Source organism: Umezawaea sp., from assembly GCF_057122925.1.
In genome coordinates, this window is the sequence record NZ_DBNGPQ010000061.1 from 1 (window position 1) to 46,830 (window position 46,830).

Genomic DNA, 46,830 nt, shown 5'->3' on the forward strand with positions numbered 1-46,830 from the left:
AGCGTTGATGATGGGCTCAGGTGCCCCGTCACTGCCGTCAACCACGCTCATCGTCCCCTCGATGGTCGTCCTGCCCGTAGATGAGGCTAGCTCTGTCCACCGACAGACCGGGGCATCGTGACCCTCCTGGTGCTGGCTGATCGCTTACACAGTGGCACGCACCGAGAGCTCTGACCAAGCAGGACGGGCAGAACGGTGCTCGAAGCACACGATCAGTCGACGAGAGAACCTCGATATTGCCGATTTTGGCTCTACAGGATCAAGAGCGCCGCCTCCGGCGGCGCGTGCGGGTCCTTGCGCTGGCAGCTTGGCCGCATCCATCCCGGCACGCCCGGCCTCCGCTTCGCTGCGCCGGGCGACCGGGCGGCGCAGAGCGCCGTACTGAGGGCCGGGTGCCGCCGAGGAGCTGGTGACCCATGAGGCCGTTCGTCCAGGCTCCCTACGAGCGCCGTGGGGTCACCGCGGAATGGGGCGGGGCGCTCGACTGCCGCGACGGCTTCGCCGCCTTGCCACCGGGATCGAGTGAACGGCATCGAGGGCCAGGGCGATGAGATGAAGGCCAGGCGGTCACCCCGGCTCGTGAGCATGACGACGACCAGCAGTGCCGCGTCAAGGCTGGAGGGCTTACCTTGACCCAACACCACCGGCCGTGTGAGCGGCTTCGGGTCGGGATGAGGTCAGGAGTGTGGGTGCGCGGACTGCGGACTCATGACGGACTGGCATCCCGAGTGGGAGGGTCGGAAGACCGCTCGACCGCAGGTCACGGGGTACGAGACACCGCTTGTCTGTCATGCCTTCCTAAACCGTGTGTCGCAGGTTCGAATCCTGCCGGGGGCACTCACCTTTCGCCGGGTGAATCAGGCCCTGAGCAGCGGCAACGCGCTCGGGGCTTGATCTTTTACCAGGCAAGTCCGGCGGGTTCAGGTTGGTTGTGAGCGCACGTGGTTGATGTGCGGTTCGTAGGCCGACAGGTCGCGGTGGGGTTCGTAGGTGCTCAGGTAGTAGTAGTCGGCGACGATGTTGGCCTGCTGTTCGGTGTTGAAGGCGGTGAACGGTTTCCCGCGCAAGCCCTCGGGGCCGCCGTAGTCGTAGAGGCCCTTGACGAAGAAGCCCGCGAACGCCGTCGGTAGGAGGCTGAGGACGCTGCGGCCGTGCTGGTACTGGTAGGCGTGGGTCAGTTCGTGCACTAGCCAGCGTTCGTACCTGGCCTGGTGCTGGGGTGTGGTGAGGACTCCCCTGGGGAACGTGACGAGGCTGGGGAGGGTGCGGGCCACACCGAAGCTGCCCAGCAGGCCGCCCTCGGCCAAGCTCAGGGCGCTGGTGTCCAGTGCGTCGCCGAAGACCTGGTGGGCTATCCGGGCCTCGTGGGACTCCAGGCCGCGGCGGAAGGCGCTTCTGAACACCATGGCGGCTCCTCCGGCTCGGGCACGGACCAATGCTAGGCACGAACGCCGAAAGCGCCACCTCAGGAACGCGAACGGGCGGCCCCAGGAGTGTGCCCGGGGCCGCCCGTCGTCGTCAGGGGCCTACTTGGTCTTGTTGTAGTCCCTGATGTCCTGCATGTAGTCCTCGTTCTCCTTCTGGCTCTGCACGTCGGCGGACATTTCCTTCCACAGCTCGTGCGCCAGGTGGAGCAGGGTGCCGGTGGCGACGACCCTGCCGCCCACGTTGACCGTGCCGCCGGGTGCGGCCAGTTCTTCGAAGTTCTTCACCCAGCGGGCGATGTCGGCGGCTTCCTGGGGCGTCTTGTTGTGCGGCGGTCCGGTGAGCTTGGCCTCCAGCTTGCCCTTGCCGAACTTGCCGAACTGCTCCATGCCGTCCTTGCGGCCGTTCTTGATCTTGTTGGCGATGTCCTTGATGTCCTGGAGCGACCACTTGGGCGGCTGGTTGACCGGGGGTGTCGGCGGCTTCGGGTCCGGGGGCTTCGGGGCGGGTGCCCCTGGGACCTCCGGCGGCTTGGAGACCGGCGGAGCGCCCGACGGGGTCGTGGTGCCGCCCGGTGGCTTCGGAGCGCCTCCTGGGACCTCCGGGGGCTTGGACACCGGCGGAGCACCAGCGGGAACCGTCGTGTCCGGCGGCTTCGGCGCAGGCGCACCACCGCCAGGGACCTCCGGCGGCTTCGACACGGGAGGTGCCGGTGGGGTGTCCGGGGGCTTGGGAGCCGGTGCGCCGCCGCCCGGAACCTCCGGGGGCTTCGAGACCGGGGGCGCCGGCGGGGTGTCCGGGGGCTTCGGAGCGGGTGCGCCGCCGCCGGGGACCTCCGGTGGCTTGCTCGCGGGCGGGGCGACCGGGGGTGCGCCGGACGGCGTGGTGGTGCCGCCGCTCCTGTTCAGCCTGCCCGCGTCGTCGGCGATCTTGGTGAGCGCCGTGCCGAGCTGGTCGCCCGCCGCCTTGTTGGCGGTGAGCAGGGACTTGAGGTTGGTGATGTGGCGGAGGATGCGGCCCAGCGCCTCCAGCGCGGTGGCGACCGCGACGCCGACGAACGCGACGATCGAGGCGCCGAAGGTGAACGGGGCCAGACCGGCCGCGACCAGGGCGCCGCCGATGAGGTTGCCGATCACCATGGCGATGATGTCGCGGACCAGTGAGCGGAACGCCGTGACGCAGGCGCCCATCGTGGCCATGGTCTCGGCCGAGCCGTTGATGGCCATGCCGATGGCCGCCAGTTCGTCGGCGACCTTCTTCATGCTGGCCTTGAACGCGTCCGCGGTCTGGCCGGTCCACGGGTCGAGCTTCTTCAGCGCTTCGACGTGGGTCGTGGCCAGGGCCTGGTACTTGTCCGCGTCGTTCTTGATCTTCTCGGTCTCCTGCCGGACGGCGATGTTGTCGCCCATCAGCAGGTCCAGCGGCTCGCGCAGGAAGTACAGGTGGTCGATCAACCAGCCGACGCCCGCGCCCAGCAGCGCGCCCAACGGGTTGAGCACGGCGCCGACGACGTCGAAGCCGAGGCCCACGCCGTAGGCGGCCATGGCCGCCGTGTTGCCGTCCTGGATCGCCTTGACGAGGCCGGCGACGGTGTCGACCATGCCCGCGCCGGAGAAGCCGTCCACCCACTCCGTGCCCTCGCCGAAGCCGGGGGTCAGGGTGAGGCCGGGGATTCCGCCGTCTTTCTTCTCTTCTGTGGCCGTTTCGGCCATCACTACCCCTTGAAGGTGTCGGCGTTGCCCTGGTCGGTGATGCGGTAGCTCTCGGCGGTCAGCTTCGTGTTGTCCTTGGCCGTGGAGAGCGCGGTCTCGTACTTGCCGATGACCTCCTTGGCCTCGGCGACCTTGTTGCGGGCCGCGATGCTGAAGAACTGGCCGATGATGCCGAACACCAGCGGATCGAAGTGGACGCCGTTGAGGACGTCCTTGGACTCGGACAGCGAGTCCACCAACGACTGAAGGTTCGTCGAGAACGTGTCGAGGTCGTCCGGCCTCACCTCGAATCCAGCAGCCATCAGGTGTTCCTTCCGCTCTGGTCGGGCGCCGTGCGGCAGGTCGGCCGCTCGGTCACCACGGGTGGTTCTCGTCTTCCTCGAAATCCGGCTGCGCGCGCGTGGGGCGCGCGGGCGGTGGCGGCGGTTGGGCCGCCGGTGGCGCGTACGGCTGGTGCGCGGGCGGTTGCGGCGGCATCGGGGGCCGCGGCGGGTAGGGCTGCTGCGGGTACGGCGGCTGCGGGTACTGCTGCTGGTACGGCGGCGCGGCAGGCGGAGGGGGTGGGGGCGTGTCGTCCAAGGCGTCCACGGCCTTGAGGTCGCGCTCCTCCACGTCGTCCTCGTCGTCGTCCTCCGCGGGCGGCAGGTAGCTGCGCACGAGGTCCATCGACTCGGTGCCCGCACCGAGGGGTGCGAACGCCTCCATCATCTTCGCCGACGCCGCCTGCTGTCCCTTCCGGACAGCCTCCATGATCGACGCGGTGAGCTTGCCGGGGCTCATGCCCGCGGCCCGCTGGGTCAGCTCCAGGTTCTGCAGCGCGCCGGTGGGCGCGATGGTCACCTTGACCGCTCCGTCGTTGGACGTCACGGTCGCGGTGGCCGTCGCGAGGTTCTCCGCCAGGTCCTCGGACTTCTGCTTGAGGTCGGTGAGCTTCGCCTGCATGTCGTTCATCCACTGATCCGGATCCACGTTCTTCATCCGGTTCGCGTCAATCGGGCCCAGCGGGTCCACGTCTTACCTCTCGGGTCGGTCAGGGACGGGTGAAGATGACCGTCTCTTCCTTGGTCTGCACGTCGATCGCGATCACGCGGTTCACGTTCGGGTTCTGTTCGAGGATCGGGAACTCCGTCATGTGGAAGACGTTGTCCGGCCGCCTGCTGGGTCCGAGCAGGACGTAGACGTCACCGCTGGAGCCGTGCGCCAGGCTCGCGGAGACACTGTCCCACACGGCTTTGCCCTCGGGACTGGTGTTGCCCCACGACGGCAGTTTGATGCCCTTGTCGTCCAGCGTGCCCTCCAGCGTGCTGCGCCCGTCGGCCTTCGCCATGTACTCGGCCTCGTTCATCACCGAGACCCGGTTGCCGTCGGAGTCGTACACGCTGCCCGACCAGAAGAACGCGCCGTCCTCCTTGGTGGCCAGGATGTTGCGCAGGTTGTCGATCCACTTCTGGCTCTGCTCCGGCGTGAGGGTCTGGAGGTCGGACCACGGCTTGCCGTCGATCGTGGTCGCGGGCCACGCGCCGTCCGCCTTGGGGCCGGTCGCGTCCGCGTTCTCGCTGCCGGGGTACCCGCGGGGGTCGAGCAGGTCGAGGATGTTCGGCGGCGCCATGACCTGCTCGACCTTCGGCGGCGTCGGCGGCAGGTTGACCAGGGCCGGGTCGGGCGTGGTCGTGGTGACGGGCGGCGCGGGCTCGCCCTTGGGACCGGGCTGGTCGGGCAGGTTCTCGCCGCCGGGGTAGCCCTTCGGGTCGAGCAGACCGGGCGCTCCCGGGGGCGGGGGCGTCGGCGTCGTGCCGGGGGGTGCCGCCGGGTCGGGCCTCGGGCCGTGGCCGGGCGGGTTGGCGTCCCCGATGGGGCCCAACGGGTTCGCGCCGGGCGGTGGCGTGAAGGTGCCCTTCGGCGGGCCGTCCGGGGAGGGACCCGTGACCACGGGGGGCGCGGGTTCCGCCTTGGGACCGCCGAAGCCGGGCACGCCACCAGCGGGCGGAGCCGGGGGCGACCACGCGGGCGGCGGGGTCACGGGCGGCTTCGCCGACGGCGGGTTGGCGTCCGCGACGGGACGCAGCGAGTCGACGGCGGGCGACTTGGGCGGCGGGGGCGGCGAAGGCACGTAGGGGTTGGGGGTCACCGGTGGACGCGGGTTCGTCGGCGGGTTGTTCGCCGCGATGGGGCCCAGCGAGTCGACGGCGGGCGGCGTGGGCGTGAACGAACCCATCACCGGGCCTGCCGCGCCGGGGACGTAGGGCACACCGCCGGGCCGGGGGCCCGCGGGCGGCCACATGGCGCTCACCTGGGTGGTGTCGGTGGTCGGCGGCACGGCGGGAGCCTTCGGGGAGCCGCCGGGGATGATCGGCATCGGGGCGATCGGAGGCCCGCCGGGGACGGTCGCGCCGGGGTTGGGCGGGGGCGTGCCGACCGGGCCGGGGACGGTCGGGGGCGGCGCGATCGGGGGCGCGCCGGGCGGCGGCGTCGCGGCGGTCGTCGTGGTGGTGTCCGCGTTGCCGGGCGGCGGCTGGAACTGGGACACCTGCGGGCCCGCCGGGCCCTGCGCGGCGGGCGGGGTGACCGCGGGAGCGCCGGGCGGCGGCTCGAACTGCGACACCTGCGGGCCCGCCGGGCCCTGCTCGGCGGGCGGAGTGGTCACGGGGCCGCCGGGCGGCGGCTCGAACTGCGACACCTGCGGACCGGCCGGACCCTGCTGGGCGGGCGGCGCGTCCAGCGGACCACCCGGTGGCGGGTCGAACTCGGACACCTCGGGCCCGGCGGGCGCGGGCGTCCTGGGCGTGGCGGCGGGACCGCCCGTCGGGTTCTTCGCGCCGCTGTCCGGGACGATCTTGCCGAACTGGTCGGCGGCGAACTGGTCCGTCTTGGTGTGGGTCTCCGCGGTGGCCTTCAGCCCGTCGTTGACCTTCCCCATCGTCGCCGCGGCCTGCTTGGCCTTGTCGATCGAGTGGGAGTTGGAGCCGTTCACGGCGACCGCCATGGGGATGCCGAACACGCCCAGCGCGTTCACGGCCAGCGTCTGCGACGACAGCTGAGCCGAAATCCCCTCGTAGCGGGATTCCAGGTCGGTGGCGTGCTTCTGGAGGGTCGAGATCGACGACTCCCCGAGCGAGAACCCCGCCGTGCCGGTGGGCCCGGTCGGCGCCGACGGCGGCGGAGGCGGGGGTGCCGCGGGCGGGGTGCTGCCGGGGTTGCTGGTCGTGGTGGTGTCCGGACTGCCGTTGCGCGCCATGATCGGGCCTTCGGGATCGCGGGGACGGGTGGGGGTGAGGGCTAGGCGGTCGCCTTGTCGACGGCCTTGTCGACCTTGTCCTGGGCCTTCCAGGACTCGTAGCTGACCTCGGCCACGTCAGCGGCGCCCTCGAACCGGTTCCAGCCCTTGCCGACGTTCTCGGTGATCTCGTCCAGGTTCTTGATCCGGCCCATCTGCCGGGACATGGCCGCGACCAGCCGCGCGATGCGCGAGGCGATGTTCACGCCGAGGGCGACGGCCTTGCCGACCGCGACGCCGACGAACGCGACGATCGAGGCGCCGAAGGTGAAGAACGCGGCGGCCGCGGCGGCGATGGCCCCCGCCAGCAGGGAGCCGAGCAGCTGGGCGATCAGGTCGCGGATGATGTCGCGCAGCACCGACACGAGCACGCCGCAGATCGCGACGATCTTCGCCTTCTTCTCCACCGCGCTGGCGAGCGCGTCCAGTTCCTGGCCCAGCGTGTCCATGTTGGCCTTGAACGCCTCGGACGACTGGCCGGTCCAGCCCTGCGGCTGCGCCAGGGTGTTGCGGTGGGTCTCGGCCAGCACGGCCATCTCCGCCGCGGTCTTCTTCGTCGCCTCGACGTTGGCCTTGATCTCGTCCGGGTCGCCCATGAGCTGGTCGAGCGGCTCCTTGAGGAAGCTCACGTGCTCGATCAGCCAGCCGATGCCCGCGCCGAGGAGGGTGCCGAACGGGTCGATCGCGAGCATCGCCGTCGACGACGCCGCACCGATCGCCGCGAAGGTGATGTCCAGCACCTGCTCGGTCTCGGACTCGGCGTCCTTGCCGACCGATTCGATCAGGTCGGCGTAGGCGGAGATGAACAAGGAGCCCTTGAACTTGTTCTCCTCGGTGATCTCCATGCCGGGGGGCGAATCGACCATGATCAGGACCTTCCTGGGGAACGGCGTCGACGGCAGCGGGACCGGGAGCGCGGCACTCGGGGCCGCGCGGTCACCAGGGGTGGTTCTCGTCTTCCTCGAAATCCGCCTGACCGCGCGCGGGACGCGCGGGCGGTGGCGACTGCGCGGGTGGCGGAGGGACGAACTGCTGGTACGCAGGCGGGTGCGGCGGCGCTGGGGGCCGCGGCGGGTAGGACGGCCGCGGCGGCGCGGGTTCTTCGTCGAGGGCGTCGACCGCCTTGAGGTCGCGCTCCTCGTTCTCCTCTTCACCTTCGTCCTCCGCGGGCGGTAGGAAGCTCCGGACGAGGTCCATCGACTCGGTGCCGCCGCCGAGGGGGGCGAACGCCTCCGCCATCTTCGCCGACGCCGCCCGCTGTCCTCTTCGGACGGCCTCCATGATCGACGCCGTGAGCTTGCCGGGGCTCATGCCCGCGGCGCGCTGCGTCAGCTCCAGGTTCTGCAGCGCGCCGCTCGGCGCGATGGTGACGGTCACGGCCCCGTCCCCGGACGTCGCGGTCGCAGTGGCCGTCGCGAGGTTCTCCACCAGCACCTCGGACTTCTGCCTCAGGTCGGAGAGCCGCGTCTCCACGTCTTTCAGCCACTGGTCCGGGTCCACGTCTTCCCCCTCGTGTCGAACAGACCTCAGACCGAGGTCAGCACCGAGTCGATGCGGTTCGCGATCCGCTCGTTGTCGGTCGGCGACAGGCTCAGCCAACCGTTCTCGCGGACCATCAGGTAGCGCCCCTGCGGGGTGTCGAACCAGTTGATCAACACCCCGGCCCGCTCGGTGCGGTAGCGGTTGCCACCGCGGCGGGTGACCCCGAACTGGCCGCCCGCCACGCGGTTCTCCGCCAGCTCGCTGATGACGGAGGCGTCCTGCTTGGACAGTCCCGCGCGCTGGAGGGCCTGCTTCTCGTCCAGGTCGTCGTCGCCCCACGGGTCGTCGGACTCGTCCGGCTCGTCGTGCATCGCCACGGCGGAGGCCAACGTCTCCAGCCGCAGCGACAGCGCGCTGCCCGGCCCAGCCGAGGCGTCGGTCAGCACGCCGACGATGGACTTCGCCAACGCCGTGGGCCGGACCTCGACCAGTCCGATCTGCTCCTCGTCGATGATCGCGAGCACGGCCTGGCTGCCGTCCGAGGCGGCGACGGCCCGCACGGGCCGCCGCTCCATGTTGGCCACGGCGTCGACCGCGACCTCGTGGTCGCTCAGCAGCCGCAGGAGGTCCTGCAACCGCGCGTTGGTCGCCAGGTCGCGCCGCCGCAGGCCGTCGAGCACGTCCAGCCGCAGCCGGGCCCGCTCCTCCATCGTGCTGCCGAAGCTGGGGACGTCCAGCGGGTACGGCAGCCTGCCGAGTCCGAGGTCGTGCCAGAGCACGTCCAGTTCAGCCGGGCTCAGCAGGAACTCGGGGGTGATCAAGACTGCTCACCGCTCTTCTTCTTCGGCTTCACGCCGCCGATCACCGACGGCGGCAGGTTCTCGCCGGGGACGTCGAAGAGGTCACCGCCCATGATGTACGAGGCGGCCTTGTGCTCCTTGTCCTCCTGGCGACCGCCCGCGCCGGCACCCATCGGCGCGCCGCCCATGGGCGTGCCGGTCATGCCCGCGCCGCCGACACCGCCGACGGGGTACGCGCCGGTCGGCACCGGACCGCGACCCGGCTGCACGACGCCGGTCGAGCCGCCCGCGGCCATCTGGCCACCGCCGCCCGCCGCGCCGGAACCGCCGACGCCGCCGAAGCCGCCACCCGCGCCACCGCCACCGCCGAAGCCGCCGCCCGCGCCGCCACCGACACCCGCGCCGCCACCGAAGCCACCGGCGCCCGCGCCGCCACCGAAGCCACCGGCTCCGGCTCCGCCGCCGAACCCACCGGCGCCCGCGCCACCGCCGAAGCCGCCGGCGCCGCCGAAGCCGGGACGGCCGGGCGAGCCCGCGCCGCCGATGCCCTCGATCGGCACGCCGGGAGGCCTGGCGCCGGGGGCGCCGAGGTAACCGGCAGGGTTGCCCGCAGTTCCGGGGGCAGGATTGCGCGAAGGGGCAGAGCCCTTTCCGCCGTTGCCCGAAAAGCCACCGCCGTACCCGGCGCCGCCGCCCGCGTAGTTCGGGTCGGAGGACCCGCCCGCGCCGCCGAAGCCGCCGCCCACCGACGGGGAGTACGGGTTCGCGACGGGGATCGACGCCGCCGCGTCGGCGGCCGTGGTCGTCCCGGCAGGCCGGTACGACTCGAAGTCGTCGGAGCCGCTGCCACCGGTGGTACCCCGGTAGCCACCGCCACCAGCGGCGACAGCGCCGCCGCCCGCGAAGCCGCCACTGGCGAAGCCGCCCGCGCCACCGGCGCCGCCCGCGTAACCACCGGCACCCGCGCCGCCCGCGTAACCGCCCGAACCGGCACCGCCCGCGCCGTACGCGCCGCCGTCGAACGAGGCGGCGGGCATGACCGGCGCCATCGCGGCGGCCGCCGCCGTGCTCCCGTCCGACGTGTAGGCCCCCTGCTGCCCGGCACCCGGCTCCAGGCCCGCCTGCCGCGCCTGCGCCACCCCGGCTTCCACGCCGTCCGGCAGCATCCGGCCCTGCTGCGTCGGGGTCAGCATCGCCAGCCCGTCGACCGCGCCGCCCGCCGTGGGCGCCTGCACGCCGCGCATGGTCACGACCTGCGGTTCCTCGGTCTGACCGGTGACCGGGTTGAACGGGGCGGTGAACACCGGCGTCGTCTGGTCGATCGCGCGGGAGTTCGCCTCCATGTTCGTCATCACCGTGACGGCCAGCTCCTTGGCGGCCTGCGCCGCGGCGCTGGCGGCCTGCACGTCGGCCGTGGACGTGAGCAGGGTGGAGATCCCGCCGCCGACCATCGCGGCGGTGGCGCCGTTCCAGGTGAACTCGAGCGGTTCCGGCATGCTCGCGCGGGCGTCCTGCATGACGCGGCCCTGGTCGATGACCCGGTCGCCGACCTGGCCCGCCGTCTGCGCGGTGCCGGAGATCCAGTCGGAGAGCTTCTTGATGGCGGTCCGCGCCCCGTCGGCCGAGTCACCGGTCCAGCCGCTCTCGGTCGCCACGATGCGTTCCGTGATGACCTGCGCCGACTCGGCCAGCTCGGTGGCGAACTGCGCCCACTCGGAGCCGATCTCACCGGACTGGCCGGGGTCGTTGTTGATGTGCACGGACTCGTAGAGGGTGCGGTGGGAGTGCGATTCCCAGTTCTGCGTGTCCTTGAGGACCGGGTCGACCTCGGGAGTCATGATGCGGTGCGCCTCTCGCCTCAGATGCCTTCGAGCTTGGTCAGTGCGGCACGGTGGTCCTCGTCGACCTGCTGGTACTTGGTGATCGCCGCGCTGACCTGGTCGTGCGTGTCCTGCAACACCTTGCGGTACGCGGTCATGACGTTCACGAACGACAGCGGGTCGCCCTCGGCGCGGGACTCGAACTTGTTCGACATCGCGTCGCTGACCGGGTTGGCGCCCAGCGGGGCGGGGCGGGCCAGCCTGCCCGCGCGGGCGAGCCAGGAGTCGACCTGCTCGACCTGCTCGCGCAGCAGCTTCCGCAGCTCCTCGCCCGTGACGGGGTCCAGCATGACCTTGCCGGACTTGATGTTCTCTCGCAGCTCGATCGCTTGACCGTTGATGGTCGGGGGCGGCGTCGTCTCATTCGTGTTCTGCATTGCGGGTGTCCCCCTGCGGGCACGGTTCTCCGGTGGTGGGTCCAGCCTCCGGTGAACCGCCAACGCCACACCAACGTGTCTCCAACGCGGTCAGCGGCAGGCGCTGTGCCAATATTTCCACGGAGAACTTCATCTATGGCCGATAGGAATTCCGGATGCGGGTGAACCTGCTCGGCACTGTTGAGCTCGTTTCCGCTGGCAGCGCCCCGGTGCAACTGGGGGCGGCGAAGCGCCGCACGGTGCTCGCGGCACTGGCGCTCGAGCTGAACAGGGTCGTCTCAGGTGATCGGCTGCTCTCGATCGTGTGGAACGGCGCTCCCCCGCCGCAGGCGAAGGCCGCTCTCCAGGGCCACGTCGCCCAGCTGCGCAAGGTGCTCGGACCCGGCCTCGACCTGGTGACCCGCGCCCCCGGCTACCTGCTGGAGGGCGAGCGGAGCGCGGTCGACGTCTTCGTCTTCGAGGACCTGGTGCGCGGTGCCAGGGAGGCCGTCGACGACCAGACCGCCGTCGAGCAGCTCACCGCCGCGCTGAAGCTGTGGCGCGGTCCGTTCCTCACCGACGTGCCGTCACCGGGGCTCGGCGAGGCGACCGCGGCGAAGCTGGAGGAGCTGCGGCTGGTGGCCGTGCAGGACATGGCCGAGCGGCTGCTGCGCCTCGACCGGGCGGGCGACGCGGTGACGGCGCTGGCGCCGCTCGCGGAGAGCTACCCGCTGCGCGAGCCGCTGGTCGCCAAGCTGGTCCTCGCCCTGCACCGAGCGGGACGGCAGGCCGAGTCGCTGGCCCTGTTCCACCGGACCAGGAAGCGGCTGGTGGACGAGCTGGGCGTCGACCCCGGCCCCGAGCTGCGGGCCGCCTACCAGGCGGTGCTGGCGGTCGAGGAGCCGCCGGAGGTCGCGGGCGGGCCCGCGCAGCTGCCGCGCGAGCACCGGGGGTTCGTGGGGCGCGAGACGGAGCTGGCGGACCTGGACGACTGCCTGACCGGGCAGGACTCCGCGATCGGCCTGCTGGTCGGGCCGCCCGGCGTGGGCAAGACGGCGCTGGCGCTGCGCTGGGCGCACCGGGTGGCGCCCGGGTTCCCCGACGGCCAGCTCTTCCTCGACCTGCGCGGGTTCGACGAGACCGAGCCGGTGGACCCGCGCACGGCGCTGATGGGGTTCCTGCGCACCCTGGGCCTGGCCGATTCGCAGATCTCCAGCACCCTGGACGAGCAGGCGGCCCAGTACCGGTCGCTGCTGGCGGACAAGCGGGTGCTGGTCGTGCTGGACAACGCCCGCTCGGTCGGTCAGGTCAGGCCGCTGCTGCCGGGGTCGGCCCACTGCCTCGTGCTCGTGACCAGCAGACACGGGCTGAACGACCTCGTGGTCACCGAGGGCGCGTCGGTGGTGCCTGTTACAACGTTGGAAAGGACTGCGGCGGCCGACCTGCTCGTCGGGATGCTGGGACGGCGGCGCACGGACCTGGAACCGGAGGCGACCGCGGAGCTGGTGGAGCTGTGCGACCGGCTGCCGCTCGCGCTGCGCATCGCGGGCGCCCGGCTGACCTCACGGCCGCGCTGGACGATCCGGTCGCTGGTGGACGAGCTGCACGACGAGCAGAGCAGGCTGGCCGCGCTGTCCCTCCCCGAGGCCCGGCGGGGCGTGCGGGCCGCGCTGGCCGTGAGCTACCGGGAGCTCCCCGAGGGCGCGGCCCGGATGTTCCGCAGGCTCGGCCTGCACCCCGGAACCGACCTCGACTGCTACGCCGCCGCCGCGCTGCTGGACATCAACGTGGCCACCGCCCGCACCCACCTGCGCACGGCGGCGTACGCGAACCTGCTGCACGAGTCGACGCCCGACCGGTACTCCCGGCACGACCTGGTCCGGCTGTTCGCGCGGCACCTCGTGGCCACCGAGCCGGGTGAGGACAACGCCGTCAGCACCGAACGGCTGCTCGACTACTACCTGCACGTCGCCGACACCGCCCGCGCCCACCTCGCCGACCACGTGCGGCCGTTCGGCGACCCCGTCCACCCGCCCGCGAGCTTCCCGGTGCTGTCCTCGCACAACGACGCCGTGCACTGGTTCACCCTGGAGGAGGCGAACCTGCGGCTGGTCCTGGAGATCGCCGCGAACAACCGCCACCACGAGCGGACGTGGAAGCTCGCGCTGTGCCTGGACGCGTTCTACTTCCGGCGCGGCAACCGGGTCGACCGGCTCAACGCGTTCCGCGTCGGCCTGCACGCCGCGCGGGCGCTCGACGACTCGCACGCCGAGGCGATGCTGCTGCTGCGCATGAGCGCCACCCTCGCCGACCTCGGCAGGCTGGAGGACGCCGTGTGGGAGAGCTCGCGGGCCGTCCAGCTCGCGGCGGGCGACCCCCACCTGGAGTGCGCCGCGCTCGACAGCCTCGGCTACAGCCTGCTGGCGGCGGGCGAGTTCGAGAAGGCGCGGGACCGCACCACGGAGGCGCTGACCGTCGCCCGCGACATCGGCGACGTCCGCGCGCAGGCCACCGTGCTGAACAACCTGGCGAACGTGCTGCTCGGGATGAACGAGGCCGACGAGGCGCTCCAGTGCATGAAGGAAGCGCTGTGGCTGCTCGCGTCGGTGGCGCTGTCCACGTCGCACGTGACCGCGCTGCACACGGCGGGGTCGGCGCTGTGGCAGCTCGGGCGGACCGCCGAGGCCCTCCAGTTCCAGGTGGACGGTCTGGAACTCGCGGAGCAGCTGGGCGACCAGTACCAGGCGGCGGCGTGCCACCGGGCCATCGGGGACGCGCTGGAGCAGATCGGCGGGGCGCACGTCGCCACGCCGCACTGGCAGGCGGCGGTCCGGCTGTACCGGGAACTCCGGCTGGCGGACGCGGAGGAGCTGACGGCGAAGCTGGCGCGGCGGGAGCCCGCGGCGGGCTAGGCGGGGTCAGAGGGTGCCGGTGAGGGCTTGCAGGCCGAGGCTGCTGCCCGCGACCGCGAGCCACAGCAGGACGCCGAGCAGCAGCGGAGCGCCGCCCGCCCGGCGGAGGTCGTTCGGGCGCAGGGACAGACCGATGCCCGCGAGGGCGGTGGTGATCAGGAACGGGCCCAGCGCCGAGACGCCCGCCGGGACGACGCCGAGGCTGCCGAGGACGACCGCGGCGACGAAGCCGAGCAGGAACGGCGGGACCACGCGGTGCCACGGCAGCGCGCCGCGGCGGTTCGCCCTGATCGCCAGGAACGCGATCACCGGGACCAGCATCAGGGTGCGGGTCAGCTTCACGACCAGCGCGTACTCGCCCGCGTCGCCGCCGTAGGCGTACGCGGCGGCGACGACGGACGAGGTGTCGTTGATCGCGGTGCCCGCCCACAGGCCGAACGCGTGCGGGCTCAGGTCGAGCAGGTGGCCGATCGGCGGGAAGAGCAGGACGGCGGCGACGTTGCAGGTGAGGATCGTGCCGAGCGCGTAGGCGACGTGGGTCTGCTTCGGGTTGAGCACGGCGGTCGTGGCGGCGATGGCCGACGCGCCGCAGATGCCCGTGCCGACGCCGATCAGCGTCCGGGTGTCGCCGCGGACGTCCAGCAGCCTGCCGAGCAGCCACGCCCCGCCGAGCGCGACGGCGAGGGTGCCGAGCATGACGGGCAGCGACTCGGTGCCGACCCGGACCACCTGGCGCACCTGGAGGCCCGTGCCGAGGACCACGATGGACAGCTGGAGGACCGTGGTGGACGCCGTCGCGCGGCCGGGGGCCCAGCGGGGGTCCTGGAGGGGTTTCACCAGGGCAGCGGCGAGCGCGCCGAGCACGATCGCGAAGACCGGGCCGCCGACGACCGGCACCACCGCGCCGAGCCCGGTGGCGACCGCCGCGACCGCCAGCGAGAGCAGGAGCCCCGGCGCCGTGCGGGCGAGGCGGGACCGCTTGGTTTCCAGCACCGCCACTCCCTTGATGTCCGTACAGCGAAAGTACGATATGTACGGACATTTCACAAACGGTAGCGTTCGCCGTGACCGGAGGAGGGGACATGGCGCTGGACCGCGGCGGATCGACCCCCCTGTGGCGGCAACTTCAGCGCGAACTCCTGACCCGCGTGGACGCGGGAGAGTTCGCCGACCGGTTCCCCGGCGAACTCGCGCTCGTCGAGCACTACGGCGTGAGCAGGCACACCGTCCGGCAGGCGCTGAGCGGCCTGCGCGCGGACGGGGTCGTCGTCGCCGAGCGCGGCAGACGTCCGCGCGTCGCCCCTCCGCCGGAGATCCAGCAGCCGATGGGGGCCCTGTACAGCCTCTTCGCCTCCGTCGAGGCCTCGGGGCTGCCGCAGCACAGCATCGTGCGCAGGCTCGACGTGCGCGCCGACGCCCTCGTCGCGGAACGCCTGGACCTGGAGGGCTCGACCCCGCTCGTCTACCTGGAGCGCATCCGCCTGGCGGGCGACGAGCCGTTGGCGCTCGACCGCGTCTGGCTGCCCGCCGACCTGGCCGCGCCACTGCTGGACGCCGACTTCACCCACACCAGCCTGTACACCGAACTGCACGCCCGAGCCGGGATCCGCCTCGACCACGGGCACGAGGACGTGCACGCGGTCGTGCCCACGGCGGCCGAACGGGCTCGGCTGCGCTGCCCCGCCTCGGCCGCGGCGTTCTCGATCAACCGCCTGAGCCACGCCCACGGCAGGCCCGTGGAGTGGCGGCACACGCTCGTGCGGGGGGACCGGTTCGCGCTCACGGCGGCCTTCTCGGCGCACGCGGGGTACCAGTTGACCGGGTCGTCCGGATAGGACGAGAAAGCGATCTGCATTCTAACCAAATGCATTGATGCGCTTTCCCATCGAATTGCGGAAGCATTCCGTTACAGCTCCACCCGAAGCGCCCGAGAGTGACCTTTTCGGGTAACGAGCACACCTTCGGCGGCGACTCCACGGGACAGGCATCGACCGCAGGAGACGAAATGACCTACCCGCAGCAGCAGGCGCCCCACCCGCAGCCGTCCGCACCGCTCGCACCGCCCGCGAAGACGAAGTTCGGCACACTCGCCTGGACGGCACTCATCCTCGGGATCGTGGGCGTCGTCGGTTCCCCGGTCATCTTCCTGAACAACCTCACCGCGGTGATCGCGTTCGTCGGCATCGTGCTGGGCGCCATCGCGCTCTTCGGCAGCAAGAAGATCCTGGCGGCGATCGGCGTCGTGCTGTGCGTCGCCGGCGTGGCGATCACCGTCTCGGTCCAGTCGAGCACGGCGGAGAAGCTCGATGAGATCTTCGCGGGCACGACGAACGACGGACGGGTCAGCCCCGGCGGGACCGGTGAACCCGCCGCCGTCGCGCAGGCGCCCGCGGCCGGCAGCCCGACGTGGGGCACGCGCTACACCTGGAAGGACGGCCTGGCGGTGGACGTCGCGGCCCCCGCGGCGTGCACGCCGGGCGAGTTCGCGGCTCCCCAGGGCGTCGTGCGCGCGGTGAAGTTCACGATCGTCATCACCAACGGAACCGACAAGCCGTTCGAGACCGCGGGCCTCTCGTTCGGCAGCGACGCGCAGTTCGCGGGAAAGAAAGCCGAAAGCGTTTTCGACTCCAACGGCGGGTGCGGCGGCGGATTCGAATCCAGCACCGTGATGCCCGGAAAGACCTTCACCTTCGAGCAGTCGTATTCGGTCGGAGCGGAGCCCGGCGAAATGCAGCTGGTGCTCCAGCCCGGTTTCGGTTCCGACAAAGCGGTGTTCACCGGTCAGGTTTGATCCGCGCAGGCACGGGCGGCCTGCCGAGTGCACGTCCCGCGGCGGGAAGTCCGCGAGCACGGCGCCCGTCGCCCCGGCGCGGGCGCCTGCGCCGGTCGGTTCGCTCCCGGTCGCGCAGAGGGGCTCAGTAGCCCTGGTAGCCGCCGCCCACGCTGATCGACACGAGGCCGGGGTGGCCCGCGAAGCCGCCGTAGCGGTCGTAGGTGTATCGGACACCCGCGATGATGTTGTCGACCGGGTTGAAGATGTCGTTGTGGCCGGGCAGCTTGTGCGCGTTGAACGTCGAGTCGATGCACTGCATCAGACCCTTCGACGGCGTGCCCTTGGCGGCGTTGGAGTCCCAGTTGTTCACGGCGTTCGGGTTGCCGCCGGACTCCTTCTGGATGATCAGGTAGATCTCGTCGACGCTGCTCTCGTCGATCGCGGTGCCGTTGGCGGCGAGGATGGTGATCGCCTCGCGGATCCAGCCCTCGACCTGGCGCTGGTGCGGGGACTTGCCCGCGTCGGCCTTCTCGCGGGCGATCCGGGCCTCTTCGGCCTTGCGGTTCGACTCGACCGTGTCGGCGGCGGACTTGGCCACCGTCTGGAACTGCTGGATCGACTGGCGCTTGTCGAGCTGGAGGAGCTTGCCCACCTCGATCGCGGGGTTCGCGATCTGGATCGTCTTCAGCGAAGCGGACTTCGCGTGGACGTCGGAGGAGAGGGTCTGGATCTCCGGACCGGAGGACAGGTCCATGGCGGCGCCGGAGGCCGGGCCACCCACCTTGGCCATCGCGTTGGCGGCGGCACCTGCGCCCGCCAGCACACCGGCTGCCACGACGAAGGCGGAGACCTTGGTGCCGAGGGGCGCCCAGTCCGTCTCCACGCGGTGCGAGGCAGGGCGGGACGCGACTGCTGCCGCAGGCTGGGGAGCGACCGTGTACACGGTGCGACCAGCGGCTTTTCCATGCCGGGACAAACGATCCTCCTGCGTCGGGGAGTTCGGCCGAGTGGACCGCTGGCGGGGGATCCAGGTGGAGCCGCTTCGGGGGCGACTGCCGTGTCCATTCAGTGACCGAACCGTGACCTGCGGCCGGGAACGTAACCTGATGTCACTGCCTAAGGCAACCGATCGACACCCTATAGGTGACTCTCATCACGTTTGCCCCAGGTACTGCTACTGAGGGTGTGGACGAGCTCCACGAACGGGAGATCGCCGTTACCTGCGGGTTCGGGTGTGCCACGACGGGTACTACGGAGCGGCGGGCACCCCGGTTCACAATTCGCGCAGACCGACCCGCCGCCACCGGCGCGGGGCGGTCCCGCGCGGGCCCTCCGTACCGTTGACCACGTGTGGACGCTCCACACGGCAGACGGAGGAACACATGCGCCGCGGACTGGTGCTCGTCCTGGTGTTGGCGCTGCTGTTCGGGACGCCGTGGGCCGCGCTGGTCGCGGTCGGCCCCGACTGGCCCGCCCCGGTCACCGCCCTCGGCACGGCGCTCTTCGCCGTGGCGCTGGTGGCGTTCCCGTTCCTCATGGCGAGGGGCCACGGGCGGCGGCACGCGGACTGGGCTGCCAAGATCGCCGACACGACGCTCGGCGCCGTCTGGGTGCTGTTCACCTGGACACTGCTCGGCCTCCTGCTGCGGCCCGTGCTGGCGCTGGCGGGCGTGGAGAACCCCGACCGGGCGCGGATCACCGCCGTGGTGACGCTGGCGGTCGTGGCGGTCCTCCTCCTGCACGGCTACGTCGAGGCGATGCGGGTGCCGCGGGTGCGGACCACCGAGGTGGTGCTCCCCCGGCTCGGGCGCGGGCTGGACGGGCTGCGCGTCGTGGTCATCACCGACACCCACTACGGCCCGCTGGAGCGGACGAGGTGGTCCGAGGGGCTCGCCGCCAAGATCAACGAGCTGGACGCCGACGTCGTCTGCCACACCGGCGACCTCGCGGACGGCACGGTGGAGCAGCGGCGCGGCCAGGTCGCCCCGCTGGGCACCGTGCGGGCGGCGGAGGCGAAGCTCTACATCACCGGCAACCACGAGTACTACAACGAGGCCCAGGGCTGGCTCGACCACATGGAGCACCTCGGCTGGGACCCGCTGCACAACCGGCACCACGTGGTGGAGCGCGGCGGCGACCGGCTGGTGTTCGCGGGCATCGACGACCCGACCGGCACGGGGTCGACGCTGACCGGTCACGGGCCGGACATCGCGGCGGCGCTGGAGGGCGTGGGCCCCGACGACCCGGTCGTGCTGCTGGCCCACCAGCCCAAGCAGGTGCCGGTCGCCGTCGGGGCCGGGGTGGACCTCCAGCTGTCCGGCCACACGCACGGCGGGCAGATCTGGCCGTTCCACCTCCTGGTGCGGGTCGACCAGCCCGTGCTCCAGGGCCTGAGCGGGCACGGCGACCGCACGCAGCTCTACACGAGCCGCGGGTCCGGGTTCTGGGGGCCGCCGTTCCGGGTCTTCGCACCCAGCGAGATCAGCGTCCTGGTGCTGCGGTCAGGCCGATGAGCTGGTAGACCAGCCCGTCCGAGAGGCCGGTGGTGAACAGGTCGCCACCGTGGGGCATGCCCATCTCCGCCGTCACGGCCGCCACCTCGTCCGTCGGGTTCGCGTACGGCCAGAGGCCCGCGACGAGCACGAGGACGGCCCCGGCGAAGTGGGTCGCCCGCTCCGGGCTCAGGCCGGGCAGCTCGCGGGTCACCAGCTCCGCCAGGCGGGCGGTGTTGCCGACGGCGCGGCGCTTGAAGACCCTGGCGAACTCCTGGGAGATGTTGCGCTCCAGCACCCCGCCCATCGTGCTCATCAGCTCGCACAGGAGCCGGTGGCGGGTCACGGACGCCGCGACGGCACGCCCCACCGCCGTCTCCCTCGCGTACTCGCCCCCGCCGACGGCCAGGGCGCGCAGGTCGGCCTCGACGTCGTCCAGCCAGGCCCGCCAGGCGCCGTCCAGCACCTCCAGGAAGATCGCCTCGCGGCTGTCGAAGTAGCGCAGGACGTTCGACTTCGCCAGACCCACCCGGTCGGCCAGCTCGCGGAGGCTGATGTCCGCCACCGGGCGTTCCGCGAGCATCGCGGCGGCGGTCTCCAGGATGGCCGCTCGCCGGGCTTGGACCTGTTCCGGTCGGCGGGCCCGTTGGAAGGTCACGGTCGGAATTTATCAGCCCGTCGGTCTTTTCCCGCCCCGGAACCGCGGGTGCGATGCTGTCGCGGTGACGTTCGAGGACCTGGCCCACCTGCGCCGAGCCCGTGATCTCATGGACCGGGAGTACTCGCGGCCGCTGGACGTGCCCTCGCTGGCGCGCGCGGCGCTGATGTCACCCGCCCACTTCTCCCGGCGGTTCCGGGCCGAGTACGGGGAGACGCCGTACAACTACCTCATGACCCGGCGGATCGAGCGGGCCATGGCGCTGCTGCGGCGCGGGGACCTGAGCGTGACCGAGGTGTGCGTGGAGGTGGGCTGCACGTCCCTCGGGTCGTTCAGCTCCCGGTTCACCGAACTCGTCGGCGAGACCCCCAGCGCCTACCGGGCCCGCGACCACACCGCCGCGGAGCCGGTGCCCGCCTGCTACTCGAAGACGATGACGAGACCGAGCAGGATCTGAGAAGCGCCGGACCGGGGTCCCGTCCTACGTTCTCGGGCATGGACCTCAAGCTCTCGCACACCTTCATCCCCGTTCACGACCAGGACGAGGCGCTCGCGTTCTACCGCGACGTGCTCGGGCTGGAGCTGCGCGTGGACCAGCCCTTCGACCAGTACCGCTGGCTGTCCGTCGGACCGGCCGAGCAGCCCGACGTGGAGATCGTCCTGGAAGCCGTGGGGATGGGGCGGCCGGAGAAGGACGCCGAGTCGATGCGCGGCCTGCTCGCCAAGGGGTCGCTGAGCACCGTCATCTTCACCACGACCGACCTCGACGGCACGTTCGAGAAGATCAGGGCGTCCGGCGCCGAGGTGATGCAGGAGCCCGTCGACCAGCCGTACGGGGTGCGGGACTGCGCGTTCCGCGACCCGTCCGGCAACTCGATCCGCTTCTCCAGCCGCCGCTGAGCGCTACTCGCCGATGGTGAGCATCCCCTCCGGCAGCCCGGTCATGTCGACGGACAGCCAGAGGGGGCGCCAGTTCTCCAGCTCGTGGTAGCGGCGCAGCTCGGCCAGCCCGCCGAGCCAGCCCGCCCAGGCGCCGTGGTCCGGCTCGTCGAAGCCGCTCTGCACGAACGTCAGCCTCGTGCCGCCGTTCGACCCGGCCAGCTCCCACGTGTCGACGAAGCCGTCGCCGCCCTCCCAGGCGAGCTGGATCCGGCGGCCGGGGACGAGGTCGAGGATCTTGGCCGGGTTGCTCTCGAACTCGAAGCCGCCCATGGCGAACCGGCCGCCGACGTGCGGCTCGATGTCGACCTTGGCGCCGAACCACCTGCTGAACGCGACCGGGTCGAGCAGGGACTCGTACACCTCCTCCGGGACGGCGTCGATGAACAGCTCGGCCCGCAGGTCGGTGGACGTGAAGTCGCACTTCGGGGTGAGGTCGCGGCCCTCGACGTGGTCGACCAGGTTCGTGATCGACAGCGCCCAGAACGTGTGCAGCACGGCGAGGGGGCTGGTGCCCGCCGCGACCTCCTCCCAGTCGGGGACGTGCGACTGGCTCAGCGTCACGGTGGTCGTGTCCGCCGTCTCCTCGTCGAGCACGATCTCCACGGTGGTGTCCTCGCCGCCGACCAGCCACGAGAACCGCAGCGTGCGGTCGTCCACGTGCAGCAGGCGCTGGTGCGGCGCGTCGCCCTCCGGGGTGTAGCGGCCCCAGAACTCGAACGTGCCCGGCAGCTCCACCTCGACGTGCTCGGCCAACCAGGTGCGCAGCGCCGTCGGGTCGGTCAGCGCCGCGCGCACGTCGGACAGGGGCGCCTCGACGCGGGCCGTCATCCTCATCGGGTCAGTCATCACGATCTCCCTTCGGGTAGCAGGCGACGGCGAGCTTGAACGCGTCGCCCTCCGCGCCGCCGTAGCGGGTGAACAGGTCCCGCAGCACGGTCTTCAGGTCGTCCAGGAACTCCTGGCGCTGCTCAGGCCGGACCCTGATCTCCCCCGACACGCCGATGGACGGCAACTCGGGAGCGGTCCGGTCCAGGTCTGCGATGTCCGCCTGCACCTCCTCCACGAGGGTCAGCAGGTGCCCGAGGCTCAGCTCGTCCTGCGCCCGGCGCGGGCCGAGGACGCCGACCAGGCGGGGCGACAGCCAGTACGAGCGGGCCGCCGCCTGGTAGACGCCCTCCTGGATGCCGCGCACCCGGCGTTCGGACACCAGGGTCACCAGACCGGCGTCCACCAGGCGCTTCACGTGGTAGTAGACCCGCTGCGGGGTCTGGGCGAGCTGCTCGGCCACCTCGCCGCACGAGTGCGGCTCGGCGAGCTGCCGCAGCACCTCCACGCGCTGCGGCTTGAGCAGGGTCTCGGCCTGCTCGATCCGATCCAGGTACAGGACGTCTCTCATCGCAAAAATAAGTTTGTACATAAAAATCTGTCTTGTCAATGCGGTCGGCCGGGTGGTCGTCCAGGCTCTGCCCCATGACCGGTGAACGACTGCTCCCCGTCAACGGGGTCGAGCTGTGCGTGCAGGCCCTCGGCGCCCCGGCCGACCCCGCGGTGCTGCTGGTCGCGGGGTCGAACAGCTCCATGACGTCCTGGCCCGACGAGTTCTGCGCGCGGCTGACCGGCCGGTACGTGATCCGCTACGACCACCGCGACACCGGGCGGTCGGTCACCTACCCGCCCGGCGAACCCGGCTACGGGTTCCCCGAGCTGGTCGCGGACGCCGTCGGAGTGCTGGACGCGCTGGACGTGGCCTCCGCGCACGTCGTCGGCCTGTCGATGGGCGGCGGCATCGCCCAGGTGCTGGCCGTGGACCACCCGGAGCGGGTCGCCTCGCTGACGCTGGTCGCGACCAGCCCCGCCGCGCCCGGCACGGAGGGCCTCCCACCGCTGTCCCCGGAGGCGCTGGAGTACTTCTCCACCCTGGCCGAGCCCGACTGGTCGGACCGCTCGGCGGTGGTCGAGCACGTCGTGGGCGTGCAGCGCTGGTTCACCACCGGCGAGTTCGACGAGGAGGCCGTGCGAGCCGGGGTCGAGCACGACCTCGACCGGACGTCGAGCTTCCGGTCGGCCTCCAACCACGACCTGCTCCACGGCGGCCCGTCCTGGGAGGGCGGGTTGGAGGCCGTCACCGCTCCGACGCTGGTCCTGCACGGCGACCGCGACCCGCTCTTCGCGCTGCCCCACGGGGAGGCGCTGGCGGAGCTGATCCCGAACGCCTCCCTGGTCGTGCTGCACGGCGTGGGCCACGAGCTGCCGAAGTCCTCGTGGGACGTCGTGGTGCCCGCGATCCTGGCTCACTCCGAGGTGTGAGCCGCCTTGCGCGGTGGTCGGGCGGCGTCCGGCCACCGCGCGAGCACGCGCTCCCGCAGCGCCCGCGCGAGCCGGGCCGTGCCCGCGACCGCCGGGTCGGTCAGCGCCCCGACCACGCCCAGCCGGTGCGCGAAGCGCTGGCGGGCACCGACGAAGCCCCACCGCCAGTCCTCGCGCAGCAGCCTGCCGAGGTGGTCGCGGCCGTCCCGGTGGGCGCGTTGGACCAGCGCGTCCCCGCGCACCAGCCAGCCGACGCAGTGCTCGGCGACGGTGCCCGGCGCGTCCGGGCGCAGCGCGCGGTACGCGGCCTCCGCCGCGGCGAGCCGGTCCGCGGGCACGACGTTGAGGTTCCAGCACGTCGGGAACCCCATCCGCAGGTAGGCCAGCTCCGTGAGCCCGTTGCCCAGCGCGGCGTGCTCGAAGTCGAGGAACCACGTCCGCCCGTCGACCGGCAGCGCGTTGCCGACGCACGGGTCGCCGTGGACCAGGTCGTGCCCACCGGACAGCCGCCGCGGCAACGGGTCGAGCTCGTCGTCCGGGGTGGTCAGGCCGAAGTCGGCGCACAGCCCCCGGAACGCGGCCAGGTCGGCGTCGGTGGGCACGTCCGCCGGGAGCAGCGAACCGGCGTCGGCGGCCGTGGTGACCTCGTGCAGCCGGGCCAGGCCCTCGGCGTAGACGACCCAGTCCGGCATCGTGCGCCTGCGGACGGGCAGGCGCTCCAGCACCACGATCCGCCGCTCGGGGTCGGTGCCGAGCACCCGCGGCGCGAGCCGGGGTTCGGCGCGCCCGGCGAGCCGCAGCGCCGTCAGCTCCCGCCGGTACCGCTGTTCCGCGTCCGAGCCGCCGACCGACTGCTTGACCACCGCGGGCACGCCGTCGAACTCCGCGGACCACACGCGCGACCGCGGGCTGCTGGTGATCCCCCTGACGTGCTTCGGTCTGCCGAGCACCCGGTCGTCGATCGGTATCCGCCGCCACACCGGGATCACCCTAGGGTGGTCGGGTGGACGTCGATCGCGGGACACGGGTGGTCAAGGGGTTCGAGGCGTTCTTCGCGGACGTCCGCGCCCAGGAGTCGGTGCTGGAGCTCTTCCAGCGGGTGGCGGCGACCGTGCCCGCGTACCGGGAGTTCCTGCGCGAGCACGGGATCGACCCCGCGACCGTCGTCACGATGGACGACTTCCGGTCCCTGCCGATGATCGACAAGGAGACCTACCACCGCCGCTACCCGCTGCCGGAGCTCTGCCGCGACGGCCGCCTCGACGGGTGCGACGTGATCGCCGTGTCGTCCGGCTCCAGCGGTCGGCCGACGGTGTGGCCGCGCTCGCTCGTCGACGAGCTGGCCGTCGCGCGCCGCTTCGACCAGGTGTTCCGCGACGGCTTCCGCGCCCACGAGCGCAGCACCCTCGCGGTGGTGTGCTTCCCGCTCGGCACGTGGGTCGGGGGCCTGTTCACGCTGGCGTGCACGCGGCACCTGGCCGCCAAGGGCTACCCGATCACCGTCGTCGCGCCGGGCAACGACAAGGCGGAGGTCCTGCGCGTGCTGCCGGAGCTGGCCGACCACTTCGACCAGGTCGTGCTGCTGGGCTACCCGCCGTTCGTGAAGGACGTCGTCGACACCGGGCTGGCGGCCGGGTTCGACTGGTCGCGGCACGCGGTGAAGCTGGTGCTGGCGGGCGAGGTGTTCAGCGAGCAGTGGCGCGACCTGGTCGGGCGCCGGGTCGGGATGGCCGACCCCGCACGGGATTCCGCGTCCCTCTACGGCACGGCGGACGCGGGCGTGCTGGGCAACGAGACGCCGCTGTCGGTCTCGATCCGCCGCTTCCTGGCGGGCCGCCCGGACCTGGCCCGCGAGCTGTTCGGCGACTCCCGCCTGCCGACCCTCGTGCAGTACGACCCGAACAGCCGGTTCTTCGAGGTGCACGAGGGGACGCTGCTGTTCTCCGGCGACAACGGCGTTCCCCTGATCCGCTACCACATCGCCGACGAGGGCGGCGTGCTCAGCTCGGCGGAGATGCTCGACTTCTGCTCCCGCAACGGCTTCGCGCCCGAGGTCGACAACGACCTGCCGTTCGTCTTCGTGTTCGGGCGGTCGCTGTTCACCGTGTCGTTCTTCGGCGCCAACGTCTACCCGGAGAACGTGACCGTCGGGTTGGAGCAGCCGGGGATCAGCGACTGGGTCACCGGCAAGTTCGTGCTGGAGACCGTGTCCGACACCGACGAGAACACCCGGCTGCGGGTGACCGTCGAACTGGCCCCCGGCCGCACCGGTGACCCGGCGCTGCTGGCGAACTCGGTGCGCGAGCAGCTCCTGCGGCTCAACAGCGAGTTCGCCCACTACGTCCCCGCCGAGCGGCGGACGCCCGAGGTGGTGCTCAAGCCCGCGGGCGACCCCGAGCACTTCCCGGTGGGCGTGAAGCACCGCTACACGCGCTCGTCGTCGTAGCCGCAGGCGGGTGGGAACCGCGGGCGGTCGGGGAGCGAGCACCCGACCGCCCGCGGCCGGTCCCTACGGAGCCCCGAGCCGCCCCAGCAGCTCAGTGCGCGTCCGCTCGATGTCGGAGCCCAGCTCCAGCACGGACTTCGCCGTCCCCGACGACAGCTCGGCTTGGGCGACCGTCAGCGATTCCCGGAGGTGCGCGCGGAACGCCTCGCGCATCCGCTCGTCGAAGGCCGCGCCCTGCGCCTGGTCGAGCGCCGCCAGCTCCAGCGCCGTGATCATGCCGGGCATGTCGTGGCCGTCGTGCTGGTCGCTCCTCGTCAGCCCGGCGGCGGTGAGCACGCCGTTGAGCCGGTCCAGCTCGACCCGGTAGCCGCTGTCGACGCGCTCGGCGAGCGCGACCAGCTCCGGGTTCGACCCGGACCGCTTCAGCGTGAGTTCCGCCGCGGCCAGCGCCGACTCGTTCTGCGGGATGGCCAGTTCCACGAACGCCACGTCGGTGGGCGTCAGCCCCCCGGACGGCGGGGTGCTGACGGCGCTCGACGCGCCCACCGGGCCGGTGTCCGGCGCACCACCGCACCCAGCGGTGACCAGGCAGAGCACCACCACCGCGCTCAGCGCCCGCATCACGGGTTCCCGTTGTGGCCGCACTTGACGATGCGGTTGATGCAGTCGCGCACCCGCCGCTCCATCTCCGCCGCGGGCCAGCCGTTCATGAAGTCCATGTGGTAGGTGTAGCCGGGCCCGGAGGAGAGCGTGATCCGCGACGCGTCGACCCCGGAGATCGGGAAGTTCACGACCTGGCGGATCTTGGGCAGCGGCACCGGGTGCGAGGGCGGGCAGACGCCGGGGTGCACCGGGTAGGCCATGTGCGACTTGTGGTCGGCCGAGTCGAGGTTCTTGCCGTCCCAGCACTGCGGGAAGTCCAGGTAGGACTGGAGCTTCGCGCCAGCCGGGCAGCTCACGAAGTCGTTGGACGGGGTCACGCTCGCGCCGTTGCAGTCCCAGCGGGTCCTGGTGCCCTCGGCGCTGGTGGCCTTCGCGTTGCCCGCGATGATCCGCAGGCCGACCGGGATCGGCTGGATCTGCTTGGTCACCTCGTCGTTCACGCCCTCACCGAGGTAGTAGAACGTCGACGTGGGCGGGTCGACCGGCTGGCCGTCGACCAGCACGGTCGGCGTCCAGTAGGCGGTCTTGTCCTCGACCGGGTCGCACTTGGTGTCGGCCGCCATCAGCGAGTCCGTGTCGGAGTGCGCGTCGGTGGAGGTGTTGCCGAAGAACGTGTGCAGGTGCGAGGCACCCGCGAGCTTCGGGAAGACGATCGGGTCGTCGGGCAGCCGGTGGCTGAACCCGCACTCGGCGACGAACTCCGCCACGCGCACGGCGTTCGGCGGGATCGGCTTCTGCGTGTGGGTCGTCGGGCTGCCGGTCGTGGTGCCGGGGGCCGCGGTGGCCGTCGTCGTGGTCGTGGTCGTGGGCGCGGCCGTCGTCGGCGTGGCGGAGGTCGACGACGATCCGGGCGGCGCGGTCGGCGCGGTCGGGCCGCTCACCGCACCCGCCTTGCCGTACACCTCGAACTCCCACAGCGACACGCCGTACTGGGTGGAGCGCTTGGTGGCGTGCAGCTTCACGTAGCGGCCGGTCGCGGACAGGTCGAGGGTCTCGACACCGCCCCGGCTGTCCTCGACGTTCGCGACGGTGGCCCACCGGACGCCGTCGCTGGAGGTCTGGAGCGTGAAGTCCTCGGCGTGGGCGTGTTCCCAGTTCAGCACGACCTTCGAGATCGCCGCGTCCGAGCCGAGGTCGACCTGGATCCACTGCGGGTCCTGGAAGGCGCTGGACCAGCGGGTGCCGGTGTCGCCGTCGACGGCGCGGTTCGCCGCGAAGGCGCCGCCCTCGACGGAGGACGCGGTCACGGCGCCGCCCTTGGACAGCAGGTCCGGTGGCGGTGGCGCGGTCGCGGCGAAGATCGCGTTCACGGTCACGGCGGAACCCGCGACGACGACGGCGGAGAGCACGGCGATGCGGCCTCGCCAGCGCTTGAACGTGGACGGGGGCAGGACGTGGGACATGGCTGTCCTTTCGACAGGCACGGGGGAATGCCGGAGGAATGACGTTCTTCGGGGATGGGAAGGGGGGAAGCGGCAGGGCTCAGCCCGCGTCGCGGTACGCCTCGCCCGCCTGGTTGGGGGTGCCACCGGGTGCGTAGAGGCCGGTGCCGGGCTTGTCCGCGGGGAGCGCGAACCAGGCGTACCTCTCCACGTACGGGAGGCCCTCCAGCATCGCGCTGGAACCGCGGGCGAAGGCCGCCAGCTCCTGCTGGCTCGGGTAGCGCGGGGTGCCGCCCGAGAAGTCGATGAGCGCGTACTCGGTCAGCCACACCGGTTTGCCGTAGCGGGCGTGGACGGCCTCGACGTAGTTCTTGAGGTGGTCGACGGCGGCGGCGCTGAAGTCCGAGCCGTACCAGTGGATCGGGATGAAGTCGACGCGCAGTCCGCGCTGGGCGGCACCGGTCATGAACCGGTCGAGCCACGCGCCTTCCTTGTCACCGCTGTGCCCGACGCTCGGCGCGCCGAGCCGCAGGCCGGTCTCCTGGAGCCGGGGCCACAGGTCGAGCGCGCGCTCCGGCGTCATGTTGGCCTGCTCGGGGAAGTCCGGCTCGTTGAACCCGAGCAGCACCTTCCCGTTCGCCTTGGCCCGGTCCAGGTTGGCCTGGTCCATGGACTTCTCGCCCCAGACCATCGGGACGAACTCCACGTTCGGCGGGGCGACGACACCCTCGGGCGTCGACCCCCAGGTGTAGTACCAGCCCGCGCGCACGTCGCCGAGGGCCTTGGTCACGCCGTCGAAGTTCCACGTGCTGACGCCCTTCTTCGCCGACGCCACCACCGGTTCGGCCGCGGGCGGCGGGGCGGGGGCGGTCGTCGTGGTCGTCGTGGGCGGCACCGAAGAGCTGGACCCAGGCGAGGGCGCGGTCTCCGGCGGCAGGATGCTCGTGGGCGTCGCGCTGGTGGTCACGGACACGGCCTGCGCCACGGGCTCCTCACCCGACGGCAGCACGACGGTCACGGCGACACCCGCGGCGAGCACGGCGGCGGCAGCGGCGGCGATCGGCTTGGCCAGCGCGCCCTGGAGCAGGAGCGCGACCTTGCCCGTGGCGACGGGTGCGGTGCCGACCTGGGTGAGGACGGCGGACGTGCCGGTCGCGGTGAGCAGCGGCTGGGAGAACGCGAGGGCGGCGGGCAGCGGCACCAGCGGAAGCCGGGCGATCAGGCCCTCCACGGCGGCGAGGTCGCTCATCACGCGCTCGCACCGGCGGCAGCCCCTGGTGTGGCGGGCGATCCGCTTGCGCCACAGCGCGCTCGGGTCGCCGTCCCAGTCGGCCACGACCTCCGCCAGCTCGGGGCAGCGCGGCTGCTTCTCCAGCGCGCGCACCACGATCCGGGCCGCGTCGAGCTGGCCCTTGACCCGCTGCACCCGCACGGCGGTGTGCTGCGGGGTGAGGTTGAGCGCCTCGGCCACCTCGGTGCGGGTCAGCCTGCCCGCCGCCTCCAGCCACCACAGCGACAGCAGTTCGCGCTCGTCCTCGCTGAGCCACCGGGTCGCGGCGACGACCTCGCGCCGCTGCCCGGAGAGCTGGAGCCGCATGATCGTCAGGTCGACGAAGTCGGCGCCGGGGTCGGCCAGGTCCTCGGGCACCTCGCCGGTGACGGGGACGCGCTGGTGGGCGCGGTGGCGTTCGCGGACCTGGTTCATCGCGATCACCACGAGCCACGAGCGGAAGCCCGCCGGGTCGCGCAGCGACGACAGCCCGTTGACCGCGCGGAGCATCGTCTCCTGGACGACGTCGTCGGTGTCGGCGTGACCGCCCAGCGCGTGGCCGACGATGTTGTAGACCAGGGGCAGGTACCCGGCGACCAGCTCGTCCAGGGCGCGCTGGTCACCGTCGCGCGCGGCCACCACCGTCGCGACTCCGGGTTCCACGGGTACCGCCATGCCCACCTCACTCGCCGGGTTCCAGGTCCTCTGACCAGGAGATGTCCCCGACGATCGGGGATAACGAGAAAATCTCGGGGACTTTTCCCCGGAGTCCCCCGGCCCGGTCGATCAGCGGGGCGCCAGGCCGCTGACCGTGCGCTCGAACGCGAGGAGGTGCTGCTTGCGCTCGACGCCGCCACCGTAACCCGTGAGAGCGCCCGTGGACCCGACCACCCGGTGGCACGGCACGATCACGCCGACCGGGTTGCGGCCGTTGGCCAGGCCGACGGCCCGTGACGCCGCCGGGTTGCCCAGGCGCGCGGCCAGCTCGCCGTAGGAGATCGTCTCGCCGTAGGGGATCCTGGTCAGTTCGTCCCAGACGGACCGCTGGAAGGGCGTGCCGCGCAGGGTGAGCGGCAGGTCGAACTCGGTGCGCTCGCCCGCGAAGTACTCCCGGAGCTGCCGCACGGCGGCGGTGAACGGCGTGGCGTCGGGCTCGCCGAACGCCTCGGCGGGCGGCCGGTGGCGCTGCTCGTGCATGTACAGGCCGCTGAGGTTCCCGTCGGTGGAGACGAGGGTCAGCGGACCCACCGGGCTGTCGATGGTGGTGTGCAAGGGTCTTCTCCCGATCAGGCGGGCAGCCGGTTGACCGCGTGGTCACCGGTCGCCCACAGGTGCTGGACCGCGTAGGCCCGCCACGGCGACCACGAGGCCGAGCGGCGGACCAGTTCGGCGGGCTTGGTCGGCAGACCGAGCGATTCGGCCGCCGCCTTGATCCCGAGGTCGGTGGCGAGGAAGGCGTCCGGGTCGCCGAGGGCGCGCATCGCGATGGTCTCGACGGTCCACGGGCCGATGCCGGGCAGCGCGCCGAGGTGGGCCCTGGCCCGGTCCCAGTCGCCGCCGGGACCCAGGTCGAGGTCCGGCAGCGCGGCGACCAGGCCGATCAGCGTGGCCCGGCGGCTGCGGGGCATCGCCAGCGCCTCGGGGTCGAGGTCCGCGAGCGCCTCGGTCGTCGGGAACAGGTGGGTCAGGCCGCCGTCGCGGTCGGTGATCGGCTCGCCGTGGGCCCGCACCAGCCGGGCCGCGTGCGTGCGGGCGGCGGCGGTCGACACCTGCTGGCCGAGGACGGCGCGGATCGCGAACTCCTCCGGGTCGGTCGTCCTCGGCACCCGCCTGCCGGGCTCCTTGAGCACGAGCGGCGCGAGCACCGGGTCGGTGCTCAGCTGGTCGTCCACGGCCACCGGGTCGGCGTCCAGGTCGAGCAGCAGGCGGCACCGGTTGATCGCCGTGGTCAGGTCGCGCAGGTCGGTGAGCGCGAGCGTGCAGTCGACGTGCTCCGGCGCGGGCCGCAGCGACGCGATCCCGTGGCCGTGGGGCAGCCGCAGGGTCCGGCGGTACGCGCCGTCGCGCCACTCCTCCACGCCCGGCACGGCCGTCGCGGCGAGGTGCCCGAACAGGTTGTCCGGGCATAGGGGGCGGCGGAACGGCAGCCGCAGCGAGAGCACGCCGGGCGTCCGGGGGCCGGGGGTGCCCGCCCGTGCGCGGAGTTCGGTCGGCGTCAGCGCGTAGACCTCGCGGACGGTGTCGTTGAACGTCCTCACGCTGGCGAACCCCGCCGCGTGCGCCAGGTCCGCCATCGGCAGCGCGGTGGTCTCGATCAGCAGCCGCGCGGTCTGCGCCCGCTGGGCCCGCGCGAGGGCCAGCGGACCGGCGCCGAGTTCGGCGAGGAGCTGGCGCTCCACCTGCCGGACGCTGTAGCCGAGGTGCGCCGCGAGCCCCGGCACGCCCTCGCGGTCCACCAGCCCGTCGGCGATCAGCCGCATCGCCCTGGCGACCAGGTCGGCCCGCTCGTTCCACCGCGGCGACCCCGGCGACGTGTCGGGGCGGCACCGCTTGCAGGCCCGGAACCCGGCCTGCTGCGCGGACGCCGCGCTCGGGTGGAACACCATGTTCTCGACCCTGGGCGGCACCGCCGGGCAGCTCGGACGGCAGTAGATGCCGGTCGTCAGCACGGCCGTGAAGAACCAGCCGTCGAACCGCTCGTCCCTGGACTGGACGGCGCGGACGCAACGTTCGCGGTCGGTGTGCATGCGACCAGTCTGCGCGCGGCCGAGCCCGGTGGCTCGCGAGAAAACGACGTGGAGGTGGCGGCCCGCACCGGTGGTCCGGTCCCCCTTTTTCGGTGCGCGGATCGACGGGAGGGGATTCCTCGGGCGTCCGTTCGTCAACGCCGGCACCGAGTCCCGGAGCGCCGCACCTAGTTCATAAACACTGTTCCCGAACTGGTCGCGACGATTGATCGACCCAATCCCGAACGGGCCGTGCCGCGGTGACCGTGCCGTGCCGCGGCACGGTGGTGGCGGTTATCCCGACAGCCCGAAAGGCGACCGGGGACGACCGATCGCCGCGGTCGTCCGCGGTGGCGCAGGACACGCCGGAGCCGCCGCGGGAACCACCGGGTTCCCGCGGCGACCGCTCCGGCGTTCAGCGCGCGGTGACCAGAGCGGCCAACCGCGCCAACGGGATGTCGACCCGTCCACGTGTCCGCGTGTCGAGGACGAGCCGGAGCACCGGGCACACCCGAGCTCCCTCAGCGGTGGGTAGGACCGCCGCGGGACCGAGCGGCCTCCGGTCAGGTGGCCGCACCGTGCCAGCGACCTGGTCGCTCGACGCACGGCCGCTGAGAAGACCCCCAGGACCTCTCAGCGGAGAACGATCCGCGGCATTCGCCTGCCGACTTCGAAACCACGGGTATCAGGTCTCCTTCACGCTGGCGGCGGATGAGCGGAACGTCGTGGAGCAGCTTGGCAGGGGAAGTCGATAGGCTGGAGTGCCCAGAGTTTCCACGGCCGACAAAAGACCTGATCACATGTACCAATCGGGTTTTCCGGTCCGGATCCACGACGGATGGCAGGCCAGCGGATGAGCAGTTCCGGTCCGGGGATGGGACCGCGCGGGGTGTTCGCCGAGAGGTTCGCCCTGCTCTACGCCGAGGCGGGCGACCCGCCCCTGAAGAAGGTCACCGAGTCGGTCACGCGGGCCCGCCGCACCGATGAGAAGGACCGCCCCGTGCGCGCGACGGCGCAGCGGGTCAGCGACTGGCGCCGGGGTCGCAACGTCCCGGCCAGGTTCGCGGCGTTGTCCGTCGTCCTGGAGATCTTGATCGGTGAAGCCCGAAAACTGCGGTCGGCCCCGGCCGTGCCGGGTCTCTACGACGTGGCCGCGTGGCGGACGCTGTGGGAGGAGGCGCTGGCGAGCCCGGCGGGCGCCGTCGAGTCCTCCGACGAGGAGTCGCACACCGAGGAGGGCGGCCTCTGCCCCTACCGGGGGCTGGCCGCTTTCCGCCCCGAGGATTCCGGTTGGTTCTTCGGCAGGGAACGCAGCACGGCCTCATTGGTCAATCGACTGGGAAATGCGGCGGACACCAGCGGTATCGTGATGCTGGTCGGCGCTTCCGGAGCCGGTAAATCCTCTCTCATGCGCGCCGGAATGATTCCGGCAATCGCTCGCGGCGATCTCGGCGTCGAGGGTTCCGCGAATTGGCCGGTGGTGCTGATGACACCGGGAGCCGATCCGCTCAAAGAATTGGCGCACCAGGTTCCGGAGCTCAGCGACGCGCTCGACCTCGCCCTGGACCACGACGGGCTGGGCCACGAGGCGGACACCGGGCTGGACTCGTTCATCAACCAGACCCTGATGGGCGTCATGCGCTTCGCCACCCAGATCCGGGCGGCGTTCGCGGCGTTCGCCCGCGCGCACGGCGCCGACCGGCTCGTCCTGGTCGTGGACCAGTTCGAGGAGGCGTTCACGCTCGGCGGCGACGAGACCCGGCTCCAGGTGTTCGTGCAGGCGCTGCACGCCGCGTGCACCCCGGCGATCCCCGGCGGCACGCCCCCGGTGCTGGTCGTGCTCGGCGTGCGCGCCGACTTCTACGGCCGCTGCCTCGCCTACCCCGAGCTGGCCGACGCGTTGCAGGACCGGCAGATGGTGCTGGGACCGATGACGTCGGCCGAACTGCGCGAAGCGGTGTCGCGGCCCGCCAAGGCGGCCGGGCTCCAGCTGGAGCCGGGCCTGATCGAGCTGATGCTGCGCGACCTCGGCGTGCGCGGCGGCAGACCGCAGGGCAGGCAGGGCGCGTACGACGCGGGCGCGCTGCCGCTGCTGTCGCACGCGCTGCTCGCCACGTGGCAGCGCAGGCAGGGCGGGAAGCTCACGATCAGCGGCTACCGCGCCGCGGGCGGCATCCAGGGCGCGGTCGCGGCCACCGCCGAACGCGCGTGGGCCGACCTCGACCCGGCCGCCCAGCGGGCCGCGCGGCCGTTGCTGCTGCGGCTGGTCCGGGTGGGCGACGACACGCAGGACACCCGCAGGCGCTCGACCAGGCACGAACTGGTGGAGCAGGCGCCCAACCGGTCCGCGGCCGAGGAGGCCCTGGAGGTGCTGGCCAGGGCGCGGCTCGTGACGCTGGACGCGGAGTCGGTCGAGATCACCCACGAGGCGCTGCTCCAGGCGTGGCCGCGACTGCGGACGTGGGTCGACCAGGACCGCGAGGGCGCGCTGCTGCGGCAGCGCCTGGAGGAGGACGCGGGCACGTGGTCCGCGCAGAACCGGGACTCCTCGCTGCTCTACCGCGGCGCCCGGCTGGAGACCGCCCGGCAGTGGGCCGACGGCGCGGGGCCGGGCTCGCTGACCGCGACCGCGACCGCGTTCCTCGCCGTGTCCGGCCAGCAGCGCAGGCGGTCGACGTGGGTGCGCCGCGCGGCCGTGTCCGTGGTGGTGGTGCTCGCCCTGATCGCGGGCACGGCCGCCGTGCTCGCCGTGCGGGAGCGGGACGAGGCCGTGTTCCGCGGCGTCGTGGCGGAGGCGAACCGGTTGCAGGACACCGACCCGTCGCTGTCCGCGCAGCTCGACCTGGTCGCCCACCGGATGCGGCCGGACGACCAGGACGTCTACACGCGACTCGTGTCGACCGGGACGTCACCGCTGGCCACCCCGCTCACCGGGCACACCGGCGCGGTGTACCTGACGACGTTCAGCCCGGACGGCCGGACGCTCGCGACCGCGAGCTACGACAAGACCGTGCGGCTGTGGGACGTCAGCGACCGGCGCCACCCCAAACCCCTCGGCGAGCCGCTCGTCGGCCACCGGAGCTGGGTCAGCTCCGCGGTGTTCTCCCCCGACGGCAAGACGCTCGCCTCGGCGGGCGACGACAAGACGGTGCGGCTGTGGGACGTCACGGACATCGCCGACCCGAAACCGCTGGGCGTCCCGCTGGAGGGCGGCGACGGCACGGTCTACCTGCTCGCGTTCTCCCCGGACGGCAAGACGCTCGCCACGGCCAACGAGGCCAAGACCTCCCGGCTGTGGGACGTGAGCGACCGGGAGAACCCGAAGCCGCTCGGCCGGCCGATCGGGCAGCACGACGCCGCGGTCCGCTCGATCGCGTGGGACCCGGCGGGACGGGTGCTCGCGGTCGGCGGTGACGACACGACGGTCGAGCTGTGGAACGTCGCCGACCGGCTCGCCCCCGTGCTGCTGGGCACCCTGACCGGCTACGACTCCACCATCCACTCGGTCGCGTTCTCCCCGGACGGCAAGACCCTCGCCAGCGGCAGCGACGACCGGACCGTGCGGCTGTGGAACGTCGCCGACCCGGCCGACCCGCGGCCGCTCGGCCGTCCGCTCACCGACCACAAGGGCAGCGTCTGGTCCGTGGCGTTCAGCCCGGACGGGCGGTTGCTGGCCACCAGCGGCGCGGACAGCACCGCCAGGGTGTGGAACGTGACGGACCCGGCCCAGCCGCAGGCGCTCGGCGAACCGCTGACCGGCCGCAACGGCACGGTGTTCGCCGTCGGGTTCAGCCCGGACGGCCGCAGCCTCGCCACCGGCAGCGCCGACCAGACCGTGCGGCTGTGGTCGCTGCCGTCGTCGGTGCTGGTCGGGCACAGCGGCCAGACCAGCGCCCCGATCTACAGCGCCGACGGGCGGCTGCTGATCACCGGCAGCGACGACCGCACCATCCGGCTGTGGGACCTCACCGACCGGTCCGACCCGCGTCCGCTGGGGCCGCCGATCGCCGCGCACGAGGCGGGCGTGTGGCAGCTCGCCCTCAGCCACGACGGGCGGCTGCTCGCGTCCGGCGGCGAGGACCGGAGGGTGCGGCTGTGGGACATCAGCGACCGGACCCGGCCGAGGGCGGTCGGGGAGCCGCTGGTGCTGCGGACCCGGTTCACCGCGCGGGTCGCGTTCAGCCCGGACGGGCGCACGCTGCTCACCGGCGACGACGACAAGTCGATGCAGCTCTGGGACATCAGCGACCCCGAGCGGCCGAAGAAGCTGGGCGGGCCGATCACCGGCCCCGAGGGGTACGTCGAGTACGCCGAGTTCACCCCCGACGGCGAGACGCTCGTGACCGCCAGCGCCGACCGGGGCATCCGCCTCTACGACGTGCGCGACCCGCTGTCGGTGCGCAGGCTCGGCCAGGTCGTGCTCGGCCACACCGCCCCGATCCGCGGCGGCGACATGACCCCCGACGGGCGCACGTTCGCCACGACCAGCGACGACAAGACCGTGCGGCTGTGGGACATCAGCGACCGGGGCGACGTCAGGCAGATCGGTCTGCCGCTCACCGGGCACGCCGAGTCGGCGGCCGGGGCCACGTTCAGCCCGGACGGGACCAGGCTCGCGACCTCCAGCGACGACAAGACGATCCGGCTGTGGGACGTGAGCGACCCGGCGCGCGCGACGCCGGTCGGCCAGTCGCTCACCGGGCACGACGGGGGCGTCGGCGGCGTCGTGTTCAGCCCGGACGGGCGCAGCCTGGCGTCCACCAGCTTCGACGCCACGGTCCGGCTGTGGGACCTCGACGCGGGCCACGCGATCGACCGGATCTGCGCCCTCAGCAGGGGCGTGCTCACCGAGGACCTGTGGGACCGGTACCTGCCGCAGTTGAACTACGACCCGCCGTGCCCGTAGTGCGGTGGTCGGGACCGGCCGGTGCACGGCGCCCCGCCCACCGCGCGAAGTCCGTCGTCCCCGACGCCGTGCGAACGGTTGATCACCCGTGGTGGGACGGTGTTGGGCCGAACGGGTGCCGAAGCCACTTCAGGCCGAACAGAGGTCCGCCTGGAGCCCTCTGCGTAGGGTCCGGACCATGCGTCTTCTTGCCAGGGTCGGCAGCCCGCACACCGTGGCGGCGGTAGTCACCGCCGTCACCGCGCTCTACCTGCTCCTCGTCGTGTTCGGCAACATCACCGACTACGGGACGAACCGCGCGTTCGTGGAGCACGTCTTCGCCATGGACACCACGTTCGGCTCGCCGGAGACGACGTGGCGGGCGATCACCTCGCCCGCGCTCGTGACCATCGCGTACGTCCTGATCATCGCGTGGGAGGCGCTGACGGCGCTGGTGCTCCTCGCCGGGGTCGTGGCGTGGATCAGGGTGATCTTCCAGGGGCGGGACGCGACCACGGCCAGGCAGCTGTCGTCGACCGGTCTGGTGATGCAGCTGCTGCTGTTCGGCGGCGGGTTCATCGCCATCGGCGGCGAGTGGTTCGCGATGTGGCAGTCGAAGTCGTGGAACGGCCTCCAGGCCGCGCTCCAGAACTTCATCATCGCCGGGATCAGCCTGGTCCTGGTGTACGTCACGAGTCGCGAGAAGGCCTGATCCGCAGCCCTCGCCCACCGGGCGGGGGCCTACAGGTCGACCAGCGCCGCCGGGGCCCCGAAGTGGGCGCCGGTCGCGGCGTCCGCGCCCGAGGTGCGCCACCAGTCGGCCAGCTCCGGCGTGTCCACCCCGTCGACGAACACCGCCGCGCCCGCCAGGTGCGCCACCGCGACCAGGTCGGCCAGCACGCGGGTCGTGATCGGGTTCCGCTCCGGGCACACGCCCCACCGCGGGATCCGGATCTCGCGCACCGGCAGCGCCTCCAGGCACGCGAACTCGCCCGCCGCGCCGGTGAAGCGGTCCATCGCCGTCCGCACCCCCGCGTCGGCCAGCACCGCCACGTTGTCCACCGCGTCGTCGTGGTCCGCGACCAGCAGCGCCGAGGGGATCCCGAGCCGCAGCGAACCGGCGGGCAGGCCGGTGTCCGCGAGCACCCGCAGCACGTTGCCCACCAGGTCGGGGTCGGTCGCCTGGCTCGCCGGGAGCCCGACCGACAGCGGCAGGTCCGCGCCCGTGCGCTGGAGCCACCACCGGAACCGCTCGGCGGCACCGCGCAGCAGCCACGTGCCGAGCGGAAGCATCAGCCCGGTCTCCTCGGCCAGCTCCACGCACCGGTCGTGCTCGATCACGCCCCGCTCGGGGTGCGTCCAGCGCAGCAGCGCCGTGAAGCCGGTGGCCGTGCCGTCGGACAACCGGCGTTCGGGCCGGAAGACGACGTCGATCTCGCCGGACTCCCACGCGCCGGGCAGGACGGCCGCCAGCGCCAGCCGCGCGCGGTCGGCCGCGTCGCGGGAGGCGTCGTACAGGCCCCACTGCCTCGGGCCGATCTTCTTGGCCCGGCGCAACGTCATGTGCGAGGCGCGCAGCAGCTCGGTCGGGTCGAACCCCGGTGAGGGCCGGTCGACCACGCCGATGCTGGCGGACACGGCGATCCCCTGGCCGTCCACGTACACGGGACCGGCCAGCTCGTCGTTGATCCGGCCGATCGTGGTGACCACGTCCGGCGTCTCCGGGCCGTTCTCCACCAGCACCGCGAACTCGTCGCCGTCCAGCCTCGCGACCATGGCCCTCTCGGCGGCGAACACCGCGCTCAGCCGGTGCGCGACCGTCTTGAGAAGCTGGTCGCCGACCCGGCGGCCGAGGCCGTCCGTGACGACGGAGAACACGTCCAGGTCGAGGTGGTAGAGCGTCACGCCCGCGTCCGGGTCGGCCCCCCGCAGCGTGGTCTCCAGCCGGGTGGTGAAGAACTGCCGGTTCGGCAAGCCGGTGAGGGCGTCGTGCAGCGCCTGGTGGGTGAGCCTGCTGCCGAGCAGCGTCAGCTCGCTGACGTCCTCGACGATCACGGCGAACCGCCCCGGCTCACCAGCCTCGTCGCGCAGCAGCGCCACGGCGAGCGTGCCGGACACGACCTCGCCGTCACCGCGGACGAACCTCGACCGCAGCGGCACCCGCTGGTGCACGCCGTCGAGGAGGTCGCGGAACGCCGCCACCAGCTCCTCCACGTCGGCCTCGTGCAGGAACGACTGGAGCGCGAGCCCTTCGAGCCCCTGGCTCCGGTGGCCGACGATCCCCCCGAACGCCGTGTTGGCGCGCACGAGGGTGCCGTCCAGCTCCGTCACGGCGATGCCGCTGGTGGAGGACGTGAACACCTCGTCCGCCAGCGCCTCGTTCACCCCGAGGTTCCACCGGGCGGCCTTCGCCGCGCCGAGCAGCGCCTGGCTGAGGCTCTCCTGCTGGTCGAGCACGAACGACTGGAGGGCGTCGACGTAGCCCGCCGCGACCGACCCGAGCACCGCCGCGACCCGCTTGGTGAGCCCCTCGACGTGCCGCAGCTCCGCGGACGCCGGCAGCGCGCCGCCCAGCAGGGCCAACGACTTGCGCAGGCTCGCGGACCCCGTGCAGCGCAGGTCGACCAGCCGCGCGCCGACGACCGACGCCTGCTCCGGCGTGAACGGCTCCGAGGCCACCGCGTGGTGCAGCCGGTGCACGAGCTGCCGCAGGTCGTGCTCCAGCTCCTCGGCCGACAGCGGGACGTACGCGGTCGACCGGACGGCCACCGCCCACTTCCGGGCGAGCTCCCGCCGCTCCCGCCGACCGACGCCGGGAGCGGTCCGCTCATCTTCGGGGAAGGCCGCGCTCATCCCACCTCGTCCGCTGGGGAACCGTTTCCGACGCGGAACGCGTCTCTAACCAGGTTCGAGCCGACGAGGAACGTTACTCGCGAGAGGAGTTCCCCGCCTACGGATGTCGCCCGTGTGAGTGGATTTCACCTGCTCGGCGGTCACCGCGAGGCCCAGAACGCCAGCCGGTGCTCGGCTGAGTAGTCCACGCCCCGAACGGCGCCCGGCGCGAACGAGTTCACGAACTCGCCGTCGCCGAACGGCCGCCACTCCGGCAGTCCCTCCCCGTTCGGGTCACCGGTCCGGGCGAACCGCGTCCACTGGTCGACCATCACGTCGGACAGCTCCCGCTGCCCCGCGGTCAGCCGCGCGTCGAACTCCGCGGTCGGGAACAGGTAGTCGACGTCCGAGCTGTGCGAGGCGCCCATCGGCAGCGACGGCACGGAGAAGTCGGACGGGGCGTCGCGGTCGGCGAACTCGAAGGCGTAGACCGGGGTGTGCGCCGCCAGCAGCCGGTGCTGCCGGATCGTGGCCCGAGCCCACACGCGGTCGGTGAGCACCGTCGCCCACGCCACGCTCGCGGACGGGTGCTCCGACAGCGGGTACTCGGCCTCGACGGCGGGCGCGTCGGCCCCGAACGCCGTCGCCAGCAGCTCCGGGTACTGCTCGGCCGTCACCGGCCTGCCCGCCAGTTCGCGGAACAGCGCCACGAAGCCGCGGTGCTCGTCGCGGGTCGCGCCCGCGAGCACCGGCACGCGCGCGAAGTCCCCCGCCGCCAGCGCGTCACCGGGTGGCCGCGGCAGCACCGCGCCGCCGTGGCCGAACGCCTGGAAGACGTTCATCACCCGCGGGTGGTCCAGCAGCTCCTCCGCGGGCAGCCTCCGGAGGGCGTCGAGGTCCTCGGCCCCCAGTTCCCGCGCGACCGCCGCGCCGAGCGCCTCCAGCTCCTCCACCGGCCGCCAGGCCAGTGACGGCAGCGCCCCCAAGTCGGGGAACCAGGCCCCGGCGGGCACGTCGACCAGCGTGAACGCGCTGTGCATCACGGCCCGGTGGAACAGACCCCTCGACTGCTCCGACACGAGGTGCGCGGCGACGGCCGTGGCCCCGAAGGACACGCCGAACAGCGTCACGTTGCCGGGATCACCGCCGAACGCCGCCGCGTTGCGCCGCACCCACTCCAGCGCCGCCCGCTGGTCCATCAGCCCGAACGCGCCCGAGCCCTCCAGACCGGGCAGGCCGAACCCGCCGAAGACGCCCATGCGGTAGTTGACCGTCACCACCACGACGTCACCGCGCTCGACGAGCCGGGCCGCGTCGAAGTGGTGGCCCGCCCCGATCGCGCCGTCACCGTGGATCCACACCAGCACCGGCTTCCCCGTCCCGGAGCGAGGTGCGGTCACGTTGAGGAACAGGCACTCCTCGTCGGTGCTGCGAGTGTCCGAATAGGACGATCCAACCTGCGGGCACGGGCTCCCCGGCCGAGTCGCGTCCCTGGTCCCCCGCCACGGCTCCACCCCGGCGGGCGCGGCCCAGCGCAACTCCCCCCTCGGCGGCGCGGCGTACGGAATCCCCTGGAAAACCCGGAGATCACCCCGCACCACACCCCGCACGTCACCGGACTCGACGCGCACCACCTCAGCTCCCACGGTCGCCTCCCCGCAACTCGCCAGCACCAACGCCACCAACGCCACCATCCCCCGACGCACGGCTCAGTCCCCCTTCGTCGCCCTCTCCACGACCTCCACCAACTCGTCCCCGCAGACCTCCAGGTCGACCTCGGACGCCCTGGCCACGATCCCGTTGCGCAGGGCCATGATGAACAGCGCCATCACGTCCACGTCGAACGAGCGGAACTCCCCCCGCCGCTGCCCCGACCGCAGCAGCTCGGCCAGCGCCCGGTGGTCCGAGTCGGCACCGTCCCCGACGGTCGCGTGCTCCCGCAGGCGCACCAGCGCGACCAGGTGGTCGGGGTGGCTCCGCATGAACTCGACGTTCGCCAGCAGGAACAACCGCAACTCCTCGGCCGCCGTCCCGCCCCCGCTCATCCGCTCCAGCACGAACCGGCCGAACACGGCCAGGATCTCCTCGAACACCGAGTCGACCAGCTCCTGCTTGCCTGCGAAGTGGTACGAGATCAACCCCGTGCTGCTCAACCCGGCCCGCACCGCGATCTGCTTGAACGACGCACTCGCGTAGTCCAACTCCGCCACGGTCCGAATAGCCGCACCGACGATCTGCGCCCGCCGCGCCTGCTCCGTCACCGTCAGCTCACCCGAGCCAGACTTTGCTCGCATGAGCAAAACATAGCACGACTGAGCTAGCCAGACCGACAACCCAACAGCCCCAGGACCCACCCCCACGCACGACCAGCGAGCAAGGAGCAGCAAGCAAGAATGCACAGACAACCAGAAATTAGAATCCCGGCCATGGCAAAAACAAACAGGAACCCACGGCATTCCCTAAACCAGTGGCCGATTTTACTCGGGGGATTTGACCCTTACAATAGTAGATCGGGCAGGTAGCTACCACCTGCCCTTAGCCCGATCAAAGGGTCAAATCGAGGGGTCCCCGAGTCAAATCGGCCACCCCCGCTGGAACCAGCAGCCACCCCGACCCCACGAAACCAGCAGCCACCCCGACCATACCGGACCAGCAGCTACCCCCACTGGACCAGCAGCCACCCCAACCCCACCGGACCAGCAACTACCCCAGTTCGACGGGACCAGCAGCCACCCCCACGGGACCACCACCCACCCCAATCCCGCCGAACAAGAACCTCACCCCAAAATCTCCCTCAACTGAGCCAACAACTCCCCCCGACTCCCACACCCCAACCTCTGCCGAATCCGAGCCATGTGGTGCTCAACAGTCTTGGCGGAGATGAACAACCGATCCCCAACCTGCTTGTACGTCATTCCCCCGACGACCAGTTCAGCCACCTCCCTCTCCCGGTCGCTCAACTGCCCGCCCTCCACCGCGGGAGATGCCTCAGCAGCCTTCTTCACCCCACCAGGCCGCCCCTGCAACAACCGAGCACAGTCCAACAACCGCACCATCGCCTGCCGATCGGTGGTCCGGATGGCGGCCTGCCCGGCGAGCCGGGCCCCGTCCCACCACTGCCCGGCGGCGTGCAACCCCCGAGCCGCTTCCTCCACCCGATCCGGCTCCACCTTCCCGGCCAGGACGTCCAGCCAGCTCTCCGCCGCATCCGACACGATCGCGTTGTACCGCGACCGCTCGCGGTGGACGGCCAACGCGGCGGCGTGCTCCTCGGCCACCCCGGTCTGCTCAGCGATGATCGCCGCGTGCAGCCCGCCCCAGTGCAGCGGCACGGCCCACAGCGGCGGATCCCCCAGCTCCCGCAACAGCTCCCGCGCCGCGGCCAGGTGGGGCGCCAACCGGTGCTCGTCCCGCAACCGCGCCGCCGCGGCGGCGAACTCGCCCAGCGGCAGGAACGTGAACAGGTCCACGGGGTGCCGCAGGACCGCCTCGCACGCCTGCTCCCAGGTCCGCTTCACCGTGACCAGGTCGCTGTTGCGCCGAGCCACCCCGATCTCCAGCGCGACCGCGAACAGCCAGTCCCGCGGCTCCAGCCGCTTGCCGGTCTTCTTCAACGCCACCAGGCATTCCTTGGCCTCGACCAGGTGCCCCCTGACCATGGCGATCCACGCGCGCAGCAGCACGTGCCGGATGGTCATCAGCGCGCCGCCCACCCGCGCGGTGGCGGCCCGCTCCAGCACCGACTCGGCCACGCCGGACTCGCCGCAGTGCAGCGCCACCAACGCCGCCAGCGCGGCGGGGCTGTCCGGCAGCAGGGCCGCCTTGCCCACGGGCTCCAGCAGTCCGGACGCCCGCACCAGCGTGGACAGCGCCGTCATGGGCTCGGCGGTGACGGACTCCCGCATCCCCTGCGCCATCAGGGCCGCCGCGCCGTCGAACGACGTGGGGGGCGCGGTCGGCAGCAGCGCGTCCTCCGGGGCTCGTCCGGTGCCGATCCGGCCGACCACGGCGAACGCCGCGGCGGACGGTGCGGCCGACCAGCGGTACAGCTCGGTGCTGCGGGCCAGCTGCCCGCGGTGCGCCAGCGCGACCGCGGCGACCTCGGCGGCGGTGGCGCGGTGCGGCGACTCGGGCCCGGTGATCACCTGGTCGGCCAGCCGCAGCGCCGCGTCGAGGTCGCCCGCCATGGCCGACGCCGTCGCCCAGCGGGCGGCGACCTCGGGGCTGGGGGTGCCGGTGGACGCGCTGGCGGCCAGCAGCCGGGCGGCCAGCGCGGGGTCGGTGTCCAGGGCTTCCGCGGCGGCGGCCTCGAACGCGGCGGCCACGCCGGGGCCGCCGACGCCGGTGCCGATGAGCGGCCGGACCAGGTCGAGCACGGGCCCGCCCGACGCGAGTTGCAGCTCCGCCAGCCGCTGCCGCACGGCGATGCGGCGCTCGGCCCTGCTCAGCAGCGCCACGGCTCGCCGGGCCAACGGGACCAGCGTCCCGTCCTGGGCCAGCAGCCCGGTGGCCCGCCCAGCCTCGATCACCTCGCCGACCTCGTCGAAGTCCTTGCCCAGCAACGCCCCCAGCAGGTCCAGCCGCAGCCCGGCCCCCGCTTCCGCGACCAGCAGGAACTTCTGGAGGTCGGCGTCCAGCCAGTCCAGCTCCGGGCGGAACGCGGCCACGGCGTCGGCGGGCACCTCGGCGGAGGAGATCCCGGCCAGCCGTTCGACGAACCGGGGCACACCTGCGGTCTGCTGGTGCACGAAGTCGACGACGGCCCGGCTCGCCGTGGCGGGCAGGAACTCCTTGACCTGCTCCTTCGTGAACGCGAGCGGCATCAGCGCCCGCCAGCGCCCCACGGACTCGGCCAGCAGCCGCTGCCGGGGCCACGGCCGGTAGGCCACCACCAGCCGCGGCTCGTCGGTGTCGAGCAGGTCGCGCAGCCGGGGTTCGTCCAGCAGGTGCGCGTCGTCCACCAGGCGCACGGACTGCCCCGCGTCCAGGTAGAGCCGTTCCACCTCGCGCAGGATCGCGGACTTGCCGTAGCCGCCGGGCGCGACGACCCCCAGCCGCAGCGGTGCGGCCGGGTCGGCGGCGATGTCGGCCAGCACCTGGCGGGTGGCGTCGTCGGGCAGGAGCGTGGGGTACGTGGTCGATCGGGGGCTCAACGGCCGTCCTCGTCGTCAGCGGTGTGGGTGCTCCGGCGCGAGCCCGCGGGCTTGAGGCCGCGGACGACGCGCTTCACGGAGCGTCGCGGAAGGTCGAGCGGGGTGATGTCCACCGGAGGTCGTGGCGGTGGGGCGGCGAACTCGTCGTCGGGCAGACCGAGTTCGCCGACCGGGAAGCGGAGCGACGGGTCGTCGAAGCGGCGGAGCACCGACGTCTCCCGCGCCTCGGGTTCGGCGTCGGGGCCCTCGACGACGCGCCGGGCGAGCAGCGCCGCGCCCTTGACGACCGACGTCTCCGGCGCGGCCTCGATGGCGATCCGGGCGCGCAGGGCGCCGGACACGACCTCGGCCACCAGCGGGACGCGGGCGCTGCCCCCGACGAGCAGCACGACGTCGGGGTCGCCGTGGGCGGTGGTGGTGCGGACGAGCGTGTCCACGGCCAGTTCCACGGCGGGGCGGATCAGGTCCTCGAAGCGTGGCCGGGTGAGGACGACCTCGCGGACGCCGTCGACCAGGTGCACGGGCACGGCGACCTCGGCCAGTGCGGACAGTGCGCGCTTGGCGGCCTCGCCGTCGAAGCGCAGCCTGGCGAGCACCTGCCCGACCCACGGGTCGGCCGGGTCGAGGTCGGTCAGCTCCCGGCCCACGGTGGTGCGGACGTGGCCGAGGACGGCGTCGTCGAAGTCGACGCCCGCCGGGTGGTCGTGGCCCTCGACGCTGCCGACCAGCTCGGGCGGCTGGTCGAGCGAGCGGCGGACGACCGAGGCGGAGAAGGCGTGGCTGCCGAGGCTGAACACCGCCTGCACGTCGCCGCCGCCGCCTGCGGCGAAGTGGTTCTCCACGGCGGCCAGGGGTTCGGCGACCAGTGAGCAGCGGGTGAGGCCCGCGTGGCGCAGCGCCTCCTGGAACAGCTCCTTGCGCTGCGCACCCCACCCCGGCGGGTGGGTGACGGCGATGTGCGCGGCCGGTTCGCCCTCGCGGTCGGCCACCTGACCGGCGACCCAGACGACCAGCAGCGCGGTCAGGTCCTCGGGGGCGACCCAGTCCTGGCCCAGCAGGACCGGGACCTCGTCGCCGATCCGCCTGGCGAAGCCGGTCGCGGTGAGCCAGGGGTCGCCCACCTCACCGACGGCGAACTCGCCGTCCGGGGTGATCCGCACCGCGGAGGCGACGCCGCCACCCGGCCCGCCGAGCCCGACCACCTCGACGTCCGGCCTGCCCACGCGGGCGAGGCGGCAGATCGCGGCGGCGGTGCGGGTGGTGCCCACATCGACCCCAAGGACATAGGGCAACTCCAGGACTCCTCACTCACCTGTTCGTACCAGTCCTACGTACGTACACGGGTGGTCATTGGCTCACAAGCGCGTCCCCTAATCCCCTAGGGGGTGAACGAAAATCACCCCATAGTGGATACGCCCTCTACTGGGAGTCATCCCCGATGGCTGAGCGCCCCCCAGCTCGTAGGTTTCTCCCCAGTGCCGGGACCCGCAGTACACCCGGCTCCCCGACACCCCGCATGACCCTTGGAGAACACCAGTGAGCTCGAACACGCTGCACGAATTCGTCCTCGGTCTGCTCAGCGATCCGACCGCGCTGGCCGACTTCCAGAACGACGCCGAGGGTGTCCTCGGCGCGGCCGGACTGGGCGACATCAGTGCACTCGACGTCCAGGAGGTTCTGCCCCTGGTCCTCGACTACGTGCCCGCCGGGAGCCTGCCCGCTCTCGACGGTTCCGTGCTCGACGACCTGCCTCTCGACGTCGACGTGGACGGCCCCGCTGCCGCGATCAGCCAGCTCCACGCCGTCACCCAGCTCGTGGGCGTCAGCACGACGGACGTCAACCTCGCCGCCACGGGTGCCATCGCGGCGGACGAGAACGGCCTGGAGGCCTTCACCGGCCTCTCGGCGTGGGGACTGGCGGACGCGTCGGCGGCGGCGGGCATCACTCTTCCCGGTGACTTCTCCGCGGTGAACGACGTGACCGGCTCCCTGGACGGGACGTTGGACACCGCGCACGGCCAGGTCGACGACCTCGCCGACTCGGCGACGGGCGCACTCCACGGCGCCACCGCCACCGCGGGTGAGGTCACCGGCTCGCTGCTGCCGGGCACGGAAGGCCTGACCAGCTCCGTGTTCGGTTCGGTCGACACCCTGCACGGTGTCGTCGACGGCGTGACCGGTGGCCTCACCGAGGGCGTCGACCTCGGCAAGACGCTCGACATCGGCGGTCTCGACGACGTCGCGTTCACCGCCTCCGCGCCGATCGGCGCCGACACCCTGGGCGCCGTCGGGGGCGACCTGGTGTCGGGCACCGGACTCGGTGGCGTGGTGAGCAACGTCACGGACACCGTGCACGACGCGAACCTCCCCGGCGGCGACCTCCTGGGCGTCACCGACCTGCTGTTCTGATCTCTTTTCGATCTCGTCGCTCTACCGAGGGTCGGTTCCGTCCTGAGACGG

General features: G+C 72.4%; 36 protein-coding genes and 1 pseudogene. 11 read left to right on the forward strand and 26 right to left on the reverse strand.

Annotated elements, in window-relative coordinates; all coding sequences use genetic code 11:
- Positions 1 to 920: 920 nt before the first annotated feature.
- The 10 genes from AC156L_RS14045 to AC156L_RS14090 all read right to left on the reverse strand — a co-directional run bounded on the left by AC156L_RS14045 (position 921) and on the right by AC156L_RS14090 (position 10,950).
- Positions 921 to 1,406 (reverse strand): hypothetical protein, encoded by a 486-nt coding sequence (locus AC156L_RS14045; protein ID WP_330877861.1) that lies wholly within the window; start codon positions 1,404 to 1,406, stop codon positions 921 to 923.
- Between the two features lie 120 nt (positions 1,407 to 1,526).
- Entirely contained in the window at positions 1,527 to 3,137 is a 1,611-nt protein-coding gene (locus AC156L_RS14050) for a hypothetical protein (protein WP_330877860.1), read from the reverse strand.
- A 2-nt stretch (positions 3,138 to 3,139) separates the two neighbouring features.
- Positions 3,140 to 3,439, reverse strand: coding sequence for a type VII secretion target (locus tag AC156L_RS14055; protein ID WP_330877859.1), 300 nt, complete (start codon positions 3,437 to 3,439; stop codon positions 3,140 to 3,142).
- Between the two features lie 52 nt (positions 3,440 to 3,491).
- Entirely contained in the window at positions 3,492 to 4,088 is a 597-nt protein-coding gene (locus tag AC156L_RS14060; protein WP_330877858.1) for a YbaB/EbfC family nucleoid-associated protein, read from the reverse strand.
- A gap of 79 nt (positions 4,089 to 4,167) precedes the next feature.
- Entirely contained in the window at positions 4,168 to 6,372 is a 2,205-nt protein-coding gene (locus AC156L_RS14065) for a hypothetical protein (protein WP_484406904.1), read from the reverse strand.
- Positions 6,373 to 6,413: 41 nt separating this feature from the next.
- Positions 6,414 to 7,277, reverse strand: coding sequence for a WXG100 family type VII secretion target (locus AC156L_RS14070; protein WP_330877856.1), 864 nt, complete (start codon positions 7,275 to 7,277; stop codon positions 6,414 to 6,416).
- Between the two features lie 70 nt (positions 7,278 to 7,347).
- Positions 7,348 to 7,911 carry a YbaB/EbfC family nucleoid-associated protein gene (locus AC156L_RS14075; protein ID WP_330877855.1) on the reverse strand — a complete coding sequence of 188 codons (564 nt, stop codon included), beginning with the start codon at positions 7,909 to 7,911 and terminating at the stop codon, positions 7,348 to 7,350.
- A gap of 26 nt (positions 7,912 to 7,937) precedes the next feature.
- Positions 7,938 to 8,714: an ESX secretion-associated protein EspG gene (locus AC156L_RS14080; protein WP_330877854.1), complete on the reverse strand. Its 777-nt coding sequence runs from the start codon at positions 8,712 to 8,714 to the stop codon at positions 7,938 to 7,940.
- A complete protein-coding gene (locus tag AC156L_RS14085; RefSeq protein WP_330877853.1) occupies positions 8,711 to 10,531 on the reverse strand; it encodes a PPE domain-containing protein in 1,821 nt (606 codons plus the stop codon). Before AC156L_RS14085 ends, AC156L_RS14080 begins: the two co-directional genes overlap by 4 nt.
- A gap of 20 nt (positions 10,532 to 10,551) precedes the next feature.
- Positions 10,552 to 10,950, reverse strand: coding sequence for a hypothetical protein (locus AC156L_RS14090; protein WP_330877852.1), 399 nt, complete (start codon positions 10,948 to 10,950; stop codon positions 10,552 to 10,554).
- A gap of 155 nt (positions 10,951 to 11,105) precedes the next feature.
- Between AC156L_RS14090 and AC156L_RS14095 the strand changes: the two genes are divergently transcribed.
- Entirely contained in the window at positions 11,106 to 13,841 is a 2,736-nt protein-coding gene (locus tag AC156L_RS14095) for an AfsR/SARP family transcriptional regulator (RefSeq protein WP_330877851.1), read from the forward strand.
- A gap of 6 nt (positions 13,842 to 13,847) precedes the next feature.
- Here the strand turns inward: AC156L_RS14095 and AC156L_RS14100 are convergent, their stop codons facing one another.
- Positions 13,848 to 14,834: a YeiH family protein gene (locus AC156L_RS14100; protein ID WP_330877850.1), complete on the reverse strand. Its 987-nt coding sequence runs from the start codon at positions 14,832 to 14,834 to the stop codon at positions 13,848 to 13,850.
- Between the two features lie 89 nt (positions 14,835 to 14,923).
- Between AC156L_RS14100 and AC156L_RS14105 the strand changes: the two genes are divergently transcribed.
- A complete protein-coding gene (locus AC156L_RS14105; protein ID WP_330877849.1) occupies positions 14,924 to 15,676 on the forward strand; it encodes a GntR family transcriptional regulator in 753 nt (250 codons plus the stop codon).
- Positions 15,677 to 15,846: 170 nt separating this feature from the next.
- The gene (locus AC156L_RS14110) at positions 15,847 to 16,632 is read left to right on the forward strand and encodes a hypothetical protein (protein WP_330877848.1); all 786 of its coding nucleotides are present in this window, start codon (positions 15,847 to 15,849) and stop codon (positions 16,630 to 16,632) included.
- Between the two features lie 124 nt (positions 16,633 to 16,756).
- On the opposite strand, the pseudogene AC156L_RS14115 reads toward AC156L_RS14110, so the two are convergent.
- Positions 16,757 to 17,122: pseudogene (locus tag AC156L_RS14115) on the reverse strand (transglycosylase SLT domain-containing protein); the annotation flags it as partial.
- Between the two features lie 874 nt (positions 17,123 to 17,996).
- On the opposite strand from AC156L_RS14115, the gene AC156L_RS14120 reads away from it, so the two are divergent.
- Positions 17,997 to 19,127 (forward strand): metallophosphoesterase, encoded by a 1,131-nt coding sequence (locus tag AC156L_RS14120; protein ID WP_330877847.1) that lies wholly within the window; start codon positions 17,997 to 17,999, stop codon positions 19,125 to 19,127.
- Here the strand turns inward: AC156L_RS14120 and AC156L_RS14125 are convergent.
- Positions 19,096 to 19,764, reverse strand: a complete 669-nt coding sequence (locus AC156L_RS14125; RefSeq protein ID WP_330877846.1) for a TetR/AcrR family transcriptional regulator — start codon at positions 19,762 to 19,764, stop codon at positions 19,096 to 19,098. The genes AC156L_RS14120 and AC156L_RS14125 overlap by 32 nt on opposite strands.
- Before the next feature lie 64 nt (positions 19,765 to 19,828).
- On the opposite strand from AC156L_RS14125, the gene AC156L_RS14130 reads away from it, so the two are divergent.
- Both AC156L_RS14130 and AC156L_RS14135 read left to right on the forward strand, forming a co-directional pair.
- Positions 19,829 to 20,221 carry a helix-turn-helix transcriptional regulator gene (locus AC156L_RS14130; protein ID WP_330877845.1) on the forward strand — a complete coding sequence of 131 codons (393 nt, stop codon included), beginning with the start codon at positions 19,829 to 19,831 and terminating at the stop codon, positions 20,219 to 20,221.
- A 38-nt stretch (positions 20,222 to 20,259) separates the two neighbouring features.
- On the forward strand, positions 20,260 to 20,664 hold the full coding sequence (locus AC156L_RS14135; protein ID WP_330877844.1) for a VOC family protein: 405 nt from the start codon (positions 20,260 to 20,262) through the stop codon (positions 20,662 to 20,664).
- A gap of 3 nt (positions 20,665 to 20,667) precedes the next feature.
- Here AC156L_RS14135 and AC156L_RS14140 read toward each other — a convergent pair whose 3' ends face one another.
- Together AC156L_RS14140 and AC156L_RS14145 are read right to left on the reverse strand one after the other, a co-directional pair.
- Entirely contained in the window at positions 20,668 to 21,552 is an 885-nt protein-coding gene (locus tag AC156L_RS14140) for an SRPBCC family protein (protein WP_330877843.1), read from the reverse strand.
- Positions 21,545 to 22,102 (reverse strand): helix-turn-helix domain-containing protein, encoded by a 558-nt coding sequence (locus AC156L_RS14145; RefSeq protein WP_330877842.1) that lies wholly within the window; start codon positions 22,100 to 22,102, stop codon positions 21,545 to 21,547. Before AC156L_RS14145 ends, AC156L_RS14140 begins: the two co-directional genes overlap by 8 nt.
- A 74-nt stretch (positions 22,103 to 22,176) precedes the next feature.
- Here AC156L_RS14145 and AC156L_RS14150 point away from each other — a divergent pair, with 74 nt between their 5' ends.
- On the forward strand, positions 22,177 to 23,013 hold the full coding sequence (locus tag AC156L_RS14150; RefSeq protein WP_330877841.1) for an alpha/beta fold hydrolase: 837 nt from the start codon (positions 22,177 to 22,179) through the stop codon (positions 23,011 to 23,013).
- Here the strand turns inward: AC156L_RS14150 and AC156L_RS14155 are convergent.
- Positions 22,998 to 23,993, reverse strand: coding sequence for a hypothetical protein (locus AC156L_RS14155; RefSeq protein WP_330877840.1), 996 nt, complete (start codon positions 23,991 to 23,993; stop codon positions 22,998 to 23,000). The two genes, AC156L_RS14150 and AC156L_RS14155, sit on opposite strands and share 16 nt — an antisense overlap.
- Positions 23,994 to 24,016: 23 nt before the next feature.
- Here AC156L_RS14155 and AC156L_RS14160 point away from each other — a divergent pair, with 23 nt between their 5' ends.
- Positions 24,017 to 25,459 carry a phenylacetate--CoA ligase family protein gene (locus AC156L_RS14160; protein WP_330877839.1) on the forward strand — a complete coding sequence of 481 codons (1,443 nt, stop codon included), beginning with the start codon at positions 24,017 to 24,019 and terminating at the stop codon, positions 25,457 to 25,459.
- Positions 25,460 to 25,522: 63 nt separating this feature from the next.
- On the opposite strand, the gene AC156L_RS14165 is transcribed toward AC156L_RS14160, so the two are convergent.
- From AC156L_RS14165 to AC156L_RS14185, 5 genes are all read right to left on the reverse strand, one after another.
- A complete protein-coding gene (locus AC156L_RS14165) occupies positions 25,523 to 26,080 on the reverse strand; it encodes a DUF305 domain-containing protein (protein WP_330877838.1) in 558 nt (185 codons plus the stop codon).
- Positions 26,080 to 27,525, reverse strand: coding sequence for a DUF1996 domain-containing protein (locus AC156L_RS14170; RefSeq protein ID WP_330877837.1), 1,446 nt, complete (start codon positions 27,523 to 27,525; stop codon positions 26,080 to 26,082). The genes AC156L_RS14165 and AC156L_RS14170 overlap by 1 nt, the downstream gene beginning before the upstream one ends.
- Before the next feature lie 79 nt (positions 27,526 to 27,604).
- Positions 27,605 to 29,449 carry a sigma-70 family RNA polymerase sigma factor gene (locus tag AC156L_RS14175; RefSeq protein WP_330877836.1) on the reverse strand — a complete coding sequence of 615 codons (1,845 nt, stop codon included), beginning with the start codon at positions 29,447 to 29,449 and terminating at the stop codon, positions 27,605 to 27,607.
- A gap of 111 nt (positions 29,450 to 29,560) precedes the next feature.
- Entirely contained in the window at positions 29,561 to 30,046 is a 486-nt protein-coding gene (locus tag AC156L_RS14180; RefSeq protein ID WP_330877835.1) for a methylated-DNA--[protein]-cysteine S-methyltransferase, read from the reverse strand.
- A 14-nt stretch (positions 30,047 to 30,060) separates the two neighbouring features.
- Positions 30,061 to 31,521 (reverse strand): AlkA N-terminal domain-containing protein, encoded by a 1,461-nt coding sequence (locus tag AC156L_RS14185; protein ID WP_330877834.1) that lies wholly within the window; start codon positions 31,519 to 31,521, stop codon positions 30,061 to 30,063.
- Between the two features lie 832 nt (positions 31,522 to 32,353).
- Here AC156L_RS14185 and AC156L_RS14190 point away from each other — a divergent pair.
- Together AC156L_RS14190 and AC156L_RS14195 are read left to right on the forward strand one after the other, a co-directional pair.
- The gene (locus AC156L_RS14190; RefSeq protein ID WP_484406907.1) at positions 32,354 to 36,406 is read left to right on the forward strand and encodes an nSTAND1 domain-containing NTPase; all 4,053 of its coding nucleotides are present in this window, start codon (positions 32,354 to 32,356) and stop codon (positions 36,404 to 36,406) included.
- Between the two features lie 178 nt (positions 36,407 to 36,584).
- Positions 36,585 to 37,097 carry a DUF2165 domain-containing protein gene (locus tag AC156L_RS14195; protein WP_330877832.1) on the forward strand — a complete coding sequence of 171 codons (513 nt, stop codon included), beginning with the start codon at positions 36,585 to 36,587 and terminating at the stop codon, positions 37,095 to 37,097.
- Between the two features lie 29 nt (positions 37,098 to 37,126).
- Here AC156L_RS14195 and AC156L_RS14200 read toward each other — a convergent pair whose 3' ends face one another.
- The 5 genes from AC156L_RS14200 to AC156L_RS14220 form a co-directional block, all read right to left on the reverse strand.
- A complete protein-coding gene (locus tag AC156L_RS14200) occupies positions 37,127 to 39,238 on the reverse strand; it encodes a putative bifunctional diguanylate cyclase/phosphodiesterase (protein WP_330877831.1) in 2,112 nt (703 codons plus the stop codon).
- A gap of 140 nt (positions 39,239 to 39,378) precedes the next feature.
- Positions 39,379 to 40,863 (reverse strand): carboxylesterase/lipase family protein, encoded by a 1,485-nt coding sequence (locus tag AC156L_RS14205; RefSeq protein WP_330877830.1) that lies wholly within the window; start codon positions 40,861 to 40,863, stop codon positions 39,379 to 39,381.
- A gap of 63 nt (positions 40,864 to 40,926) precedes the next feature.
- Positions 40,927 to 41,511, reverse strand: a complete 585-nt coding sequence (locus AC156L_RS14210; protein ID WP_330877829.1) for a TetR/AcrR family transcriptional regulator — start codon at positions 41,509 to 41,511, stop codon at positions 40,927 to 40,929.
- A 483-nt stretch (positions 41,512 to 41,994) separates the two neighbouring features.
- Positions 41,995 to 44,370: a helix-turn-helix transcriptional regulator gene (locus AC156L_RS14215; RefSeq protein ID WP_330877828.1), complete on the reverse strand. Its 2,376-nt coding sequence runs from the start codon at positions 44,368 to 44,370 to the stop codon at positions 41,995 to 41,997.
- Complete coding sequence (locus AC156L_RS14220) at positions 44,367 to 45,662, reverse strand: Hsp70 family protein (protein ID WP_330877827.1); 1,296 nt, start codon at positions 45,660 to 45,662, stop codon at positions 44,367 to 44,369. The genes AC156L_RS14215 and AC156L_RS14220 overlap by 4 nt, the downstream gene beginning before the upstream one ends.
- A 244-nt stretch (positions 45,663 to 45,906) precedes the next feature.
- On the opposite strand from AC156L_RS14220, the gene AC156L_RS14225 reads away from it, so the two are divergent.
- A complete protein-coding gene (locus AC156L_RS14225) occupies positions 45,907 to 46,779 on the forward strand; it encodes an IniB N-terminal domain-containing protein (protein ID WP_330877826.1) in 873 nt (290 codons plus the stop codon).
- The last annotated feature ends 51 nt before the right edge of the window (positions 46,780 to 46,830 follow it).

Coding starts and splice junctions, on each gene's coding strand:
- AC156L_RS14045 (WP_330877861.1), bottom strand. CDS start 1,406: ATGGTGTTCAGAAGCGCCTTCCGCCGCGGCCTGGAGTCCCACGAGGCC.
- AC156L_RS14050 (WP_330877860.1), bottom strand. CDS start 3,137: ATGGCCGAAACGGCCACAGAAGAGAAGAAAGACGGCGGAATCCCCGGC.
- AC156L_RS14055 (WP_330877859.1), bottom strand. CDS start 3,439: ATGGCTGCTGGATTCGAGGTGAGGCCGGACGACCTCGACACGTTCTCG.
- AC156L_RS14060 (WP_330877858.1), bottom strand. CDS start 4,088: ATGAACGACATGCAGGCGAAGCTCACCGACCTCAAGCAGAAGTCCGAG.
- AC156L_RS14065 (WP_484406904.1), bottom strand. CDS start 6,372: ATGGCGCGCAACGGCAGTCCGGACACCACCACGACCAGCAACCCCGGC.
- AC156L_RS14070 (WP_330877856.1), bottom strand. CDS start 7,277: ATGGTCGATTCGCCCCCCGGCATGGAGATCACCGAGGAGAACAAGTTC.
- AC156L_RS14085 (WP_330877853.1), bottom strand. CDS start 10,531: ATGACTCCCGAGGTCGACCCGGTCCTCAAGGACACGCAGAACTGGGAA.
- AC156L_RS14090 (WP_330877852.1), bottom strand. CDS start 10,950: ATGCAGAACACGAATGAGACGACGCCGCCCCCGACCATCAACGGTCAA.
- AC156L_RS14095 (WP_330877851.1), top strand. CDS start 11,106: ATGCGGGTGAACCTGCTCGGCACTGTTGAGCTCGTTTCCGCTGGCAGC.
- AC156L_RS14105 (WP_330877849.1), top strand. CDS start 14,924: ATGGCGCTGGACCGCGGCGGATCGACCCCCCTGTGGCGGCAACTTCAG.
- AC156L_RS14110 (WP_330877848.1), top strand. CDS start 15,847: ATGACCTACCCGCAGCAGCAGGCGCCCCACCCGCAGCCGTCCGCACCG.
- AC156L_RS14120 (WP_330877847.1), top strand. CDS start 17,997: ATGCGCCGCGGACTGGTGCTCGTCCTGGTGTTGGCGCTGCTGTTCGGG.
- AC156L_RS14135 (WP_330877844.1), top strand. CDS start 20,260: ATGGACCTCAAGCTCTCGCACACCTTCATCCCCGTTCACGACCAGGAC.
- AC156L_RS14140 (WP_330877843.1), bottom strand. CDS start 21,552: ATGACTGACCCGATGAGGATGACGGCCCGCGTCGAGGCGCCCCTGTCC.
- AC156L_RS14145 (WP_330877842.1), bottom strand. CDS start 22,102: ATGAGAGACGTCCTGTACCTGGATCGGATCGAGCAGGCCGAGACCCTG.
- AC156L_RS14150 (WP_330877841.1), top strand. CDS start 22,177: ATGACCGGTGAACGACTGCTCCCCGTCAACGGGGTCGAGCTGTGCGTG.
- AC156L_RS14165 (WP_330877838.1), bottom strand. CDS start 26,080: ATGCGGGCGCTGAGCGCGGTGGTGGTGCTCTGCCTGGTCACCGCTGGG.
- AC156L_RS14170 (WP_330877837.1), bottom strand. CDS start 27,525: ATGTCCCACGTCCTGCCCCCGTCCACGTTCAAGCGCTGGCGAGGCCGC.
- AC156L_RS14175 (WP_330877836.1), bottom strand. CDS start 29,449: ATGGCGGTACCCGTGGAACCCGGAGTCGCGACGGTGGTGGCCGCGCGC.
- AC156L_RS14185 (WP_330877834.1), bottom strand. CDS start 31,521: ATGCACACCGACCGCGAACGTTGCGTCCGCGCCGTCCAGTCCAGGGAC.
- AC156L_RS14190 (WP_484406907.1), top strand. CDS start 32,354: ATGAGCAGTTCCGGTCCGGGGATGGGACCGCGCGGGGTGTTCGCCGAG.
- AC156L_RS14195 (WP_330877832.1), top strand. CDS start 36,585: ATGCGTCTTCTTGCCAGGGTCGGCAGCCCGCACACCGTGGCGGCGGTA.
- AC156L_RS14200 (WP_330877831.1), bottom strand. CDS start 39,238: ATGAGCGCGGCCTTCCCCGAAGATGAGCGGACCGCTCCCGGCGTCGGT.
- AC156L_RS14210 (WP_330877829.1), bottom strand. CDS start 41,511: ATGCGAGCAAAGTCTGGCTCGGGTGAGCTGACGGTGACGGAGCAGGCG.